Here is a 56,915-nt window from a genome sequence, read left to right as displayed (position 1 = left end):
ACCGACAGCGACCGGGCCAGCGCGATGACGGCGGCCTTCGACGCCGCATAGGGCGAGCGCAGCGGAAAGGCGTATTTGCCGGCGACCGAGGCCATGCAGACGATCGACCCACCGTCGTTCTGCTTGATATGCGGGATCGCCGCCTTGGCCATGTAGAACTGGCCGTTCACGTTGATCTCGAAGCAGCGCCGCCAGTCTTCCGAGACGATATCCTGCACCGCCGCCGCCGGGCCGGCGATGCCGGCGTTGTTGACCAGGATGTCCAGCCCGCCCATGCCGTCGACAGCCGCCTGGGTGAAGGCGATGCAGGCCGCCTCGTCCGAGACGTCACAGATCATCGTGCCCAGCCCCGGCAGCGCGGCGGCGGCAGCCTCCAACGCGTCGGTATTGACGTCGCACACCCAGACCTTGGCGCCTTCGGCATGCATGGAGCGCGCGATCTCAAGCCCGATGCCCGAGGCGCCGGCGGTGATGATCACCCGTTGTCGTTTCCAGAATTCGTCGTGCTTGCTGGACATCTCTTTCGTCTTTCAAAGTTTAGGTCGGTTGGATCGGTGGCGGATCGAAGGCCGTCACCGGTTTCTGCGGCGTCGTGACCGCTTCGGCCCGCACCAGCGCGCTATGGGCGATGGGCCCCTGGGCAAGCTGCGAGGTGCCGGCGTCGCGGGTCAGAACATTCGGGTTGCCATGAAGGTCGAGCGCGCCGATGCGCCCCGGCTCCTCGGGATTGAACCAGGCGCCGGTGGCAAGCTGGACCACCCCCGGCGCGACATCCTCCGAGATCACCGCGCCGACCAGGCAGGCGCCGCGATCGTTGAAAAGCCGAACCAGCGCGCCATCGGCGATGCCGCGCGCGGCGGCATCGGCGGGGTTGAAGGCCGCAGGCTCGCGCCCGTCGATCTTGCTGGCCCGGCTGACGGCACCATTGTCCATCTGCCCGTGCAGCCGCGTCACCGGCTGGTTCGAGATCAGGTGCAGACTGTCCTGCGCCCGCCCCTCGGCGCCCAGCCATTCCCGGGGCGCGAACCAGACCGGATGGCCCGGGCAATCGTCATAGCCAAAGCCCGCGACGGTTTCGGAAAAGATCTCGATCCTGCCGGAGGGGGTGTTCAGCGGGTTCGCCTCAGGATCGGCGCGAAAGGCGTGGAACAGCGGCTTGCCCTCCCGATCAGAGGTGAAACGCGCGATGCCCTCGGCCCAGAAGCCATCGAAATCGGGCAGCGCAATGCCCTTGGCCGCGGCCCGCTCTTGCGCGCCGTCATAAAGGTGGCGGACCCAGCCCATTTCGTCGCGGCCTTCCGTGAACTCCTCCTCCAACCCCAGATGGCCGGCGATGTCGGACAGGATATCGTAATCGCTCCTCACCTGGCCGAAGGGCTCCGCCAGCCGTTTCATCGCGATCAGCAGCGGTTCGCCCTTGGCAATGCCCAGATCGTTGCGTTCCAGCGAGGTGGTGCAGGGCAGCACGATATCGGCATGGCGCGCGGTGGCGGTCCACCAGGCATCCTGCACGATCACCGTCTCGGGCCGGCGCCAGGCGGCGATCAGCTTGTTCAAATCCTGCTGGTGGTGAAAGGGGTTGCCCCCCGCCCACCAGACCATGCGGATGTCCGGATAGCTCAGCGCCCGGCCATCATAGTTGAAGGGCGCGCCCGGGTTCAGCAGCATGTCGGCCACGCGCGCCACCGGGATGAAGCTGTCGATCGGGTTGCGGAATTGCGGGAAGGCCGGCCAGCCGATGGACGGATCGATCTTGCCGACCCGGTTGGAACAGCCGTAACCGAAGCCGAACCCGCCGCCCGGCAGGCCGATCTGCCCCAGCATCGCCGCCAGGGTCACCGCCATCCAGATCGGCTGTTCGCCATGTTCGGCCCGCTGCAGCGCCCAGGTGACCGAGATCATCGTGCGCCCCTGCGCCATCCGCCGGGCCAAGGCCCGGATATCCCCGGCCGCCACCCCACAAAGTGGCGCGGCCCAGTCAGGGTCTTTCGGCTGGCCGTCAGCTTGCCCCATCAGATAGGCGCGGAAGCGGTCGAAGCCGGTGGTATAGCGATCAAGGAAGCCGTGATCGGCCAGCCCCTCGGCCTCGAGCGCATGGGCGAGGCCCAGCATCAGCGCGGTATCCCCGCCCGGGCGCACCGGCACCCACTGTGCACCGACCCGGGCGGCGATATCGGATCGCAGCGGGCTGATATTGATGAACTCGGTGCCGGCCTCGCGGCAACGCTCCAGCCAGGCGCCGACCTCGTGCCGCGCCACGCCGCCGGCGCTGACCTGGGCGTTCTTCTCAGGCACCCCGCCGAAGGCCACGAAAAGATCGCAGGCCTCGCAGATCAGCGGCCAGGGGGTGTGGTTGTCGCCCATCCCATCGGTCGAACCGATGATATGCGGCAGCGCCACCTCCAGTGCCGCATGGCTGTGGGTATTGACCGAGCGGGTATAGCCCCCCGCGACGTTCAGAAAGCGATGCAGCTGGCTTTGCGCATGGTGAAACCGCCCGGCGCTGGCCCAGCCATAGGAACCGCCGAAGATAGCACTGTTGCCATGGGCCTTGCGGATGCGGTCGACCTCCGCCGCCACCAGCCGCGTCGCGGTATCCCAATCGACCGGCACGAAGGGCTCCGCCCCCCGCCCCGCGCGTGAGGCCGGGCCGCTTTCCAGATAGCCCGCCCGCACCATCGGCTGGCCGATCCGCGCACTGTCGGTCCGCGCCCCCAGCATCGACTGGCCCAGCGCCGAAGGCGCCGGATCGTCACCCATCCCCGCCAGTGCCGCCACAGCCCCGTCCGCGCCCCTCTCGACGCGGTAAGTGCCCCAATGGGCCATCGTATAGGTCTGTGTCGGCATCGGCGGCTCCTGTTTCTCAGCTCAAGGTCGCGCGCCCGTCGGAAAGGACGGGGGCATCCCTTTCTTTCGCACGAGCCGCGAAGGCGACGCCATCACCGGTTTGCCAGAAGTCGAACACCAGGGTCTCGCCGGGATAGAGCGGGCCGCTGAAGCGGGCGGCGAAACTGGCCATCCGCGCCGGATCGCCGCCGCAATACTGTTCCAGCACGGTCATGCAGGCGATGCCGAAGGTGCAGGCGCCATGCAGGATCGGCCGGTCGAACCCGGCGGCCCGGGCGACCTCGGGCAGGCTGTGCAGCGGATTGCGGTCGCCCATCAGCCGGAAGAACAGCGCCTGATCAGCGCGCGTTGCCACCTCGACCGTTGTCTCGGGCGCCCCCTCGGGGGCGGGGTGGCGCGGCGCGTCCTCACCACGCGAACCGCCGAAGCCGCCGGCGCCGCGCACGAAGAGGTTGGAGGAGGAGGTGAAGATCACCCGCCCCTCGCGCAGCACCTCGGTCCGGTGACGGATGATGGCGGCCTTGCCCTCGCCCTTGTCGGTCAGCCCGACGATCCGGGCGGCGATATCGACCTCGCCCGCCGGTGCGAAGGGTTCGGCAAAGGTCAGCTCCAGCCCGCCGTGAACGACCATGGCCAGATCGACCCCGGCCGCGTCCATCCAGGAATCGTTGAAGGCCAGATTCTGCCCGAAGGACGGCACCACGCGCTGCCCCTGTTCCTGCGCCAGCCCCAGATCCGCACCCAGCCCGGCCCCTAAGGACAGCGCATAGAGCAGCGTGTCGCGGTCGTCATAGGTCACGCGGCGATCAGGGATTTCGAGCCCCATGAGCAGGTCGGCATTCAGCGGCATGGCGGTCTCCCGTGCAGATTGATCCCCGTGACGATGCCATTGGAGTTTAAATATTGCAATAGGGTTCCAGAATGTGAAACATCTCAGCCTGTCACCGGGCTGGGGAATGCCCGGATTATCAGCACGCGGGCCAGAACAAATCGCCCGCCCAGTCGTGAAGGAGACAGCATGCGTCGGTCGGTCATCGTGGCGACAGCCAGAACCCCCATCGGCAAGGCCTATCGCGGGGCCTTCAACAACACCTCGGCCCCGGCGATGGCGGGCCATGCGATCGCCCGGGCGCTGAGTCGTGCCGGTGTGGCGGCCGATCGGGTGGAAGAGGTGGTGATGGGCGCCGCCCTGCAGCAGGGCACCACCGCCTTCAACGTCGCCCGCCAGGCCGCGCTTGCCGCCAGCTGCCCAGTCAGCGTCGCCGCCCATACCGTCGACCGGCAATGCGCCTCTGGCCTGACCTCGATCGCCGCCGCGGCGCATGGCATCGCGCTTGAAGGGCAGGAGGTCGTGGTCGCCGGCGGGGTCGAATCGGTCTCTCTGGTGCAGAACGACCACATGAACGGCTTTCGCACCCGCGACGCCGGGCTGATGCAAAGCCACCCGGCGCTCTATATGTCGATGCTGGAGACGGCAGAGATCGTGGCAGAGCGCTATGGCATCAGCCGCGCGGCGCAGGATGCGCTGGCGCTGAGTTCGCAACAGCGCACCGCCGAAGCGCAGGCCGCCGGCCGGATGGCGGCCGAGATCGCGCCGATGGCGGTGATCAAGCTGGTCAAGGGCGAGGATGGCACGCCGATCGAACAGGCCGTCACCATCGCGCAGGACGAATGCAACCGGCCGCAGACCACCGCGGCCGGGCTGGCCGAGCTGAAACCGGTCTTCGCCAAGGGTCAGGTGATCCAGCAGGGCCAATGCGTCACCGCCGGCAACAGCAGCCAGCTTTCCGACGGGGCGGCGGCGCTGGTGCTGATGGAGGAATCGCTGGCCGAGAAGCAGGGGCTGGCGCCTCTGGGCGCCTTCCGCGGCATCGCCGTGGCCGGTTGCGAACCCGACGAGATGGGGATCGGCCCGGTCTTCGCCATCCCGAAGCTGTTGAAGGCGCATGGCCTCAAGATCGAGGATATCGACCTTTGGGAGCTGAACGAGGCCTTCGCCAGCCAGGCGATCTATTGCCGCGATACCCTGGGCATTCCGGACGACCGGCTGAACGTCAGCGGCGGTGCCATCGCCATCGGCCATCCCTACGGCATGTCGGGGGCCCGCATGGCCGGGCATATCCTGCATGAGGGCAAACGGCGCGGGGCGAAATACGGCGTCGTCACCATGTGCATCGGCGGCGGCATGGGCGCCGCCGGCCTGTTCGAAATCTTCTGAGGACCGCACCATGACCAAGACGTCTTGCGTGAGCTGGACCGCCGAGGGCGATCTGGCCGTCATCACGGTGGATCATCCCCCGCTCAACCTGCTTGCCGCTCAGGTGCGGCAGGGGATCGCCACCGCCCTGGCCGAGATCGCCCGCGACCCCGCGCTGAAGGCGGCGGTGCTGCGCTGTGCCGGCAAGGGGTTCTTCGCCGGCGCCGATGTTTCGGAATTCGGCGGCGAGATCGCCCGGCCAGACCTGCCCGATCTGGTGGCGCAGATTGCCGCTTTCCCGAAACCGCTGGTGGCGGCGATGCATGGCACGGCCCTTGGTGGCGGGCTCGAGGTCGCTCTGGCCGCGGCCGCCCGGGTGGCCGCGCCAACCGCCCAAATGGGCCTGCCCGAAATCAGGCTGGGGTTGATCCCCGGTTGCGGCGGCACCACCCGACTGACCCGGCTGGCCGGCGCCGCCGTGGCGCTTGATCTGGTGACCTCCGCCCGCAGCATCGGCGCGGCGGAGGCGCAGGCGCTCGGCATCGTCGACGAGCTGCCCCTCGGCGATCTGCTCGACGCCGCCAAGGCGCTGGCCCGGCACTTGACGCAGGCCGGCATCGCCAGCCCCGCCCCTGCCCCGGCCCCAGCCGCCACCGAGCTGATCGAGACCTTCCGCCGCAAGAACGCCCACAAGTTCCGCGGCCAATCGGCCCCGGCCGAGGTGATCGCCTGCGTCGAGCGCGCCACCAGCCTGCCGCTCGACCAGGCGCTCGCGGCCGAGACCGCCGCCTTCCACCGGCTGGAACAGGGCCCACAGTCGAAGGCCCCGCGCCACGTCTTCTTCGCCGAGCGCGAGGCGCGCAAGCTGCCCGATCTGCCCGAGGGCACCGCGCCGATCAACGTAGAGACCGTGGGCATCCTCGGCGCCGGCACCATGGGGCGCGGCATCGCGATGAGCTTTGCCAATGCCGGCCTTGCGGTCACCCTGCTCGATACCTCTCGGGCCGGGCTCGACCGTGCGGTCGAGGCCATCGCCGCCACCTATGCCCGGCAGGCCGGTCGCGGCCAGATCACCGAGGCGGAGGCCGAGGCGCGCCGCGACCGGATCACCCCGACGCTCGAGATCGCCGATCTCTCACCCTGCGATCTGATCGTCGAGGCGGTCTTCGAGGTGATGGAGGTCAAGCAGAGCGTGTTCCGCCAGCTCGACCGCATCGCCAAACCGGGGGCGATCCTGGCCACCAACACCTCCTTCCTCGAGATCGGCAAGATCGCCGGCGTCACCGCGCGCCCCGATCATGTCCTGGGGCTGCACTTCTTCTCTCCCGCCCATGTGATGAAGCTGCTGGAGATCGTGCGCGGCGCCGAAACCGCCCCCGAGGTGCTGCTGACGGCGGTGGAGCTGGCGCGCAGGATCGGCAAGGTCGGCGTGGTGGTCGGCGATTGCCACGGTTTCGTCGGTAACCGCATGCTGGCCCGCCGTCAGGCCGCCGCCGGCGCATTGATCCTGGAAGGCGCGCTGCCCTGGCAGGTGGATCGGGTGCTCTTTGATTTCGGCATGCCGATGGGCCCCTTTGCCATGGCCGATCTGGCCGGGCTCGACCTGGGATGGGATCGCGAGACCTCCTCGGGATCGACCATCGAGGAATGCCTGTGCGAGGCCGGGCGATTCGGCCAGAAGACCGGCGGGGGCTATTACGACTATGACGAGACCGGCCGCGCCACCCCGTCAGAGCTGACCGAACGTCTGCTGATCGACCTTTCCGCCCAAAAAGGCATCACCCGCCGCGACATCGGAGAGGCTGAAATCCTCGCCCGCTGTCTCGACCCGATGATCGAGGAGGGCCGCAAGATCCTGGCCGAAGGCGTGGCCGCGCGCAGCGGCGACATCGATACCATCTGGGTCAATGGCTATGGCTGGCCGGCCTGGACCGGCGGGCCGATGTACTGGGCCGATCACCGCGAGGGATGACCCCCGGGCGCCGGGCGGCGCCGCCCGGCGGGCCGCTCAGCGCCGCGTGTAACCAAGCTGCGCCGAGAACAGATCGGCCTGTTCGCGCACGATTTTCTTGCAGGCCTCAAAGCTCTCCCCCCCGACCCTCGTGGTCGGCAGGGTGATGCCGATGATGCAATGCACCTTGCCGTCACTGCCGATGATCGGGGCGGATACGCCGCTGACCCCTTCGTCATATTCATCAAAGGCGGTTGCGATCCCCGTCGCCACCGCCTCTTCGACATTCTTCCGCAGGTCGGCGAGCCGGGTGATGGTCTTCGGGGTGAATTGCTGCAACGGGCGTTTCAAATTCTGCAACTTCTCCTCGGTGTCGACCATGAGGAAGGCCTTGCCCAGCGAGGAGCAGTGAATCGGCGACCGCGACCCGATCGGCGAGACGGTCTGAATCGCCTGAGAGGAAGCGGCGCGATCGACGATCACCACATCCTTGCCCTCCATGATCGCCAGCACCGCCGGCTCGTCGGTCTCGCGCGCCAGCGTGTCCAGATAGGGCCGGGCGATATTGCGGACGTCGAGCCGCTGGAACGCACGCACCCCGATCTGCCACATCTTGGTGGTGATCATATAGCGCCCGTTCGGTTCGTCCTGCTGGACATAACCCAGATTCCTGAGCGATTCGAGCATGCGATAGGCCGTGCTCTTGTTCATCCCGGCATCCCGCGACAGCTCGGACAGCCGCACCGGCGTGTCATAGGTCGACAGCAGTTCGAGCAGGCGCAACGCCTTTCCCACAGTTCCCGACACTCAAGTCTCCTCAACAGCAGCGATCCGTTTCGACGCTTTATCAGCCATGCGCCCGGGAATGGAAACAGTTCCCTCTCGTCCAACCTTTCGGCATCCGAAACCAAATCCCGGGCATCGACACGGCAGAGCGCGGCGGAAAGACAGAAATCTTCCGCGCCCAGCTTGACAGGTTATCCAAAATAATAAAACCTCATTTCGAATATTAAAACGTTCGAACTCAAGGTGGCCGCGACGGGCCGCCCTGGCACCGCCGGGGCCCACGCTGTTCCGGCCGGAAAGGAAAACCGGATGTCTCTCCTGATTACTGACGAACAGCGGATGGTGGCCGAGGGCGTGCGCGCCTTTGTCGAGGCCGAGCTGCAGCCGCACGAAAAGCTGGTGGAAGAGCTGGACCAGGTCCCGGACGAGCTGTTCGACGAGATCCGGAAGAAAGCGATCGCCGCCGGCTATTACGCGATCAACATGCCCGAAGAGATGGGCGGCGGCGGCCTGGGCCAGTCGCTGCGCTGCATGGCCGAGATCGAGTTCGGCCGCACCAGCCGGGCGCTGCATGTGATCTGCAACCGCCCCGCCCCGATCCTGAAGGCCTGCGAGGGCGACCAGATCGACACCTATCTGAAACCGGTGATCACCGGCGAACGCTGGGAATGCTTCGCCCTGACCGAACCGGGCGCCGGATCGGATGCCCGCCAGATCGCCACCAAGGCGGTGCGCGACGGCGACGATTACGTCATCAACGGCGAGAAGATCTTCATCACCATGGCGATGAAGGCGGATTTCATCATCCTCTTCGCGGTGACCGGCGTCGACGACACCCCCAAGGGCCCGATGAAGCGCATCACCGCCTTCCTGGTCGACAAGGACACCCCCGGCATCACCGTCAGCCCGATCGGCGTGGTCGGCAACCGTGGCATGAAATCCTGCGCCATCTCCTTCTCGGACGTCCGTGTGCCGGCCCGCAACATCCTGGGGCAAGAGGGTGGCGGCTTCCAGATCGCCAAGAACTGGATCTTCTCGGGCCGCATCATGCTGGCCGCCAATTGCGTCGGCGTCGCCGAACGCGCCATGGGGATCGCGGCGAAATACGCCAATACCCGCAAGGCCTTCGGCAAGACCATCGGCCAGTTCCAGGGCACCGCGTTCAAGCTGGCCGACATGGCGATGGAAATCCACGCCACCACGCTGATGGTGCTCGACGGCGCCGCCAAGATGGAAGCCGGGACCATCACCCAGCGCGAGGCCTCTCAGGTCAACCTCTTCGGTTCGGAAATGGCTGGCCGGGTCACCGACAATGCGATGCAGATGCTGGGCGGCATGGGCGTCACCAAGGAATGGCCGATCGAGCGCATGTGGCGCGACGTCCGGGTCGAGCGGATCTGGGAAGGCACCTCGGAAATCCACCGCGACATCATCTCGAAAGACGTGCTGCGGGAATTCCCGGCATGACCCGACCGTCGCGCATCAAGACCGAGGTCAAGGGCGAGGTGCTGGAGATCATCTTTGATCATCCGCCCGCCAATGCCTTCGACCAGCAGGCCAGCCGCGATCTCGACGCGGCGTTGACCCGGCTGAACGACGACCCCGCCCTGCGGGTGGGGATCGTCACCGCCACCGGTGACCGGATGTTTTCGGCCGGATGGGATCTGAAGGCGGTCGCCGCCGGTGACGATGGCGAGGATTTCGGCCCGCACGGCTTCATGGGGCTGAACCGTCACGACATGCTGAAGCCCGTGATCTGCGCCATCAACGGTCTGGCGGTCGGCGGCGGCTTCGAATTCGCGCTGAACTGCCAGATCGTGCTGGCCGCCCCGCATGTCGAATTCGCCCTGCCGGAGCTTGCCCGCGGCTTCATCCCCGAGGCCGGCGGCCTCTGGCGGGCGCATCGCAAGCTGCCCGGCAACATCGCCTCGGACCTGTTGCTGACCGGGCGGCGAATGGGGGCGGAGGAGGCCAAGCACTATGGCTTCGTCAACCGCATCGTCCCGCGGGACGAGCTGATGACCGTGGCCCATGAGATCGCGGCGCAGATCATCACCGGTGCGCCGCTCGCCGTGGCCGCCCTGCTGGAGGCCACCCGCGAGGTCGAGATGCTGCCCGATCAGGCGGCCTTCGAGAAAATCCTCGGCGGCCTGCCCGCGCGCGACCGCATGCGCGCCTCGGAAGACTTCAGCGAAGGCCCCCGCGCCTTTGCCGAGAAACGCGCGCCGCGCTGGAAAGGGAAATAAGTCATGATGAACTTCGATCTGAGCGACGAACAGCGCCTGATGCGCGACAGCCTGCGGACCTTCCTGCTGAAGGAATGCCCGCCGGACTATGTGCGTGAGTGCGACGAACAGGAAAAATTCCCGTTCGAACTCTATGACAAGCTGGCCGCCACCGGCTGGCTCGGCCTGCCGATCCCGGAACAATACGGTGGCATGGGTGGGACCTGCACCGATCTGGCGGTCTTCCTGGAAGAATTCGCCATGCATTTCGAGGCCGGCGCCAATATCTTCTATACCACCATCGTGATCGCCACCGACGCGCTGGTCCATTTCGGCACCGAAGAGCAGAAGATGGAGCTGCTGCCGAAGCTGGCCCGCGGCGAGATTCGCTTCGCCTTCTCGCTGTCGGAACCGAACTCGGGCTCTGACGCCGCCTCCCTGCGCACCCGCGCGGTGCTCGAGGGCGACGAATGGGTGATCAATGGCCAGAAGATGTTCTGCTCCTGCGCGCAGGAGGCCGATTACATCCTGCTGATGGCCCGTTCGGACGCGGAGGCGCCCAAGCACAAGGGCATCACCATGTTCCTGCTCGACCCCAAGACCCCGGGGGTGGAGATCCGCAAGCTGAAAAAGCTGGGCCTCAAGCCCATGGATCTGAACGAGATCTTCCTCAAGGACGTGCGCCTGCCCAAGGACGCGATCATCGGCGGCGCCAATTCCGGCTGGCTGAACGCGCTGAAGACGCTGGATTACGAACGCTGCTGCCTCTCGGCGGTGAACGTCGGCGCCGCGCAGAGCTGCCTCGACAAGATTCTGAAGTACACCGACGAGCGCGAGCAATTCGGCCAGAAGATCAACAGCTTCCAGCTCACCCGCGCGAAACTCGCCGACATGCATATGGAAATCGAGGCGGCGCGGCTCTTGCTCTACCGCTCCTCGAACCTGGTGGACCGGGGCATTCCCAACAACAAGGAAAGCGCTGTCGCCAACCTCTATTCCTCGGAAACCTATGTGCGCGCGGCGCTCAACGGCATGCGGATGATGGGCGGCTGGGGCTATCTGATGGAATTCGACATGCAACGGCATTTCCGCGATTCCAAGCTGGCCGAGATCGGCGGCGGCACCTCGGAAATCCTGCGCATCATCATCTCGCGCGAGCTGACGAAATGACCAAGGACGCGCGCCATTCCGACCGTTTGGGCACCCTCGCGGTGCACGCCGGGCTGGACCCACGGGCCAATGAGGGCGCTGTGAGCATGCCCATCTATCAAAGCGTCACCTTCGCCGCCCCCGATACCGAGGGGCTGGAGGCGGTGAACAGCGGCAGGGCGCGCGGCTTTGTCTATTCGCGGGTACGAAACCCCACCGTGATGGCCGCCGAGCAACGGCTCGCGGCGCTGGAGGGGGCGCAATCCGCCGCCCTCTTCGCCTCGGGCATGGCGGCGGTGACCGGGGCGCTGGCGCCGCTGTTGCAGGCCGGCGACGAATTGGTCGCCCTGCCCGATATCTATGGCGTCACGCTGCGCTATTTCACCGAGCTTCTGCCGCGGCAGGGCGTCACCGTCCGTTGGGCCGCCTCGCTGGCGCCCGAGGATGTCGCCGCCTGCATCACCGAAAAGACCAAGGTGATCTATGCCGAAACCCCGACCAATCCACTGGTGCGCATTGTCAATCTGGCGGCGCTCGCGACGATCGCCCATGCGGCCGGCGCCAAGCTGGTGGTCGACGGCACCCTGGGCGGGCCGATGAATCAGCGCCCGCTGGAACTGGGCGCCGATCTGCTGATCCATTCGGCGACCAAATACCTCAACGGTCATGGTGACGTTCTGGCCGGCGCCGTCTGCGGCACGCGGGCCGAGTTGCGCGCGGTGCGGTCGTTTTCCCAGGCCAACGGCGGGGTGATGGACCCACATGCCGCTTGGCTCCTGATGCGCGGCATGGCGACCTACAGCCTGCGGATGGCGCGGCACAACGAGAACGGCCAGCGGCTGGCGGCGTTCCTTGCCGCCCACCCGGCGGTCGGCAAGGTCTATTACCCGGGCCTGCCCAGCCACGACGACCACGCGCTGGCGGTCAAACAGATGACAGGTTTCGGCGGGTTGATGTCCTTCGAGATGGCCAGCCCCGAGGCCGCCCGCCATGTGGTCGACGCCACCCGGCTCTTCGCCATCGGCCCCTCGGTCGGCGGCGTCGAAAGCCTGATCAGCCAGCCGGGCAATACATCGCATTATTCCGTTCCGCCCGAGACGCGGCGCGAGATGGGGATCGGCGACACGCTGGTGCGCATCTCTGCCGGGATCGAGGAGGCGGAGGATCTGATCGAGGATCTCACCCAGGCTTTGGAGGGCTGCAAATGACCGATCTGGTGATCGCGAACGGCACCGTGGTTCTGCCCGAGGGCACCACCACCGCCGACATTCTGATCAAGGGCGAAAAGATCAAGGCCATCGTCGATCCCGGCACCGGGACGGGCGACCGGGTGATCGACGCCAAGGGCAAGATCGTGCTGCCCGGCGGGGTCGACCCGCATGTGCACCTGCTGGTGGGCTTCATGGGGCAACGCTCGGTCTATGACTTTGAATCGGGGGGCATCGCGGCACTCAGGGGCGGCACCACCTCGATCGTCGATTTCGCGCTGCAACGGCGCGGCAAGTCGATGCTGGCAGGCCTTGCCCATCGCCGCAAGCAGGCCGATCCGGTGGTCACCGTCGATTACGGCCTGCATCTGATCGCAACGGACGTGAACGAAGAGACCCTCAGGGAACTCGCCGGGCTGCGCGCCGCGGGCGTCTCCTCCCTCAAGGTCTATACGGTCTATGAGGAAGACGGGCTCAAGCTGGAAGACGGCCAGCTCTACCGGCTGATGCAACAGGCCGCCAAGGACGATCTGATGATCGTGCTGCATGCCGAAAACGCCGGCATCGTCGAGAACCTGCGCGCCGAGGCCATCGCCAAGGGCCATACGGAACCGCGCTGGCACGCCCTGACCCGGCCGCCGATTTCCGAGATCGAGGCGGTGTCGCGCGCCATCCTCTTTTCCGAGGATACCGGCTGCGGCGTCCATATCCTGCACCTTGTCGCCAAAGGCGCCCTGCCGCTGGTCGAGGCCGCCCGCAAGCGCGGCCTGAAGATCACGGCAGAGACCTGCACCCATTACCTCGCCCTCACCGACGAGGCGCTGGAGCGCGAGGATGGCCATAACTTCATCCTCAGCCCGCCACTCAGGGACGCCGACAATCAGGCCGCGCTCTGGCAGGCGCTGGCCGGCGGCGTGCTCTCGGCCGTGACCTCGGATGAAGTATCCTATTCCGCCGCCGCCAAGGCGCTTGGCCTGCCCTCCTTCGCCGATGTCGCCAATGGCGCCCCGGGGATCGAGATCCGGCTGCCGATGCTCTATACCCTCGGCGTCGATCAGGGGCGGATCAGCCTCGATCAATTCGCACGGCTCACCTCCACCTGGCCGGCCGACATTTTCGGCATCGGCGACCGCAAGGGCCGGATCGCGCCCGGCTATGACGCCGATATTGCCATCCTCAACCCCGAGCGGCGGCAGGTGATCAGCCCCGACAGCGATTATGGCGACATCGGCTATAACCCCTATTCGGGAATCGAGGTCACGGGGATGATCGACACCACGGTCCTGCGCGGCCGCGTGGTGGTCGAGGATGGCGAATTCCTGGGCGAGGCCGGTCAGGGCCGGTTCCTGGAACGTGGCACCTCGGTCCGGCCCGTGCTGTGATGACCGACCCGCTCGCCCCCATCGCCGGTCTGATCGCCGATTTTCAGGCGCTCTCTGCCATCGGGCGCGATCCCGATGGTGGCTGGAGCCGCCCGGCCTTCGGCCCCGAGGATTGCGCCGCGCAGGAGTGGTTTCTGTCCCGCGCCCGCGAGATGGGGATGAGCGCGCGGCTCGACGCCTTCGGCAATGCCGTGGCCCGCACACCCGGCACCGGCCGCGCGGTGGCGCTGGGGTCGCATCTGGACACGGTGAAGAACGGCGGCGCCTATGACGGTGCGCTGGGGGTGCTGGCGGGGCTGGAGATCGCGCGGCGCGCCATGGCCGCCGGCAATTGGGCCCGACCGATCGAGGTGATCGCCTTTCGTGACGAGGAGGGCCGCTTCGGCCCCTTCACCGGCAGCCGGGCGATGATCGGCGGCTTCACCCCCGACGATCTGGCGCAGAAGCGCGGCCAGGACGGCAAACCGCTGATCGAAGCGATGGCAGAGGCGGGCTTCGATCCCGCCCGGGTGCAAGAGGCCGCCCGAGATTTCAGCGATCTGCACTGCTATTTCGAGCTGCACATAGAACAGGGTCCGGTGCTGGAAGCCTGCGGCGACGCGGTGGGCATCGTCACCGCCATCGCCGGGCAGGAACGCTTCTCGATCCGCTTCACCGGCCAGCCCGACCATGCCGGCGCCGCCCCGATGGACCTGCGCCGCGACGCCTTCGCCGCCACCGCCCGTTTCGCCGATCGTTTCCGCGACATGATCCTGGCCGACCCCAGCGACACGCTCAGGGGCACCATCGGGGTGGTCAAGCTGACGCCGAACCAGGCGAATGTAGTGCCCGGCGAAGTGCGGCTGGCGCTGGAGATCCGCGACACCGATGCCGCCGCCCTGAGCCGGGCCGCGGCGGCGACCGAGGCGCTGGTGGCCGAGACCGGCGCCGCCTTCGGCTGCGAGACCAAGGCGCGCAACATCTATCGCGAGGCGCCGGTGGCATTGTCACCCGACCTGCGGGAGGCGCTGGAGGCGGCGGCCCGGGTGCATGGCATTGCCCATGGCCGGCTGCCCTCGGGCGCCAATCACGACGCCGGCATCCTCGCCCCCCACCTGCCGGTGGCGATGCTCTTCGTGCCATCCAAGGACGGGCGCAGCCATTGCCCCGAAGAACATACGGACTGGGCGCCGATCGCCCAGGCGCTCGCGGTGCTGGAGGACGCCGTGCGCCAGATCGCGGAGCGGGAATTGTGACACATCAGGACGCCATGCAACCGGCCATCCCAGCCCTTCGGACCGGCCCCGAGTCGCCCTTCTGGCCCGAGGGTTTCGCGGCGCATCTGGATTTCCCGGCGGGCAACGCCTTCGGCAATCTCGACCGCTCCGCCAGCCGCTGGCCGGATCGCCCGGCGCTGTTCTACTATGGCCAGACCACGCGTTACGCAGACCTCAAGGCGCGGGTCGAGGCGCTGGCGGGCTATCTGCGCCACCTTGGGGTGAACCACGGCGACCGGGTGCTGGTCGATCTGCAGAACTCACCGCAATTCGTCACGGCCTTCCACGCCGTCCTGCGCGCCGACGCGGTGGTGGTGCCGATCAACCCGATGAACATGACCGAGGAGCTGGAGCATTACGCCAGCGACAGCGGCGCCCGCATCGCCATCCTCGGTGATGAACTGGTCGACCGGTTCCGCCCGCTGATGCCGCGCCTGCTGGATCATCTGATCGTCGCCCATTACGCCGATGCCGCCCCGGAGACGCCCGAGGATCACCTGCCCCCGGTGATGCTGGAGCCACGCGCGCCGCTGATCGCCGCGACCGAGACCGATTTCGAGGCCGCCATCGCCGCCAGCCACCTGCCCGCCCCCTATACAGCCACCAGCGAGGATATCGCGGTGATGCCCTATAGCTCCGGCACCACGGGCAAGCCCAAGGCCTGCATGCATCCGCATTCCACCGTGGTCTTCACCGCCGCGGCCCAGGCCAAATGGTACGGGCTGAGCGAACAATCGGTGCTGACCTCCTTCATGCCGATGTTCCATGTCGCCGGCATGCAGGCCTCGATGAGCGCCGGTCTCTTCGCCGGCGCCGCGCTGGTGATCATGACCCGTTGGGACCGCGACATCATCCCGGCGCTCTTCACCCGCCACCAGGTCACCTGGTGGAGCGCCGCCCCCACCATGATCGTCGACGTGATGGCGAGCGAGAATTTCGATCCCGCCTGTCTGGCCCATGTCACCGTGCTGACCGGTGGCGGCGCCTCGATGCCCGCTGCCGTGGCGCTGGAGCTGCGCGACCGTTATGGGCTGGAGTTCTGCGAGGGCTACGGGCTGACCGAAACGATCTCGGCCACCCATATCAACCCGGTGGCCCGGCCCAAGCCGCAATGCCTCGGGCTGCCGATCTTCGACACCTGGTCGATCGTGGTCGACCCGGAGACGCTGGCCGAACTGCCGCAGGGCGCGCTGGGGGAAATCCTGATCTCCGGCCCGCAGGTGATGGCGGGATACTGGAACCGCCCCGAGGCGACCGAGGAAACCCTGATCACGTTGCAGGGCCGGCTCTGGCTCAGGACCGGGGATCTGGGATACGTTGACGAGGAAGGCTATTTCTTCATCGTCGACCGGCTGAAGCGGATGATCAGCGTCTCGGGCTTCAAGGTCTGGCCGGCGGAATGCGAAACCCTGCTTTACCGTCACCCGGCGGTCAAGGAATGCTGCGTGATCTCTGCCCCCGATCCCTATCGCGGCGAAACCGTCAAGGCGCTGATCGTGCTGAAGCCGGGCCAGAGCGAGCGCATCGACGCCAAGGCGATCACCGATTTCGCCCGTGCACATATGGCGGCCTACAAGGTCCCGCGCATCGTGGAATTCGTCGCCGAGCTGCCGCAATCGGGCAGCAAGAAGGTGGATTGGCGCGCCCTGCAACAGGCCGAATGGAGTGACAAGCGATGACCGATCAGATCTGGTACGAGGATTTCATCCCCGGCGCGGCGCTGACCTCTGCGCTGCGCCGCATCACGGTTGCGGATATCGACGGCTATGCGGCGCTGACCGGCGAACATCACCCCGTCCATATGGACGAGGATTTTGCCCGCGCCGCCGGGTTTCAGGGCCGCATCGCCCATGGGCTGTTCAGCCTGGCGCTGATCGAGGGGCTGAAATCGCAACTGGGGGTCTTCGAGCGATCGGTCACCGCCTCGCTCGGCTGGACCGACATCAAGTTCAGCGCGCCGCTCTATCCCGGCGAGGATGTCTATCTGCGGCTCGAATTGGTCGAAAAGCGGATGGCCTCGAAACCCGGGCGCGGGCTGGCCACCGAACGCGGCATTCTGCTCAAGGCCGACGGAACCGAGGTTGTCAGCGGCGATCATCTGATCTTTCTTCTGTGCCGACCCGAGGGCGAGGCGCAGGCATGATCCGCCCCGCCCGCATCCCGCCGCAAGAGGCCCGTCCATGAGCAAGATCATCTGGCGCATCCTCAGTTCGATCCCCACCCTCTTCGGGGTGCTGATCGCCACCTTCCTGATCACCCGGGTGCTGCCGGGCGATCCGGCGGTCTTCTTCGCCTCGAACCCGGCGATGTCGAACGAGGATGTCGAGAAAATCCGCGCTGCCCTCGGGCTCGACAAATCGCTGGTCGAACAGTTCTGGATCTACCTCGGCGCGCTCTGGCAGGGGGATCTGGGCATGTCGATCTCGACCGGCCAGCCGGTCGCCACCGAGATGCTGACCCGCCTGCCCGCTTCGGCCGAACTGACGGTCTTCGCCTTTTTCCTGGCGATCGCCATCTCCATCCCGCTGGGGGTGGCGGCGGCGCTGAAGCCCGGATCGTGGATCGACCAAATCTGCCGCATCGTCGCCACCCTCGGGGTGTCGATTCCCACCTTCGTCACCGGACTGCTGCTGATCTATCTGTTCTACTACATCCTCGGCGTGGCACCTGAGCCGACCGGGCGGCTCGACCCCTTCATGTTCAAGCCCGACACCGTCACCGGTTTCATCCTGATCGACGGGCCGCTGGCCGGCGATTGGGAAACCACCTGGGCCGCTTTCAAGCAGATCCTGCTGCCGGGGGTCACCATGGCGATCTTCGCGCTTGCTCCCCTGGCGCGGATGACGCGGGCGTCGATGCTGAACGTGCTGTCCAGCGAATTCATCCGCACTGCCCGGGCCAACGGGCTGACCCGGCGCAAGATCGTGATGAGCTATGCCTTCCGCAACGCGATGTTGCCGGTGGTGACCTCGCTGGGGATGACGTTTTCCTACATGCTGGGGGCCAACGTGCTGGTCGAGAAGGTCTTTGCCTGGCCCGGCATCGGCGCCTATGCGATGGATAGCCTGCTGTCGCTCGACTATGCGCCGTTGCAGGCCTTCATGCTGATCATGGCCGGCATCTTCCTGGCCGTGAACCTTGTCACCGACCTGCTGGCCGGGCTGGTCGATCCGCGTGCGGGGCTGAACTGATGGCGATTTCCCACTCCTCCCTCCGGCTGCGCGACCGGCTGTCCACCCTGGGCTACATCCTGTCCGAGAACCGACTGCATCAGGTCGCCTTCGGTCTTTTCGCCCTGCTGATCCTCGCCGCGCTCTTCGCGCCGCTGCTGGTGCCGCATGATCCGCTGGCGACCAACCCGCAGGATGCGCTGACGCCACCCTCGGCCACCTATTGGTTCGGCACCGACCAATTGGGCCGCGACGTCTTTTCCCGCGTGCTGGTGGCGACCCGGCTCGACATGCTGATCGCCTTCGGCGCGGTGGGGATTTCCTGCGTGGTGGGGTCGCTGATCGGCGCGGTGCTGGGCTATTTCGGCGGTGTCGTCGACACCGTGACCAGCCGTTTCGTCGACGTGCTGATGGCCTTCCCGCTATTTGTTCTGGCGATGGCGATGGTCGCCGCATTGGGCAATTCGGTGATGAACGTGATCTATGCCACCGCCATCATCAACCTGCCCTTCTACGTCCGGCTGGCCCGGGCCGAGGTCAACGTGCGCCGCAACATGGGCTATGTCGAGGCCGCCCGGGTCGGCGGATCGGGTCATGCCCGCATCCTGCTGGTCTTCCTGCTGCCGAACATCCTGTCGCCCCTGGTGATCCAGGCCTCGGTCAACCTCGGCTGGGCGGTGCTGAACGCGGCGGGGCTGTCGTTTCTCGGCATGGGGGTGCGCCCGCCCACGGCCGAATGGGGCATCCTGGTGGCCGAGGGCGCCCGCTTCATCGCCTCGGGGCAATGGTGGGTCTTCCTCTTTCCCAGTCTGATGCTGATGCTCGCCGTCTTCACCTTCAACCTGCTGGGCGACGCGCTGCGCGACATTCTCGACCCGAGGAGCCGGACATGAGTGTTCCCCCCCTTCTCTCGGTCCGCGATCTGACGGTCGATTTTCGCACCCGTCACGGCACCGTCCATGTGCTCGAGAATGTCTCTTTCGACATCGCCCCGGGCGAGATCATCGGCATCGTCGGCGAAAGCGGATCGGGCAAGTCGGTGACCGCCTTCGCGATCATGGGGATCCTCGACAAGGCCGCCCGCATCCTGTCAGGCGACATCCGCTTCGAGGGGCGCGACGTGATGGCGATGAGCGCCCGCGAACGCGACCTCTGGCGCGGCAAGGAGGCCTCGATCATCTTCCAGAACCCGCGCACGGCGTTGAACCCGATCCGGCCGGTCGGCCAGCAGATCGGCGACGTGATCGCCCGCCACACCCCCGCCGCCGCGGCGGAGGTGAAGCAAAAGGTGCTGGACGCGATGCGGCAGGTCCGCATCCCCGATCCCGAAAAGCGGATGAGCGCCTATCCCTTCGAGCTGTCGGGCGGGCTTTGCCAGCGGATCGGCATCGCCGCCGCCCTGGCCTGCCATCCGCGCCTGCTGATCGCGGATGAGCCCACCACCGGGCTCGACGTCACCACCCAGGCGGTGATCATGGATCTGATCCGCGATGTCGCCCGCGCCGGCAATCTCGGCACCCTGCTGATCACCCACGACCTGGCGCTCGCCTCGGAATATTGCGATCGCATCGTGGTGATGCACGCGGGCCATGTGGTCGAGACCGCCCCGGTGGCCGAGCTGTTCGCCCGCCCGCGCCATCCCTATTCCACCGGCCTGCTGGGCAGCGTGCCCTCGCTGGTCGACAGCGTCCATGATCTGCGCGCCATCCCCGGATCGCTGCCCGATCTGCGGCGCAGCGATCTGCCGCCCTGCCGCTTTGCCGGCCGCTGCCCGCGCCATCAGGCCAATTGCGACGCCCCCGGCCTGAGGCTGGAGGAGATCGCCCCCAACCACCTCGTCGCCTGCAGGAACCCGCTGTGAGCCAGACCCCGATCATCGCCATCGAACATCTGAAGAAGCATTTCGTGCTGAAGCATCGCAATACGCTGTCCGGGCGCGAGCCGGTCAAGCTGCACGCGGTCGACGATGTGACCCTGGCCATCCACCCCGGCGAGGCGCTGGGGCTGGTGGGCGAATCCGGCTGCGGCAAGTCGACCCTGTCGCGGGTGATCAGCCGGCTGCTCGATGCCAGCTCGGGACGGATGTTCGTCGAGGGCAAGGATGTGACGGCGATGTCGGCCTCGGCCTTCGCCAAATCCGACATGCGCAGCGACATCCAGATGGTGTTCCAGGACCCGACCGAAAGCCTGAACCCGCGCTTCAGCATCTTCGACCTGATCGCCGATCCGCTGCGCCAATTGAAACCGCCGAAATCCCGCGCCGAGCTGGTCGCCAAGGTCGAGGGCGCGGCCAGGTCGGTCAACCTGCCGCTGGAATTGCTGAGCCGGTTTCCGCATCAACTCTCTGGCGGCCAGAAGGCGCGTGTCGGCATCGCCCGGGCCATGGTGGTCGACCCCAGGCTTCTGGTGCTGGACGAGCCGACCTCGGCGCTCGATGTCTCGGTACAGGCGACGGTGCTGCAGCTTCTGGACAAGATCCGCCAGGAACAGGGGGTGGCGCTGCTGTTCGTCAGCCACGACCTGAACGTGGTGCGCCTGCTCTGCAGCCGGATCGTGGTGATGTATCTGGGCCAGATCGTCGAAAGCGGCGACACCGACCCGCTGTTTCACCGCCCGGCGCATCCCTATACCCGCGCGCTGCTCTCGGCGATCCCGACCCTGCGCGAAGGCGCCAAGCGCGACCGCATCAAGCTCGATGGCGATCCGCAAAGCCCGATCAACCCCAGCGGCACCCGTTGCCGGCTTTATGGCCGCTGCCCGGCGCAACAGGCGCTGTGCAATCAGGCCGAGCCCGAGCTGCGCCGGCTGCCCGACGGCCGGCAGGTCCGCTGCCATTTCGCAACCCCCGACGGCGCCGAATGACGCCGCCCCCGACATGCCAGAGACGGAGATTCACATGGCCAAGCTGACAACCCCGGTAAGCGAGATGGTGAAGAACGCCCGCGCCCGGATCGAGGAAATCGAAACCAAGGATCTGATCGCCATGCTCGACGATCCCGATGTCGTGGTGGTCGATCTGCGCGACGTGCGCGAAAGGCAACGCTCGGGCTTCATCCCCGGCAGCTTCCACTGCCCGCGCGGCATGGTCGAATTCTGGATCGACCCCGACAGCCCCTATTTCAAACCGATCTTCGGCGAGGACAAGAAATTCGTGTTTCACTGCGCCTCGGGCTGGCGCTCGGCGCTCAGCACGGCGACGCTGAACGACATGGGGTTCGAATGCGCCCACCTGCGCGAAGGCTTCTCGACCTGGGCCGACCAGGGCGGCCCGGTCGAATTCCCCGAACCGCACAAGTAACCGAACACTCCCCGTCACGGGAGGGGCAGAGCATCGCCCCCTTCGTGGCACTTGGCCCCGGACCCTGCATTCCGGGGCCTTTTTTGTCACAGCCCCGGACCGCGCGCGGTGATCCGCCACAGCGTCTCGACCCGGCCACCACGGATGCCCACGAACCAGTCGTGCAGGTTGCAGGTGGGGTCGCAATGCCCCGGCACCAACCGCAGCCTGTCGTTGATCCTGAGCGCGCCGGTGGGGTCGGCGATCTCGCCATGCTCATCGGAGCAGGCGGTATAGGTCACATCAGAGCGCCCGAAGACCACCGGCAGCCCGCTGTCGACCGATTGCGCCTTGAGCCCGGCATCACAGACCGCCTTGCCGGGTTTGGCGTGGCTCATCACCGAGGTCAGCAGGAACAGCGCGTTCTCGAAGCCGCCGGCATCGAGCCTGCCGCCCTCGGCATCCAGCACCTTGCCGTAATCCGCATCCATGAAGATGTAGGAGCCGCATTGCAGTTCGGTATAGAGGCCCGAGGCCGCCTCGAACGGGAAGCTCCCGGTGCCGGCGCCGGTGACCGTGGCGCACTCCAACCCCGCCGCCGACAGCGCCGCGACGGTCTCGCGGGCGATGGCGATGGACCGTTCTGCCGCAGCCGCCCGGCTGGCGTAGTCATAGATATGCTGCAGCGATCCCTGATAGGCCTGAATGCCGCGAAACGTCAGCCCCGGCGCCGCCGCGATGGCCCGGGCGATCGCCACCGCCTCGGCCGGCGTGGTCACACCGCAGCGCCCGGCGCCACAGTCGATCTCGACCAGACAGTCGAGCCTGGTGTCATGGCGCATCACCGCCGCCGAAAGCTCCGCCACATTGTCGATATCGTCGATGCAGCAGGTGATCCGGGTGCCCAGCCCCGGCAGCCGCGCCAGGCGGTCGATCTTGACCGGATCGCGGATTTCATTGGCCAGAAGGATATCGGGGATGCCGGCGCGGGCGAAATGCTCCACTTCGGACAGCTTCTGGCAGCAGATGCCCACCGCGCCATGGCCGATCTGGTGGCGGGCGATCTCCGGGCATTTGTGGGTCTTGGCATGGGGCCGCAGCGCGATCCCGGCGGCGGCGCAGACCTCCCGCATGCGGATCAGATTCCGCTCGAAGGCGTCAAGATCGACGATCAGGCAGGGCGTCTGCGCCTCGGCCTCGGTCATGCCGGGGCGGGCCGGCACCAGATAGCCCAGTTCGTGCAGGTCGTCTTCGGTCAGTTCCGGCATCCAAACGCTCCCTCGATGGTTCGGCTGGACCTTAGCCGCAGGCCGCGCCCGCTCGCCAGCCCGCGAGACAGAAAAAACCGGCGCCTGACAGGGCCAAGACGCCGGGAGATGCGCAAATGCGCGGGGAGTGATGTCAATGCGCGCGGCGCAGCCGGCTCAGCAGGTCGATGACCCCGCCGGGCGCCAGCCGCAGCACCAGGATCATCGCCAGCGCGATCAGGATGAAGCGGGCATCCTCCATCCCGCGCACCCCGGCCAGCGCCTCGGTTCCGAAGGTCAGCGCCAGGGCCGCGAAGACCGGGCCGATGATCGACCCGGCGCCCCCGATCAGCACCATGGAGAGCACAAGCGACAGGGTGCCGAAGCTGAAGACCTCGGGCGCCGCCACCCGCAGGTAGATGGCGTAAAAGCCCCCCGCCACCCCGGTCAGCACCGCCGAGGCGACCAGCACGGTGATCCGCTGCCGCGCCACCGAGATGCCGCGCGCGGTGGCGTAATCCTCGTTATCGCGCACCGCCCGCAGCGCCTTGCCATAGGGCGAGCGCGCAATCAGCAGAAGCGCCACGGTCGAGATCACCAGAAGCCCCAGCCCGACATAGTAATAGCCCAGCTTGAAATCGCGGATGAACTTATACTCTCCGATGCTGAGATAGGGCAGCCGCACCATGCCCTCGGCGCCGCCGGTGATCTGGCTTTGCGACAGCACCAGTTGCAGGGCGAGCTGACTGAAAGCGAAGGTCACCAGCACCACATAGATGCCCTTCAGCCGCGCCACCGGCAGGGCGATGATCAACCCCACCAGCGCCGCCGCCAAGCCGCCCAGCGGAATGGCGAGCCAGGGGGTCACCCCGGCGGTCTTGGCCAGGATCGCGGCGGTATAGGTGCCGACCCCGAAGAAGGTCAGATGCCCAAAGTTGAACAGCCCGCAATAGCCCAGCGTCAGATCCCAGTTCGAGGCCACCACCGCGAAGATGAAGGCGATGATGAAGAGGTGTCGGATATAGGGATCGCTCACCACCAGCGGCACGCAGACAAGGACGAGAGCGGCCAGAAGGCTCGCGATCAGATAGGTCCGGTTCATGGCTCACCCCCTCCCGAACAGGCCATTGGGCCGGAAAATCAGCACCAGGATCATCACCAGGAAGATCACCGATGGCGTCCAGTAGAGACCGAGCCAGAGGATCAGGAAGGCCTCGAGAAACCCGATCACATAGGCGGCGCCGGCAGTCGCACCGAGGCTGCCGAGCCCGCCGAAGATCACCACGATCATCGCCTTGACCAGCGGATCGGCGCCGAGCGACGGCGTGATGAAGCGGATCGAGCCCAACAGAACGCCGCTGAGCCCGGCGAGCCCGGCCGAGAGCCCGAAGGCGATGGCATAGGCGCGCGGCACGTTGATGCCGATCAGCGCGGCGCTGTCCTGGTTCTGGCCGACCGCGCGCAGGCTGCGACCCACCCGCGTCCGGGTTGCGAACCACCAGAGCGCCAGCAGCACCGCCGGCGCCAGAACGATGATCAGCGCCTCATGGGACGAAACCACGGCGCCGGCGATCGACACTTCACCGGTGATGATCCGCGGCAATTGCTTCAACCGCGCGCCCCAGATGATCTGGGCGCCCTTCTCGATGATGATCATCGCCGACAGCGTCGTCATCACCGTGATCAGCATCATGTTGCGGCTGCCATAGAAGGGGCGGACCAGCAAAAGCTCGATCAGCACCCCGGCGATGACCGAGACGCCGATGCCCGCCACCAGCCCGGCGGCCAGCCCCAGCCCGGCCGCCTCGCTCACCGTCCAGGCGACATAGGCGCCCAGCGTCATCAGCGCGCCATGGGCGAAGTTGAACACCCCGAGCGTGGTCCAGACCAGGCTCAGCCCCGAGGCCATCAGCGCATAGAGCGATCCCAGCAGCAGTCCCGAAACAAGGGTGGCGATCAGCATGTCGCTCATTCCTGCGCGCCTCCGAAATACATCTCCATGATCTCCTGATGATCGGGGGCGTTGGCCGCGTCGATCTCGCGCGCGATCTCGCCATGTTCGACCAGATAAAGCCGGTCGGTCAGCGCCAGCAGGAATTGCACGTCCTGTTCCACCACGATCAACGGAATGCCGGTCTTGCCGATGGCGCCGATCGCCTCGGCCAGTTCCTGTTTCAGCCGCGGCGACAGGCCCAGCGTCGGTTCGTCCAGGATCAGCAGCCGCGGGTTGCACATCAGCGCGCAGCCGATCGACAGCATCTGGCGCTCGCCGCCCGAAAGCGTCTTGGCAAGCTGCCGGCGCCGCTCGGCCAGGCGGGGGAACAGGGCATAGACCTGATCCAGCGCCGCCTTCGCCCCGCCACGGGCGCGCTTGACGAAGGCCGACAGCTCCAGCGTCTCGGCCACACCCATATCGCCAAAGAGCGTATTGCCCTGCTGCGCATGCACCAGCCCCAGCCCGACGATATCCGAGGGCGGCGCGCCGGTGATGTCCTGCCCGTCGAATTGGATCCGCCCCGTGCTCGGCGCCATCAGGCCCGAGACGGTGCGCAGCAGCGTGGTCTTGCCATGCCCGTTCGGACCGAAGAGCCCGATGCTCTCGGTCGCGCCGACATGGGCCGAGACGCCGCGCAGCACCGGCACCGCCCCATAGCCCGCGTGAATGTCGGTGAGGGTCAGAAGCGTGCTCATGCCCGGCTCCCCAGATAGGCCTCGATCACGTCGGGGTCGCGGACGACCTCGGCCGGATCGCCCTCGGTCAGCACCTGCCCCTGGTTCAGCACCAAAAGCCGCTGGCTGACCGACAGCAGAAGGCTCAGCACATGTTCGATCAGCAGGATCGCGACGCCCGAGGCGTTGACCGCCACCAGCAGCGCATCAAGCGCGGCGATCTCCGGCCGGGTCAGCCCCGAGGCCGGCTCGTCCAGCATCAGCATCCTGGGCTTGGCCACCAGGGCGGAGCCGATCATCAGTTGCTTCTTTTCATAGACCGACAGATCGCCCGAGGGCAGATCGCGCCGCGCCTCCTCGAGCGCCACCAGGTCGAGCGCGGCCTCGGTCGCCCGCCGCGCCGCCGCGCCGGACAGGCCACCGGCATAAGAGGAGCCCAACATCACGGTTTCGCGGGCCGACAGATCGGGGAATTCCGCGTCCTTCTGAAAGGTCCGCGCCAGACCGCCGCGCGCGATGCGATGGGCGGGCCAGCCGTCGATGCGCTGGCCGGCGAAATGGATCTCTCCCGCGGTGGGCGCGAAGGGAATGCCGGTGATCAGGTTGAAAAGCGTGCTCTTGCCCGAGCCGTTCGGCCCCGCGATGCCGAAGATCTCGCCCTCGGTCACCGAAAAGCTCACGTCCTGCACCGCGCGCAGCCCGCCGAAGGTCTTGCAGGCGCCCCGCACGTCGAGAAGTGGCATTGCCATGATCTGTCCCCCTTGGGCCGGGCCGGGGCGCGCGATGGCCCCCGCCCGGCGGATTGGTTCACTTCATCCAGGCCGGCTGGGTGAAGGCGCCGGTGGCATATTGCGCCGGGGCGAAGAGCACGCGCTTGCCGTCGACGATCTGATAGAATTGCAGCGGCACGCCCTCGTCGCTTTGCACCGAGAGGTGGGTGGCGGGGTCAAAGCTGATGTGGCCCATCGCGGTCTGCTTCTGGGTGGCGCCGAGCGCCGCGCCGATGGCGGCGCGATCGGCTGGATCGCCCACCTTTTCCAGCGCGTCGGCATAGATCATCACCTCTTCATAGAGCATGACGCCATAGCCGCCCGGCGTGGTGTCATAGGCGGATTTGTACTTGCCGATGATCTCGCCGGCGCGGGGGTTCGACGGCGTGTCCAGCACGCCCCCCAGCATGTTATAGACCACGCCCGAGGATTTCTCCTTGGTCAGCTCCAGGAACTCCGGCACCGAGGGGGCGTATTGGATGAACACCAGGCTGTTGGTCGGATCCTCCATGAACTGGTTCATGAAGGTGGCGGCGTTGCCGGGGATGTAATCGGTATTGATCAGCAGCGCCGGCGGATCCTGCCGCACCCGCGACAGAAAGCCCCGCCAATCGTTGATTTCGCCGAAGGGCAGCAGTTCGTTCTCGGTGATCTCCCAGCCGTCGTCGGTGAAGGCCTTGGTCATGCCCTCGGCGATAGTTTTGGAATAGGGGTTGTCGGAGGAGATGATGGCCACCTTCTTGTTCGGCAGCGTCAGCTTGCCGGCGGCGACCAGGCCGTTGATCACCGGCACGATGCCGGTGTTATAGCCGTCAAACGATGGCGTCAGCGACCAGACGGTGCCGAAGTCATCCGGGTTCGGCGCAATGATGCCCTCGGTCTGGGCCGAGTTGGCCGAGACCAGATAGGGCATCTCCATTTCGGCCATCATCTCGATCTCGAAATTCGAACCCGAGGCATAGCCGGTCACGATGGCGCCCATGTCACGGTCCGACAGCAACCGTTCGGCAGCGGTGGCGACCGCGTCGGCGGCCGCGTCGCCGACATCGCCAACCACCAATTCGAAGGTATGGCCGGCCACCCCGCCCTTGGCGTTCAGCTCGTTCACCGCAAGCTGGGCGCCCTTCACCATCTCCTGCCCGTCGGCGGCGGATTTGCCCGAGACCGGCGCCAGAACGCCGATCTTGACCACATCGGCCCCGGCGGCCAGCGGCAGCGCCGCCAGGGCCAGCGCCGCGACACTGGCCATCAGGGTTCTACGGTTGATCATCTCTTGGTCCTCTCTGTTGGCTTGCCCGGTTGACCGGGACGTTTATTTGACGCCGCAGGTGTCCAGCACGGCGGCGGCGATCACCTTGGTCGCCCGCAGAAGCGAGGCGACATCGACATATTCGTTGTCCCCGTGGAACCCGTCGCCCGAAGGGCCATAGATCACGCTCTGCACCCCCTTGCCGGCGTAATGCGCCGCGTCCGTCACCGCGTCGAAGCCGCGCACCTTGGGCGCCACCCCTTCCAGGCCGGTGTGATGGGCGATCAGCGACTGCACCAGCGGATGGTCGATCGGCGTGTCCATCGGCGCGAAGTGCAGCCCCCCCAGTTCCCATTGGACGGTCGGGGGATTGTCGCGCATCCAGGGATCGGTCTGGGCGAAGTGATGAACGAAATCCTCGAACTCCTTGCGGATCTCGGCCGAGGTCTCGTTGGGCAGGAACTTGTAATCCAGGTCGATCACCACCCGGTCCGGCGTCATCGCCGGGTTCGACCGGATCAGCGGCAGCCCGTCCGCGCCGATGCCGACACCGCCATGGATCACGCCGGGGTTGATGGTCGACAGCCCGGGCGGGCAAAGCGGGTGATAGTTGTTGCGGCAGCGGTTCGCCTCGAAATCCCTCAGCGCCGACAGGAAGCGGTTGGCCAGCTCGATCGCATTGATCGCCGGGGTCACCCGGCCCGGCACGTGCGGCTGCGGGAAGATGTCGTTATAACGCATGCCGGCGTGACCGGAGCGGCCGATGATGGTGACGCGGACCCATTCCAGCCCGCCCTCGGCCGGCTGCACCATGCCCCAGGTCGGTTCGGCGATGATCGCCGACTTGGCCAGATGACCTCGGGCAACCACATCCATCGCACCAAAGCCGCCGGCCTCTTCGTCGATCACCGAATGCAGCGACAGCCGCCCCTCCAGGGTGATGCCGGCCTTCTTGATGAAATGCGCCGCCGCGATGCAGGCCGCGACGCCCGATTTCATGTCGACCGCGCCCCGGCCATAAAGCTTGCCGTCGATGATCTCGGCCCCGAAGGGATCGACCTTCCAGTTACCCCGGTTGCCCACCGGCACCACATCGATATGGCCGCAGAGGATCATGCTGCGGTCCTCGCTCCCGGCCATGTTGCCGATCACGTTGGGCCGGCCGGGAAAGGTCTCGAAGCTCTCGGTGGCGAAGCCGATCTCTGTCAGCCGGCTGTCGATCAGGCTCTGGACATCGGCCTCGCGGTTCAGCCCCTCGCCCTGCTCGAACTTCGGGTTGACCGAGGGGATGCGCACCAGCTCCTGGGTCAGCGTGGTGACGTAATCGGGATCGGCGTCAATCGCGGCCCAGACAGAGGCCAGGGGATCAGTCATTCTGCAGCTCCTTCCAGTTCGGCAATCAGCGCGGCAGTCGACACCTGCCGGCAATAGCCTTTGATTGTGGTCAGGGAATTGTCGTGGCGCGCCTGGCTGTAGGTCAGGCAGGCATCGGTCACCTGAGTGACGAGATAGCCCAGATCGCAGGCATCCCGGATCGCGCTTTCGACGCATTGATCGGTGACGAGCCCGGCGATCACCAGTTGTCGCACCCCGAGATTGCGCAGCACGTAATCAATATGGGTCGACACGAAGACCGAGGAGGAGGACTTGGGAAAGACGATCTCGTCCTCGCCCGGCGCGATAGCGTCAAGCACCTTGCCGTCCCACGACCCCTTCGGCACGTTGAACCCGGTGATCTTGTAATCGAGGCTGCGGTCGCGGCCATCCAGCGTCAGGCTTTCGATGGTGGTATAGAGCACCTCGATCCCCGCCTGGCGGCAGGCCGCCTGCAAGGACTGCATGTTCGGCAGGGTCTCGGCCTCGAACCTGTCGAAGAACCAGCCATATGTCTCGTCCAGCTCTTTCGCGGGCAAATCCTTGAACTCGCCACCATCGCGACGGGCAGAGAAATTCTGCACATCGATGAACAGCAGCGCCGATTGCGCAGGGATCAGCGGAACCTCGCGGGTCAGGGTCATTCAATCTCTCCCATTACGTTGGTGATCGCCTCGGCCAGCACCGCGGCCCAAAGCGCCTGACCATCGGCATCGCGCAGATGGTCGTTGCGGATTTCGATCAGGCTGTGCGCCAGCCCGCGCGCCTCGCCATGACGCGGCACGAAGAAGTCCGACAAGTCATCGACCAGATAGGGCTGGTTCATCCCGATCACCCAATCGGGGCGCATCCGGGCAATCTGGGCGGCCAGCCGCCCAGAGGTGGCGGTATCGTTGCGGAACAGAAAGCCGATGTCCCAGGGCCGGGCGACGCCCTGCATCGCCGGGGTAAAGCTGTGAATGGCGAAGGCGGCGCGGCGGGGATGGGCCTGAACCACCTGTTCCACCGCGGCGTGGAAGGGAGCGAAGATCTCGGCCACCCGGGCGGCGCGATCCGCCGCGCTCAGCAGCGCATTCGCGGGCACCGGCACCCGGTCGCTGACCGGGGGGATGGAATCCGCCGCCTCGGGCGGGCGGTTGCAGTCGATCACCAGCCGGCTGTAGCGCTGCACCACCAGCGGCGCGCCCAGATGGCCGGCCAAGAGCCGCGCCACCGCCTCCGCCCCGATATCCCAGCCGATGTGCAGGTCGATCTCTCCGGGCTGCAGCCCCAGATCGCCAAGCCGCGCCGGAATCGCCTGCCCCGCATGTTCGCAGACCAGCACCAGCGGCAGATCGCTGTCGGGATTGATCACTTCGACCGGCGCCGGATCACCGGCGCCGAGCAGGGCGTGAGGGGCGATATCTGCAAGTCTTTCCGTCATCTGGTCTGCTGGACTTTCATGTTGAAACCGCACAGCTTATCCGCCGGGAAGACACAAGCCTCCCCGCACCGGCCAAAGACATAACCCTTTGGCACGAAATACGATTCCGAGTTTTTCTTGGGGATGAAGAAACGATCAAATATTTTCAGTGTCAACATTCGTGATGGATATTGACTTATTTTTTTCATCCAGCTTTGTTCAATGCACAGGAGATGACATGCAGGTACGCAAACGCATTGAAGATCTGGCCGACGGGCTGACCGCGACCGAACGCCGGCTGGCCTCGGCGATTCTGGCGGATTACCCCTTCGCCGGGCTCGAACCGATCCAGGGCCTGGCCGAGCGCACCAGGATTTCGTCGCCGACAATCTCGCGCTTCGTCACCAAGCTGGGGTTTCAGGGCTATCAGGACTTCCAGCAGCATCTGATTGCAGAGCTGAAAGAGGGCCAGCGGTCACCGGTCGATCTGCAAAAGACCTCGCGCCCGTTCCGCGATGCCTTCCTGCATGATTTCATGGACCGTTCGGCCCAGTTGGTGTCGGAAACCGCCGACGCGGTGGGCGAGGCCCAGTTCGACCGGGTCTGCGGCCTGCTGACCGACCGCAAGCGGGCGATCTATCTGATCGGCGGGCGGATGAGCACCTCGATCGCGCATTACCTGTCGTTTCACCTGCGGCAGTTCCGCGCCAAGGTCTATCACATCCCCGCCGATCCTGAGGTCTGGCCAGAATACGTCCTGCGGATGAAACCGCGCGATATCCTCTTCATCGCCGATTTCCGTCGCTATCAGAAGGCGTTGCTGCGGCTGGCCGAACAGGCCGACGGCAACGCCAACGCGCATATCCTGCTGATGACAGACAAATGGCTATCGCCGATCTCGCGCCATGCGCGCGACGTGCTGGCGGTGCCGATAGACAACGGCACGCTGTGGGACAGCTATGCCGGGGCGCTGGCCCTGGCCGAGGCCATCGTGACCCGGATTGCCGAAACCAACTGGGATGAAACCCGCAAGCGGATCGAGACATGGGATTCGCTGCGGCTGGATTTTGGAGACCCCGAAGATGATCGCTGAACCGCTTGTATTCGCCGCAACCTCCGATCTTGCCGGACGGCTGCGGGGCAAGTCCTTTCCGCTGGCCGATGTCGAGAGCCGGCTGAAGAAGGGCGTCGGCTGGACCCCGACCAACGTGATGATCACCTGTTTCGACGCCATCGCCCAGGGGCCCTTCGGCGCGCTCGGCGATCTGGTACTGCTGCCCGATCCCGAGGCGGCGGTGACGCTGGATTTCGAGGATGGCGGCCCGGTCGAACGCTTCATGCTGGGCGATATCCGCGAACTTGACGGCACCCCCTGGGGCTGCTGCACCCGCTCGATCCTGAAGGGCGCGCTTGACCGGCTGGAGCGGGTCGCGGGCATCCGCCCCTACGTCGCCTTTGAACACGAGTTCCAGATCAAGGGCGTCACCGAGGCGCCCGCCGCCTATGCGATGGCCGGTTTCTCCGCCCGGCGCGGCATGGGCGAGGCAGTGATGGCGGCGCTGCGTCAGGCCGGGCTCGGGATCGACACCTTCATGAAGGAATATGGCGCCGCGCAATACGAGGTCACCGTCGACCCGACGCTTGGGCTGCGTGCCGCCGACGAGGCCGCGATCCTGCGCGAGGTCACCCGGGCAACCGCCCGGCGCTGCGGCGAGGCGGCGACCTTCAGCCCGATCCAGGACAGCGCCGGCGTCGGCAACGGCGTGCATATCCACATCAGCTTTCGCGATGCCGATGGCCGGCCGGTGACCTGGGACGCCAATGGCCCCGCCGGGATGTCGGCGGTGACCGGCGCCTTCATCGCCGGGGTTCTGAAATACCTCGACAGCATCCTGGCGCTGACCGCGCCCTCGGATATCTCCTATCTGCGGCTGACCCCGCATCGCTGGAGCGCGGCCTATAACAACCTCGGGTTCCGCGACCGCGAGGCCTCGGTCCGGATCTGCCCGGTGACGGCGCAAGAACCCGAGGGCATCGCCCGGCAGTACAATTTCGAATTCCGCGCCGCCGATGCCGCCGCCTCGCCGCATCTGGCGCTGGCCGCGATCCTGCATGCCGGCACCCAGGGCATCGAGGAAGGGCTTGCCGCCCCCAAGGTGACCGAAGAAGACCTGTCTGCCCTGCCGCCGGCAGAGCTGGCCGCGCGCGGCTATATCCGCCTGCCGGAGACCCTGCCCCAGGCACTGGCCCGATTCGAGGCGAACGCCACCGTCACCGGCTGGTTCCCCGAAGGCTTCGCCGCCGTCTATGCCGCCCACAAGCGCGGCGAACTGGCAGTGGTCGAGGGCAAGGACGAGGCCACCCGCTGCGCCGCCTATGCCGAGGTCTACTGACGCCGCCTTGCCGCCCAACTTTGGCCGGGTTTGCCCACTATGCCCACTGTCCGGTGATGCACCGGCAGGAGGGCAAAGATGAACCAGCGGATCGCAGTATTGGTCGATGGCGACCACCTGAGCGCGGCTCACGCGCCGGAGCTGCGCCGGATCGGCGCGGCACTTGGCCTGCCCGCGGTGCTGCGGGTCTATGGCGACTTCTCCCGCCTGCCGGGATGGCAGGCAGTGCCGGGCTTCCGCCATGTCCATGCCGGCAGCGGCAAGAATGCGACCGATCTGTTGCTGACGGCGGACGCGATGGAACTGGCGCTGGAGGCCGAGGTCGAGGCGCTGGTGCTGGCCAGCTCGGACGGGGATTTCAGCCATCTGGCGCTGCGCCTTCGCGAACGCGGCCTGCAGATCGTCGGCGCCGGAGAGGCCAAGGCGTCACCGCATTTCCGCGAGGCCTGCGGCCATTTCATCGAACTGGGATCCGTCGCCACCCCCAGGATCGAAACCCATTGCGCCCGCGACAGAACCCTCGCGCCAACGGCCGAAGTGACTGACGCCCTCACCCCCTGCCCCGGCAAGATCGACCGTCAGATCCGCCATCTGATCCAACAGCATGGCAACAGGGATCACGGCATGCCGATTGCCCGGCTGGGCCAGTACCTGAAGCAAACCTACGGATTGTTGACAAGCGAACTGCCCGAAACGAATTGGCGCGCCTATCTGGAAGCGCGCGCCAATCTCTATCTTCTGGACCCACGCGGGCCGGACGCCCACGTCCGCTTCCGACCCGAGGGGTTCACGGTCAGGCCTGAACCCTCAGTCCTTGGCGGTCAGCTTGCGAATATAGCTCAGCACCAGATCATCCCGCCGCGCCGCAAGCTCTTCCAGCGACTGGCCGTGGGTTTCCTCGCGGATGCCGGCCTCCAGCGTGTCGACCACGGCGGGGGTCAGGTCGGGGTGGCCCAGATCGTCCCACCAGGTTTTCAGCGCCGGGCCGAGGTGATCGCAGAAGGCGCGGATGCCGCCCTCGCCGCCGCCCAGATGGAACAGGCAGGTGGGGCCCATCGCCGCCCAGCGCAGCCCCGGCCCATAGGTCACCGCCTTGTCGATATCGCCGACGCTGGCGACCCCCTCGACCGCCAGGTTGATCGCCTCGCGCCAGATCGCCGCCTGCAGCCGGTTGGCGATATGGCCCGGCACCTCCTTGTGCAGCCGCACGCAGACCTTGCCGAGGCTTTCATAGAACCCCTGCGCCGCATCCAGCACGTCGGCGTCGGTCTTGTCATTCGCCAGCATCTCGACCAGCGGGATCAGATGCGGCGGGTTGAAGGGATGCGCCAGCACCAGCCGGCCGGGGTTTTCGAACCCCTCCTGCAATTCCGACAGCTTCAAGCCGGAAGTCGAGGTGCCGATGATCGCCCCCTTGGCGAGCGCCGGTTCGATGGCGCGGTAGAGGTCATGCTTGATCGCGATCCGCTCGGGCACGCTTTCCTGGATGAAATCGGCGCCCGCCACCGCCTCGGCCGGATCGGTGGTAAAGCGCAGCCCACTGGTATCGCCCGCCTGTTCCCACTCCAGTTTGCGCAGGGTCTCGGCCGAGGTCTCGAAGAAATGTTTCACATGCGCCTCGGCGGTGGGCGCCGGGTCGTAGATCGCCACCTTGCGGCCCGTGGCGGCGAAAAGCGCGGCCCAGCTCATGCCGATGGTGCCGGCGCCCAGAATGGCGGTGTTCGGAAAAATCATATTGCTCGCTCCTGCGTTGCAGGGCTGATCGCCCTACCCCTCCCACACCAGAGGTGTGGCAAGCCGGTGCCGCCATCGCAAGCCTGAAACAGCCCGTCAGCCTGATTTGGCCGGCGCCGTCTCCAGCGGGATGACATCGACGGCCTGATGGCTTTCCTGTCCGCCGGAAGAGCGCATGGCGCCCCGCACCGGGGCGACATCGCCATAGTCGCGGCCATGGCCGACGGTGATGTAATCGGTGCCGGCATATTGGTCGTTGGTCGGGTCGAATTCGACCCAGCCCATTTCCTGCCCGACCCAGGCCCGCACCCAGGCATGCATCGCATCGGCGCCTTCCAGACGCGGCTGGCCCGGCGGCGGAAAGGTCCGCAGAAAGCCCGAGACATAGCCGGCCGGCACCCCGAGCCCGCGCAGGGCGGCGATCATGATATGGGTGAAATCCTGGCAGACCCCATGCCGCTTGGCGAAAGCCTCGGCCGGCGGGGTGTCGACGGTGGTCGCCTCGGGATCGAAGCTCATGTCACGGTTCAGCGCATGGCCCACCGCCTCGACCGCCTGCAGCGCCGTCATGCCGGGGCGCAACAGGGCGCGGGCGTATTTCGTCGTCTCGATCATCGGGCCGACCATCGGCGAGGTGGCGCTGAAGTGATGCGGCGCGCCGGGGGCAAGCGAATGCACCCCCGCCAGTTCCTGTCCCAGCCGGCCGAGCGGCGCCGAGAGGTCGAAGGGCTTCGGCACCGCGATCCGCTCCACCTGCGCCGAGAGGCTCAGCTCCACCGCCTCGATCGGCTGGTGCCAGGCGACCATGCTGGTGGCATTGCCGAAGAAATCCACCCGGTCATGCCGCTCGTCCGGGCGCGGCGTCACCTCAAGCAGACGCCGACGCACCTTTTGCACCCCGGGGATGTCCGAAGGCAGCAGCCGCAGGATGTTGCGGGCCCGGTCCGATCCGGCGTTGTAGCTGTAGTCGATCGTCAGCTTGATATCATAGAGCATCGGATCACCGCAGATAGGAGGTGGACAGGCGGTCAGAGATCTCGGCCAGCTCGGCGCGCAACCGCCACAACCGCTTGGTCGAAAGCTCGGTGGTGCTGGCGCAGGTCATCTCCGCCTCAAGCGGCAGGATCGCGCGCAGCAGATGCGACGGCCGGCCGTGCACCTGGGCGCCCGGCAGCGCCTCGGCCAATTGCCGCAGCCGCCGGATCAGGAACAGCAGCGCCCGAGGATTATCGGCATCGAGCGCCAGCAGATCGACCACGGTGTCGCGGTTGGTCTCGACCCGGAACCGGCGCTGGTGGGTGATCACGCTGTCGCCCACCTCGACCGCCAGGTCGAGCGAGCCCTGCGGCGCGTCCTGGGCGGTGAAGACGGCCAGCAGCGAGGCCATGGCATCCGCCCGCTCCAGCGCGCGGCCGAGGCTGAGGAAATGCCAGCCGGAAAACCGGTACATGTTTTCATGCACCAAACCGGTGATGCCGGCGATCTTGCGGATCAGCACCGACATGGCCCGGGCGCAATCGTCGCCGGGCTGGGCGGAGGCAACCATCCGGGTGGCGGTCTTCAGCAGGTCGTTCAGCGCCGCCCAGCCATCGGTGGAAAACCGGTCGCGCACCTTGCCGGCGCAGGCCCGGGCCGAGGCGATGCGACCGATCAGCGCCTCGGGGATGGTCTGCGACAGATCGAACCCATAGCCCTTGAGGTAATCGCGCAGCGCCTTCAGCCGGGGGTCGTTGCGATTGTCGGTCTCGGCCAACCGCAAATGATAGGCACGGATCAGCCGCGCGGCATCTTCGGTCCGCTCGACATAGCGGCCCAGCCAATAAAGGTTGTCGGCCGCCCGCGCCGGCAGGATGCCCGGGGCGGCGCGGCGGAAATCGCGGCCCGTCGGCAGCGTCGGCGGGGCCCGGTGCACCGGGCGATCCGATACCACCCAGACGTCGGCGACCGAGCCGCCCCGCTGCATCGCAAGCGCGGTGGCATCCTCGGACCGGCCGATGCGGGCATAACCGCCCTTCATGAACTGCCAGCCCTCTTCGGTACGCGCGGCAAAGACCCGAACGGTCATCGGCCGCGGCAGCACCCGGCCGCCCTCGCCCTCGTCCTGCCAGGCCGGTGTGGTCGACAGCGTCACCGCCTCCTGCCCCACCAGCCGGCCGCCGTCGCGATCCAGCCATTCGGCGATCGACCCCGCCGCCTCGCCCTTGAACCGACCGCCAAGCGCGATGGTGGCGCCCAGATCGAATGGCAAATCGACCGAATCCGCCGGGCCGATCAGCATGTTCTGGGCGTTGTCGCGCACATAGGCCCGCTCACCCGCGCCACCGCACCACCAGGTGGCGATATTGGGCAATTCGAGCGGCCGGCCGGTCAGCACCTCGGAGATCCGCGGCAGGAAGGCCATCATCGCCCGCATTTCCAGGATGCCCGAGCCCAGCGCATTGGCCATCGCCAGATTGCCGGCGCGCACCGCCTCCATCAGGCCCGGCGTGCCGATGTGAGAGCTGTGGTTGAACTCCAGCGGATCGGCAAAGCTGGCGTCGATCCGCCGCCAGAGCATGCCCAGGGGTTTCGGCCCCTCGATGGTACGCACCATCGCCTCGCCGTTCTCGACCAGCAGATCCTCGCCTTCCAGCAGCATCATGCCGAGATAGCGGGCGATATAGGTATGTTCGTAATAGGTGTCGTTCGACGGCCCCGGCGTCAGGATGCCTGCGGTACGCGGCGGTTCGAACCGGGGCGCGGCCAGCGCCTCCATCGCGTCGCGGAAGCTGCTGAAGAACCCGGCAAGCTTGTGGATATAGGCGCGCGGGAAGCGTTCGGGGAAAATCCGCCCTGTCGCCATCCGGTTTTCCAGCGCAAAGCCCGCGCCCGAGGGCGCCTGGGTGCGGTCCCCCAGCACGAACCACGACCCATCCGGCGACCGGCCGATCTCGAAGGCGAGGAAATGCAGGTAATGCCCACCCCGCGGCGGCACCCCCACCATCGGCCGTAGCCAATGCGGCGACCGCGCCACCAGTTCCGCCGGCAGATGGTCGTCGGCGACAAGCTGCGCAGGACCGTAGAGATCGGCCATCACCAGCTCCAGCAGATCGGCGCGCTGCGTCAACCCTTCGCAGATATGGGTCCATTCGTCTTCGTGCAGGATCACCGGGATATGGCTGAGCGGCCAGTCCCGCTCGACCAGCGGATCGGTGGAATACTGGCGAAAGAACACGCCCGCATCGCGCAGATACTGGTTGCCCTTCTCGAACCGCGCCCGCACCTCGTCGGGGCTGAGCCGGGCGAAGCGATCGACGAAGCGGCGCCAAACCGGCCGCATCTGGCCGTTCTCGTCGAACAGCTCATCGGCCACACCGGGATGCTGCCGGTAATCGGCGAAAAGGTCCGGCGCGACGGCGTCTTTCAGGGCACCAGGCGGCATGGCGGGCTCTCAGGGCTCTCGGGGCTTCCGGTTCAGAAGATCAAAGCAGTCCGATGGGCCTTCGCAGGTCCAGCGTCAAGGGAAATTCCGGGTGCGGCACCTCGGGCGCCGGCACGTAACTGCCCGGACTATGCCCGAAGGGTTCGAACCGCGCCAGCCGGCGCGCCTCGGCTTCGTTGCCATTGACCGGAAAGGTGTCATAGCTGCGCCCGCCCGGATGGGCGACGTGATAGGTGCAGCCGGCAATCGCCCGCCCGGTCCAGTCGTCATAGATGTCAAAGGTCAGGGGGGCGTTGATCGGCAAGGTCGGATGCAACGCCTCGGGCGGCTGCCAGGCCTTGAACCGGACCCCCGCGACCGAGGTGCCCGAGGTCTGGGTCCGGGCCAGCGGCACCGGGCGGCGGTTGCACATGACGCGATAGCGGTCCTGATGCAGCGAGGTCAGCTTGACCTGCAACCGCTCGACCGAGCTGTCGGTATAGCGCACGGTGCCGCCGATGGCGCCAGTCTCGCCCAGCACGTGCCAGGGTTCCAGCGCCTGGCGCAGCTCCAGATGCACGCCCTCGACCTCGATCTGGCCGCAGAAGGGGAAACGGAACTCGGATTGCGCCACGAACCATTCCGGCTCCATCTCGAACCCGTGGAGCTTGAGATCGGAGAGCACCGACAGGAAATCCTCCCAGATGAAATGCGGCAGCATGAACCGGTCATGCAGCACGGTGCCCCAGCGCACCGGGCGGCCTTCGACCGGCGCGGCCCAGCAGCGCGCGATGATGGCGCGCAACAGCAATTGCTGGGCCAGCGACATCCGCGGCTCGGGCGGCATCTCGAAACCGCGGAACTCCACCAGCCCGAGCCGTCCGGTGGGCCCGTCGGGGGAATAGAGCTTGTCGATGCAGATCTCGGCGCGGTGGGTGTTGCCGGTGACGTCGATCAGGATGTTTCTCAGCAGCCGGTCGGTCAGCCAGGGCGGTGTCGGCATCCCCGGGCTGATCTGGCTCAGCGCGATTTCCAGCTCGTAGAGGCTATCGTGCCGCGCCTCGTCGATCCGTGGCGCCTGAGAGGTCGGGCCGATGAAGAGACCCGAGAAGAGATAGGAGAGCGACGGATGCCGCTGCCAGGTCAGGATCAGCGATTTCAGCAGATCGGGCCGGCGCAGGAAGGGGCTGTCGTTCGGCGTCTCGCCCCCCACCACCACATGGTTGCCGCCGCCGGTGCCGGTGTGGCGACCGTCGATCATGAACTTGTCGGCGCCAAGGCGCGACAGCCGCGCCTCTTCATAGATCGCCTCGGTGGTGGCGACGCAATCGTCCCAGCTATAGGCCGGATGGATGTTCACCTCGATCACGCCCGGATCGGGGGCGACGCGGATCACGTTCAGGCGCGGATCCTGCGGCGGGGCATAGCCTTCGATATGGATCGGCAGCCCCAGCTCCGCCGCCGTCTCCTCGGCCGTGGCGAGAAGATCGAGGTAATCTTCCAGCGCCTCGCAGGGCGGCATGAAAAGGCAAAGCCGACCATCGCGCGGCTCGATCGCGATGGCGGTGCGCACCACGCCGCCGGCGGGGTCAATGCCCTGCGCCATGATCTGCTGCCGCTCAGCCGTCTCGGATTGCGCCTCGGACACCGGCTGGACGTGGCCCGCGCTGACATCGGGCATCAGTTCGGTCCGTTCGGTGGCCTCGCGCGCGGCGCGGGCCGCCTCCTCGGCGGCGAGCCGGTCGATCTCCGCCTGAATGCGTTTGCGCCGTTCGTCCATCGCGACGTGGAAATCCGGCAAGGGCGCGCGCTCCACCGTGGGATCGGTGGGATAGGAATAGGGATAGGCCGAGGGCGCCACATAGGGCAGCGATCCCAGCGGCAGACGGAAACCCACCGGGCTGTCGCCGGGGATCAGGAACAGATGCCCGCGCCGGCCGCGCCAGAGTTCAGACTGCCAGCGTCGGCCCGAGGCGCGCGACTGCCAGGCCTGGATCGGCAGGATATAGCCCGCAGGCTCCGTCAGCCCGCGTTCGAACACCCGGGCGAAACGCGCGCGATCCTCCGGGTTCTTCAGCTTGGAGTTCTCAGGCGCCACATTCGGCGGCAGCATCGCCTCTTTCAGGATCCACTCGCCCGGATCCTCATAGGCCGGCTGGGCGCACTCCGGATCAACCCCGAGGTTTTCGGCGAATTTCGTCATGAAGGCGCCGGCATCCTCGGCCGTCGCCGGCGCCGGCAGGTTTTCCCGCGCGATCAGATCGGGGTTTTTCCACACCGGCTTGCCGTCGCGCCGCCAGTAAAGCGAGAAGGTCCAGCGCGGCAGGCTTTCGCCGGGATACCATTTGCCCTGCCCGTAATGCAGGAAACCGCCCGGCGCGAACCGGTCGCGCAGCCGGCGGATCAGCTCGTCCGCGAGCCCGCGTTTCTGCGGCCCCACCGCGGCGGTGTTCCATTCGTCGCTTTCGAAATCGTCGACCGACACAAAGGTGGGCTCGCCCCCCATGGTCAGGCGCACATCGCCCTCGGCCAGCGCGGCATCGACCCTTTGGCCCAGCGCGTTCAGCCGCTCCCAGGCCTCGTCCGAGAACGGCTTGGTGATGCGCGGATGTTCGGCCACGCGCGTCACCTGCATGTCGAAATCGAAGCTGACCTCGGGCGTGCCGACCGCCGAGAACCCGCCGGCGATGGGGGCGGCGTTGCGATAATGCGGCGTGGCGGCCAGCGGGATATGGCTTTCCCCGGTCAAGAGGCCCGAGGTGGGATCAAGCCCGATCCAGCCGGCGCCGGGAATGAAGACCTCGCACCAGGCGTGCAGATCGGTGAAATCGTGATCGGTGCCCGAGGGACCATCGAGCGCCTGAACATCTGGTTTCAACTGGATCAGATAGCCCGAGACGAAACGCGCGGCGAAACCCAGATGCCGCAGCACCTGCACCATGAGCCAACTTGAATCGCGACACGATCCCGACTGTTTCTCAAGCGTCTCGTCCGGGGCCTGCACCCCGGGTTCCATCCGGATGGTATAGTTGACGTGATTGGCGATCCGGGCGTTCAGCCCGACCAGGAAATCGACGGTGCGTTCCCTCTTGAAGTCGATCGAACCGATGAATTGCGCCAGCAACGGCCCTTCGGGCTCGGGCGTGCGATAGATCACCAGATCGTCCTTCAGATCTGCGGGATAGTCGAAGGGCCAGAATTCGGCGCTTTCCTCGACGAAGAAGTCGAAGGGGTTATAGACGGTCATGTCGGCGACCAGATCGACCTCGATCTTGAACTCGCGCACCGGCTCGGGAAAGACGAAGCGGGCCTGCCAGTTGCCGTAGGGATCCTGCTGGTGATTGACGAAGTGATCGGCGGGCGTGACCTTCAGCGAATGCGAGATCACCCGGGTGCGCGAATGCGGCGCCGGGCGCAGGCGGATGATCTGCGGACCGAGCGTCACCGGGCGGTCATATGTGTAATGGGTAACGTGGTGGATGGATGCGTAGATCGCCATGATGCCTCGTTCTGTCCCTGCGCCGGCCGGGGGCCTGATATCCGCCAGAATAGAAAGCGGCGCGCCCCGCTTCCTAGGGCCAAGCTAGGCCCTCCCCCGCGTGAGGACACAAAAAACCGTCGCAGTTGATGATTTTTTCGGCAGTTTGTTGAACCCGAGCCGTGCCGCCCCGAAAAGGGGCGGCAAATCAGGCATCTGTCCGGCTCAGACCGCGCGCGGCACCAGGGCGAGGACGCGCAGCGGGCTGCCCGATCCTTCGTGGATTTTCAGCGGCGCGGTCATCAGCACCGCCCCCTTGGCCGGCAGTTGATCCAGACCGCAGAGGCATTGCAGCCCATAGCGCCCGCCCCCATGCAGGAAATGGTGCGCCGGATAGGGCGGGATGAAATGGCCGCCCTGCCCCGCGTCGGTGCCGATGGTCTCGGTCCCGAAGCCAAGGATATCCCGCTCGGCGACCAGCCATTCCATCACCTCGGCATCCGGGCCGGGGGTATGGGCGCCATCGTCGCCCAGGTTGGCGTAATCGAGACCCGTCCGCTTCGACCAGTCGGTGCGCAACAGCACCCAGGTGCCCGGCGCGATCCGGCCATGCCTGGCCTCCCAGGCCTCGACATGAGCGCGGGTCAGCAGGAAATCGGGGTCGGCGGCGCTCTCGGCCGAGCAGTCGATCACATTGGCCGGCGCCACCATCCGGCCCACCGGCAGGGTGTCGACGGTGTTCAGCGGCAGATCGCGGCCGGTGAACCAATGGACCGGCGCGTCGAAATGGGTGCCGGTATGTTCCCCGAAACTCAGGTTGTTCCAGTACCAGGCCGGCCCCGCCGCGTCATAGCGCGAAATCCGTTCGATCCGCACCGGGGCGGATTCGCCGAATTCGGGCGGCAGCACGATGATCGGGCTGTCCTCGCGCAGGGTGAAGGTCAGATCGACCACCTCGAGCTGACCGGTGGCCAGTTCGCTGACCAGAAGTTCAAGCGCCTTGCTCATGTCTTCGTTCCTCACCCCTGACCCAATTCGCGTTCGACCGCCTTGGGGTTCGCCTCGAGCCGCGCGCGCAGATCCTGCGCCACCGGGCCGATGTCATAGTCTTCCAACCCCTCGCTCAGCGCCTTGATGATGCCGCTGGCGATGGCGCCACCATTGACCTTGGGCGGCACCACCGCCTGGAACCAGGGATCCTCGGTCGGCCCCATGAAGAGGTTGATCAGCTTGATGCCGCCCTGCGCCAGCTCTGCCCGCAGCCCCAACGACCAGGCATGGGCGGCGGCATGGGCGGCGGACCAGCCGAGATGCCCCGGCAAGGGCGCCAGCGCGTGGATCGAAAAGAGGTTGACCCAGGCCGCCGCCGGCGCCGGCCCGTCGGCGCCGCGCCCGATCAGCGCCGGAGCGAAAGCCTGCGCCAGACGCATCGGGCCAAAGACGATCTGCTCCATCATCTCGCGCGCCGGAACCAGCGTGTTCGGCTCCAGCGGCCGGCCGGCGCGGATGCGGTCGGCGGTGTTGATCACGATCTCGGTGGTGCCGGCGTAATCATGGGCCACATCGAAGACCGAGCGTTCGCTGGTCATGTCGAGCGGCAGGATCTCCACCCCCTCGACGCCCTCATAAAGCCGCGCCTCGCGGAAGGGCTTCCAGGCCTCGGGCAGGCCCAGCCGGATCTTGCGGGCACCCGCTGCCTTCAGCGCCTTGACGATGGCCGGCGTCGCGAAATGCCGCGCATCGGTGATCAGCACCCGGCGGTGCAGCGGATGCGCGACCATCTCGCGCCATTTGGGATCGCTCATCAGGTCCACCTCCGGTCCCTTCGGGGCGGCATAGAGCACTGCTTGCCCGGCCTTGTCGAGTTTCAGGTAGAGCCGCAGCGCCGCGCCCACCTCGGCCTCCGGGTGCAGATGCGCCAGCGCCTGCGGGCCGCCCTCGATCTGCACAAGACCCACGTGCCAAGGCGCGCGTTCGCGGAAATAGGGCAGCGCCGGCACCTCGGCCTGGGTGCGGGACAGCAGCGTACCGGCGGGCTTGACCTCGGCCGCCTCGATCCGGATCGACAGGCAGTTGGGGCAGACATCATGGACGGGGAAGTTCAGCGTGCCGCAATCGGCACAGCGCGGCAGGGCGAATTGCCCGCGCGCCGCCGCCCGTGTCAACAGATGGGACGCCCGGCTGCCCATCCCCGGCGGGGTCAGCGGCAATTGGGTGCGGACCAGCGGATCCTTGCGTTTCGGCGGATCGAAGGGCGGGGTCATTCCACAGCGCTCCCCTGTGCGAGGATGACCGCGCCGGAACCCAGCCCACGGTCGTAATTGATCATGCCGAAGCCAGAGACGAGACCCAGCTTGGCGCCTTTCACCTGCCGCGCGCCGGCGGCACCAGTCACCTGACGCAGCACCTCGACCAGACCCAGATGGCCGCCGGAACAGCCCGCCTGCCCGACCGAGAGCTGGCCGCCCGAGGTATTATGCGGAAAGCTGCCGTCGAAGGTGAACTCATGGGCGCGAACGAACTCCGCCCCCTCGCCCGGGGCGCAGAAGCCCAGCCCCTCGAATTGCATCATGCAGACGAAGGGGTAATCGTCATAGGTGTTCACCACGTCGATATCCCCGGGCGTCACGCCGGCCATGGCATAGAGCGTATCGACATCCATCCCCCAGCCACCACGCAGCTGGATCGGATCCTCGGGAAAGCCGTTATAGCGTTCGATCCCGCCGGCGAGCCGGGCGAAGGGCAGGCCCTGCGCCTTCGCGGTCTCCTCGCGCATCACCAGAAAACCGTCGGCGCCGGCGCAGGGCTGCACGCAGTCGAACAGATGAATCGGCGGCGCGATCGGGCGGGCGCGCAGGTAATCCTCAAGCGTCAGGGGTTTCTTCATCAGCGCGTCGGGATTGCGCAGCGCGTTGTAGCGCATGGCGACGCAGAGCTTGCCGAAATCCTCGCGCGTGGCGCCGGTCTGCGCCATGTATTGCGAAGCCATCAGCGCGAAGGAGACATTCGGCCCGCCCGAGCTGTAGGGATAGACGCCATCCTGCGAAAACCGGCTGAAATTCTCCAGCCCATAGCGGAAGGAATGGATGCCGTTGGTCTCGGCCGCGATGCAGGCCACCACATCGACATCGCCCGCCTGCACCGCCCGCGCCGCCCGGCGCAGCGAGGCGACAGCGCCCATGCCGCCCAGGGGCACGAAATCGACCAGCCGCGGCGACAGGCCCAGATGCTGGGTCAGCCCCACGGCGCTGTCCGGCGCGGTCGAGAAGCTGGAGAGGATGAACCCATCCATCTGCCGATGCGAAATGCCCGAGGCGCGGGCGAGTTCGGCCAATGCCCGGCCGGCCCACCAGGCGGTGGCCTCGGTCGAATAGCGGGCATAGGGCACGGTCACCGGGCAGGTGACCACCACCCCGTCATAGGATTGCGGCAGCCTTGCCATCAGGCCTTCCCCCCGGCTTTCGTCGCGGTACGGAACCGCGATTTCTCGCCCCGCAGGTCGATCGCCACGCCATCTTCGACGGCCTTGGCCGCATTGGCCTTGAGCACGCCGCGCTGCAACTTCTTGGTCGAGGTCAGCGGCAGCTCATCGACGAAGACCACCCAGCCCGGCAGCTTGTGATAGCTGAGGAAGGGCGCCGCCGCCTCGACCAGCGCCAGGGCGGCATCACGGTCGCGGTGGGCAAGATCGTCAGTGGCGGGATCGGTCAGCACGATGAAGGCCAGAACCTCCTCCCCCCGCACATCGTCGGGGGCCGGGGCCACGGCGGCGGAATAGACGCCGGGATGACGCATCAACGCCCCCTCGACTTCGAGGGAAGAGATGTTTTCCCCCGACCGCCGCACGATGCTTTTCTTGCGGTCGACGAAATAGAACAGCCCGTCATCGTCGCGCATCATGATGTCGCCAGTATGGAACCAGCCGCCTTCCCAGGCCTCGGCGGTCGCCGCCTCATCACCCAGATAGCCGGAGAAGAAGCCGCGTTTCGGATCCTCCCCCCGGGCCCGGACCAGCAGTTCGCCGGGCTGACCGGTGGCGACGTCGCGGCCGGCATCATCCACCAGCCGCCAGTCGACATTGCGATAGGGCTTGCCGATGCATTGCTTGCCCTTCGGAAGCGCGATCCCGGCCGAACCGATGCCGGCGGCACCGCCGGTTTCGGTCATCGCCCAGCCCTCTTCGATCCGCACATTATAGCGGCGTTCGAATTCCTGCTTGTGCTCGGGGTCGACGCCGGGGCTGAACACCAGCCGGGCCTTATGCGCGGTTTCCGCCGGATCGGCGGGCAGCTTCAGCACGATGGCCGGGATCACCCCCAGCGCATGGACCAGCGTGGCGCCGCTGTCGGCGATGGTGGGCCACCAGCTGCGCGCATGGAACCGGTCGAGCGCCACGGTGCAGCCGCCGGCCTGGATCATCCCCAGACAGGTGCAGCCCAGTGCGTTCATGTGAAACAGCGGCAGCGGCGTCAGCGCCACTTCTTCGCCCGGGGTCATCGGCCCCATGCCCTCGTCCGAGACATACCAGGCGGCGAGCGTCAGGAAATAGTCGTTCGAGAGCTGACACGCCTTGGGCAGGCCGGAGCTGCCCGAGGTGAAGAGGATGGCGCATTCCTGATCGAGACCGGGGGTGCCTTCCTGCGGCGCGCTCAGCGCCCGGGGCGGGGTGGCGTCCGGATGGGCGCGCGGCAGGCCGGCGGGGCAGCCCTCGTCCAGCAGCGCGTCATAGTCGGGCAGCGCCACCACCAGATCGGAGCGGGATTTCTCCAGTTGATAGCGCACCTCCTCGGGGCGCAGATCGGGGTTGATCGGCACGATGGTGGCGCCCAGCCCGTTCAGCGCCAGCCAATGAAACAGCATCTCGGGCCGGTTCTCGAGGATCAGCGCCACGCGGTGGCCGCGCCCGTATCCGGCGGCGGCATAGCGGGCCTTGAGCGCCTGAACCAGCGACTCGGCCTCGGCATAGGAATGGCTGAACCCCTCGGGCGCATAGGGTAGATGCGCCGAGGCGGGGGCCTTGATCATCGGATGCGCCGGATAGCTGCGGGCGCTCTCGATGAAAACGTCATAGGGGGATTGGGGGGCCATGCGAAACTCCTGTTGGCGCCCAGCTTAAGCGGGGACCTCGGGGCGGTTCCAATTCAATCGCCTTGCTCGATTGATATCATTTCGGTATAAAAAGCCATGAAACTGAGCCAAATAAGGTATTTCATCGCCATCGCCGAGCTGCAGCATTTCGGCCGCGCCGCCGATCTTCTGCGCATCGCCCAGCCGGCGCTGAGCCGGCAGATGAAACTCTTGGAAGAAGAGATCGGCGTCGCCCTGTTCGACCGGCTGCCGCGCGGCGTGCGGCTGACCGCGGCGGGGGACGTGTTTCTGGCCCAGCTCAAGCCCGTCGAGGCGCGGATCGACCGCGCGGTTGCCGCCGCCCGCGCTGCCGCCTCGGGCGCCGAGGGGCAGTTTTCACTGGGGCTGATCGAGGTCGCCGCCTGGTCCGGCATCGTGCCGCAGACCATCCACGCCTTTCGCGACGCCTTCCCGGGGGTGGAGCTGAACCTGCTGGCGACGACCTCGGGCGAACAGATGGCGGCGCTGAGAACCGGCAAGCTCGACGCCTCGATCCTCTACAACCCCGTGATGGAACCCGGGCTGACGATGGTGCCGCTGGCGCTGCACCGGCTGATGCTGGCACTGCCGGCGGAAATGCCGCTGGCCCAATACCAGAGCGTGCATCTGGCCGATCTGGCCAAGGCGCCGCTGATCGGCTTTCGCCGCGACTCCTCCCCCCGGATGTATGACGAGGTGACAGGGGCCTTGGCCGCCGCCGGCCATCGCGGCGGCTTTCACAGCGAGATGACCAATGAATCCGATATTCTGGCATTGGTGAACTCGGGCCTCGGCATGGCCATCGTCAACGAAAACCAGCGGCTGCGGCCACCGCCGGCGGTGCGCTTCGTGCCGATCGCCGATCTCGATGTTCGGCTCAGGCTCTGTCTGGTCTGGCCCGAGGCCGTCCCCTCGCCCACCCGCGACCGGTTCATCGAGTTGATGCTGTCGCGCCGCGATCAGGCGGAAATGCCCGCGTCAATCGGAGTGTCGTAGGTCATCAGCAGATAGCCGAGGATGCTGTAGAACCCAACCGTGGCGATCAGGTCGAACACGCCCTCGCGGCCGAGCCGCGCGGCAAGCTCAGCCTCCAGATCGGGCGGCAGGCGGCGTTGGTCGAACAGCGCATCGACGCCCCGGGCGATCAGCCCATCCTCGCCCGAGGGGTCCCCGCGCATCGCCTCGATCCGCTCCTCGGCCATCCCAAGCGCGCGGGCGCGGTGGACGTGATGCGCCCATTCATAGGCGGAGCCCATCCGATGCGCCGCCCTGAGAATGACGATCTCCGACCGCTCCGCCCCCAATGCGCTGTCCTTCACCACATGCTGGCGCAGCGGCGCCCAGGCACGCAGCAGCGCCGGGTGATGCGCCATGGTGCGATAGACGTTGAGCGCACCGGCAAAGCCATCCCGCAGATCGGCGATCTCGGGCGGCCAGTCGGCATCGGTGAGGGGCGGACAGGGTGTCTGGGTCATGGCGCGACCCTAACGCGCCGCCCCGCCAACGAAAAGGGGCCGCCCGAGGGCGGCCCGTAGTCGGGGGAGAAAGTGGGAAGGTTCAGACCACCTGAACCGGCGCGGTCTGCTCCAACGGCCGGCCCGGGCGGGCGCCGGTGGGCTTGCCGAAGGCAAAGACCTCGCGGCCGTTGACGAAGACCCGGTCGATGCCATGCGCCGGCTGGATCGGGTTCTCAAACGTGGCGCCCTCGGCGATGGTGGCGGGGTCGAAGATCACCAGATCGGCAAAGGCGCCGACCGCGATCCGGCCGCGCCCGCCCAGACCGAAGCGATCGGCCGGCATCGAGGTCATCCGCCGCACGCCCTCCTCAAGACTGAACAGGCCGACATCGCGGGCATAATGGCCCAGCACCCGCGGGAAGGTGCCCCAGACGCGGGGATGCGGGTGTTTGCCGGTGGGCATGCCGTCGGAACAGATGATCGTATGCTCATAGGAGAGGATGCGCTGCACGTCCTCTTCCGCCATGATGAAGAAGATGCCGATGGCGGGCAGCAGCCGCTCCATCGCACCGTCGAGGTCGGTGTTCCACTCCCGCGCGATATCGGCCAGATCACGGCCGGCCATTTCGGGATAGGGCTGGCTTTCGGCCACGATCACCCGGGTCGCCTGCTTGTGCCGGCCCGAGTTCAGGATGGTCGACGAGGCGATCCAGGGTGTGGTGTCGAGGCCGACATCGCGCTGCCTCATCTCGTCGTCGATCATCTTCAGCGTGGTGGTGGACAGCCCGTGGTTGGCGAGGCCCGCGCATTTGTGGTGCGAGACATGCACGCCGCAGCAGGCTTCACGGCCGACGGTAAAGGTCTCCTCCAGCGCCTCGATCACCCGGTCGCCCTCGTCCCGCATATGGGTGACATAAAGCTTGCCGTGCTTATAGGCGACCTTGCCCAGCTCGATCAGCTCCTCGGTGGTCGAGGCGCGCGAGGGCGGATAGAACGGGCCGGTGGAAACGCCGATGGCGCCCTCGGCCAGTGCCTGATCCAGCAGGCGGCACATTACGGCCAGTTCGGATTTGGTGGCGGCCTTGGTCAGATCGTCCATCGCGTTGGCGCGCAGGGTCGACTGGCCGATCAGACAGGCGGCGTTGACCGCCGGCGGTTCCGCCGCGATGCGGTCGCGATAGGCGGCATAGGTCGGAAAGATCAGATCGGGGCGCCCGGCGATCGCGGCCAGCTGGCCCGGCATGTTCTCGGGCCGAACCACCGGCGCGATGGAAAAGCCGCAGTTGCCGTTGATCACCGTGGTCACGCCCTGATTGGTCATGAACTCCATGTCGGGATACATGAAAAGTGCGGCGTCATGGTGCACATGCGGGTCGATGAACCCGGGCGAGACGACGCGGCCCTCGGCCTCGATCTCGCGCCCTGCGGTCCAATGGCTCAGCTCCCCTGTCGCCACGATCCGGTCGTCGCTGACGGCCACATCGCCCTTGCGGCGCGGCGCGCCGGTGCCGTCAATGATCTCGGCCCCGCGGATGATGAAATCAGCGTGCATGATAGTCTCCTGACTTGGTTCGGAATTTCAGGTGGCGTCGTTGTCGGGCTGGGCCGGGCCATCGTCGCCGCACCAGCGCGCGACGAGATGGAGCAGGACAAAGACGATCATCACGGGCACCGCCACCGCGACCCAGACGGTCGAGAAGGGCAGCGCCTCAGCCATGGTGCGGCTGTGGCGCAGCAGGAAACCGCGGGCCGGATTCATGCCGGGGCCGTAGAAGACATAGAAGAGGATCGGCAGCAGATAGGTCAGAACGACGATGGATTTCATCGCCTCGGCGGCGACCCCGATCAGCCCCCTGGTGCTGGGCGCTCCGTTGAACAGGGCCGGGTCGAACCGGCGCTTGAAACTCATCGAGGCGCCGATCAGCCCGGCCCAGATCATCGCATAGCGGGCCAGTTCCTCGGTCCAGGCGGGAGGCTGCTGGAAGACATAGCGCGCCACCACCTGCAGCATGACGGCCCCCACCAGCACCACGATGGCGGCACCCGCCATCACCGTGGCCACGCGGTCGAGCCCGTTCGACAGGCCGATCATCATCTTGGCAGTTCGTTGCATGGGGACCGTCCCTTGGTTCGGATTACTTCGTGACCGCCGCGCGGGCGTCGATCCAGGCCTGCAGCTCGTCCGGGCTCAGCGTCTTGGCCCAGACCTCTTTCGACAGCTCGGCCATCTTGTCGCGCTCGCCCGGGGCCAGCTCGGTATAGGTCACGCCCAGGCTCTCGTGCTTGGCACGCACCGCCGGCAGCCAGTCGGCGACCCAGGCGCGGTTGGCCGCGATCCCGGCGGCGATGGCGGCGTCGATCTGCGCCTTCTCGGCATCCGAAAGGGCGGCGTACCAGTCTTCCGAGATCAGCACGATCCGGGTCGAGGGCGAGATATCGGCGGGGGTGTAGAACTTGAGGAAATCGGTATGCCCGGTGCGGATGGCCGAGTTCGGCGCGTTGAAATAGCCGTCGGCGACGCCGGTCTGGATCGCATTGGCCACCTCGGCCCAGGCGACGATGGTGCCGGTGGCGCCCAGCGTCTGGATGAAGTCGAGCTGTTCGGCATTCAGCGCCCGGAACCGCAGATCCTTCATGTCGTCGACCGTGGCGACCGGATGCTTGGCGTTATGAATGCCGATCGAGCCGCCGATATAGTTGAAGCCGACCAGCCGCACGCCGTTTTCAAGCAGCGGTTCGTTCATCTTTTCAAGGATATCGGTGTCGCGGGTGATGGCATCGAACTGATCGGTCGAGGCGAAGAAGAAGGGCAGCGCCACGCCCTTGACCAGCGGCGACATGCCATAGCTGGTCGAGGCGGTGGCAAGGTTGACCTCGACCAGCCCCTGGGCGACCTGGTCATAGCGTTCCTTTTCCGAACCGAGCGTGCCCGAGGGGAAGATCGAGACCGCGAAATCGCTTCCCTTCAGGGCATCGGCAAAGCCATGGGCAAAGGCCGCCTCGGCATTGGAGGCGGGATCGTCGACGCCGTTCATGGCAATCTTGACCTCGGCGGCCTGGGCGGCGGCAGTGGTGATCAGCGCCAGGGCGGTGGCGGCGAGGGTACGGGACAGAAAACTCATGGCAGGCTCCACTGTTGAAGTTTTATTTGGCCAGCCCCAGAAGGCGAGGCAGGGCGAGCGTCAGATCGGGGAAGAAGGTCAGCACCAGAAGCAGGACGACCTCGGCCAGGAAGAAGGGGAAGGTCGCGCGCATCAGCCGCCAATAGTCCATCTTGACCGTGGTCGCGAGGATCAGCAGCACGCCCCCCAGCGGCGGCGACAGCAGGCCGATGGTGATGTTGAAACAGATCACGATGCCCAGATGCACCGGGTCGATCCCCATCGCCAGCGCCACCGGAACGAAGATCGGCGCGAAAAGCGCGACGGCGGCCTTGACGTCCATCACCATGCCGGCGCCAAGGAAGATCACGTTGATCAGCATCAGGTATTGCAGCGGGCCAAGTCCCCAGCCCTCGATCACCGCCTTGATCGCCTGCGGCCATTGCAGCAGCGCCGCCAGATAGCTGAAGGTCGAAATCGCGCAGAGGATGACGAACAGCCCGCCCAGCATCACCGCGGTGCGTTGCAGGCTGGCACCGATATCCGCCAGTGATAGCTGGCCATATCCGATCCCGATCATCAGCGCCGCCACCACCGCCATCGCCGCCGCCTCGGCCGGGGTCATGAAGCCGAAGAGCGTGCCGCCGAGGATGATCACCGGCAGGGTCATCGCCGGCAGCGCCTTGAGGAAGGAGCGGAAGAAGGGCGGAACCTCCATGTCCTTGCCGCCGGGGTGATTGTCGCGATGGGCGTAATAGGCGTTCATCGCCATCAGCATGACGGCCAGCAGCAGCCCCGGCACGATACCGGCGGCGAACAGCGCGGTGACATTGGTCTCCATCAGCGCGCCGTAGAAGATCAGGATCGACGACGGCGGGATGATCGGCCCGATGATCGAGGAGGCGCCGGTGATCGCCGCGGCATAGTCGAGCGTATAGCCGCGCCGCTGCATCTCGGGCACCAGCGAGTTGCCGAGCGCGGCGGCATCCGAGACGGCCGAGCCGGAGACGCCGGCGAAGAACACCGAGGTGGCGACGTTCACATGCCCCAGCCCGCCCTTGAGCCGGCCAAGGAAGGACATGGTGAAATCGATCAGCGCCGAGGCCAGCCCGCCCCGGTTCATCAGATCGCCCGCGAAGATGAACAGAGGCATCGCCAGAAAGGCGAAACTGTCGAGCTGGCTGAACAGCCGCTGCGGCAGCACCGCCATGAAGCTCTCCCGCCCGGCGGCCACGAAGGTGAGAATGGCCGAGGCGCCGATCACATAGGCGATGGCAGAGCCGGCCAGCAGGCCGAGAACGGCAAAACCGAGAATGAATGGCGCGGGCATACCCGGATCGTCCCTGTTGTTGTTGCTTTGCGCCTACCTTGAGACGGCGTGGCAGATGGGGAAATAGAAAAGATTTGGCTTTCCCATAGTGTTTTTCTATGTCTCGGTGATCGTTCCCGTCCCGGAGGCCCCCCATGCGCCCGATCACCCTCCAGCGTCTGCAGGTGTTCTGCGCCGTCTACGAACAGGATTCGATCACCGCCGCCGCCCGGCAGCTCCGGTTGTCGCAGCCCACCGTCTCCCGCCATCTGCGCGATTTCGAGGCGGCGCTCGGCCTGTCGCTCTTTGTGCTGGACAGGGGGCGGGTGATGCCGACGGCCGAGGCCGACGCGATCTATCGCGAAAGCCGGTTCCTGTTCGAAGGTGTCAACCGGCTGGAAAACCGGATCGACGCGCTGCAGAAAGGGGTGGGACAGACGTTGTCGGTGATGACCATCAACATGCTGTCGATCCATTTCGTGCCCGAGGCCATTCGCCATCTGCTGACCCAGCTTCCCGGGCTGAGCGTGACGCTGGACACCGGCACGCTGGCGCAGCAGCTACATGCGCTGAAGGCCGGTCAGGTGGATGTCTGCATCGTCGCCGGCAAGATCCAGGTCGAGGATGCGGAACTGGAACGGATCGGCCAGGGCCGGCTGCTGCTGCTGACCCCACCCGACGGGCCTCTGGCCGGCGACGGCCCCCTGCCGATGCGCGATCTGAAGGCCAGTCCCTTGCTGGGCTCCACCCTGCGCGGCCCGGTGGGCAAGGTGCTGGGCGAGGCGCTTGTCGGGCAGGACATCGCCTTCAGCTCGCAGGTCACCGTCAACTCGCTCAGCCTGGTGCCGCCGATGGCCCAGACCATGGGGGTGGCATCGCTTGCCGATGAATTCACCGCCTATTTCCAGAACAACACCGGCTTCGCGGTCCGCGATCTCGACCCCGATCTGGTCTTCGACATCTATGCGATGACCGCCGGACCGGTCAGCCACCGATCGGCCGCGCGGTTGCTGATCCAGCGCCTGCGCGAACTGCTGGACGACTGGACAGCGGGCCATCGGCCGCCGCGGGGCCCCAAGGGATAGGGCGGCCATGCCCCGCGCCACCCGGCGCGATGATTGACGATTCGCACAAGCGCGCAGCGCAGAGAGCGGAAACCCGGCTTGCTGCGTAATTCTGATGCCATCAATTCCCGACATGGCAGAAAATTGTTCCACAAGAGCCCCAAAACGTGGAACTTGACGGCGCAAAACGGGCAACCTCACCGCAAACGCCATGACAGAGGGACCGACGCGGCGATGAACAAGCTTATGGCGACGCCCCCGGTGTCAGACCCCGGCCCCTTTGCCCGCACCCTGGACGAGCTGAGCCAGCGGGCGCGCGACGAAATCGCCTATCTGGGCGAGGAGACCCCGAACTGGGTTTCGCCCTGCCCCGACACCGATGTCGACGTTCTGGTGGTCGGCGGCGGCCAGAGCGGCCTGGCAGTCGCCTGCCTGCTGCGCCGCGCCGGGATCGGAGGCGTCCGGGTGGTCGATGCCGCCCCCGAGGGGCAGGAAGGTGTCTGGCTGACCACCGCGCGGATGCGCACGCTCAGAAGCACCAAGACCCTGCCCGGACCCGAGCTTGGCATCGCGGCGCTGAGCTTTCGCGCCTGGTTCGAGACCGCCTATGGCCAGCAGGCCTATGCGGCGCTGGAGCGCGCCAGCCGCGCCGATTGGGCGGATTATCTGGCCTGGTATCGCCGCACCCTCGGGATCGAGGTCGAGAATGACACGAGGGTCACCGCGATCCGCCCCCATGCGGCCGGGCTGGCGGTGGAGCTGACCAGCCCCGGCGGGACGAATACCTGCGTCGCCCGCAAGATCGTGCTGGCCACCGGCATGGGCGGATCGGGGCAGATGTTCATTCCCGAGACGATCACCTCGGCACTCGACCCGTCGTTCTACGCCCATACCGATATGCAGATCGACTTTGCCGCGCTGCGGGGCAAGCGGATCGGCGTTCTCGGCGCCGCCTCCTCTGCCTTCGACGTCGCCGCCACCGCGCTGGAACGGGGCGCGATCCGGGCCGATCTGTTCTGCCGGCATGACGATCTGAACCGCGTCACCACCATCAAGGGCATGGCCTATGCCGGGGTGATGGACCATTATCACGAGCTGCCCGACGCCCGGAAATGGGAGCTGATGCGGTATTTCTCCGCCCGCGCCGCCGGGCCGATCGGCAATACCGTCCGCCGCGCCACCAGGCTGGAGAATTTCCACCTGCACTTCGCCCAGGGCTGGCGGTCGATCCACCAGGAGGGTTCGGAGGTGGTGGTCTCGACCGGCACGCAAGAGCATCGGTTCGATTTCATCGTCGCCGGCACCGGCTATGTGCAGGATGTCACCGCACGCCCCGAGCTGGCAGGGTTGTCCGGCCAGATCGCGCGCTGGTCAGACCGCTTCACCCCGCCCGAGGGGGAGGAACAACCCAAGCTCGCCGCCTTCCCCTATCTCGGCCCGGGGTTCGAGTTTATGGAACGGGTCCCCGGCGCCCTGCCCGCGCTCGGCGATATCCATTGCTTCAACTCTGGCGCCAGCATGAGCCACGGCCGCGCGGTCGGCGAGATTGCCAGCCTGCGCCACGGTGTGCCGCGGTTGGTCCAGGCGATCGGCCGCGATCTGTTCCTCAGCGACTGGCCGGCCCATCGCCACCGGTTGCTGTCCTATGACATCCCCGACCTGACCGGAGAGGAATACGGCCGCGGCTGAGATCGCCGGCCGTCCGGCAGATGGCACCATCCAGCAACAGGCCGAGACCGACGCCGGGATCGCCATCCACATTCAGCTCGGTCCGCCGGCCCCTGGCGGTGATTTCACCTCCCCGGCGCGCCCGCCTCGCCGCTGACCTTGGCCACGTCGATGAAGCTGAGGGCAAGCAACTGTTCTTGAACCAGTCCAAGACAGAGCAAAGCCTGAGCCTCGACAAGTTACGGCCAGTGGCCTTTTGACGGGTGCGGTCAACGTATGTGGTTGAGGTATGTGGCTGTCGGCGCGAGGCCGCAAGTAAACACTTGAAGAATGATGAGAACATCAAGTGTAGATTGGGTGGCGGAGACGATGGGATTCGAACCCACGAGACCCTTCCGGGCCTACTCCCTTAGCAGGGGAGCGCCTTCGACCACTCGGCCACATCTCCGCCGACCCCTTTAATGTGCCGCATCGGCGGGGGCAAGCAGAAATCCGGGGCGCGGGGTGGAGAAATAATTGCTGGCGCCATCCCCAGGCAACGACGGAAACCGGCCCGGCAGCCTGGCCGGCCGGGGCGCGCAAAGGCCCGGAGCCTGGGTGGTCCGGGCCTGTCTTTCCTCGATATCGCAGGAACGAGAGATCAGGTGTTGAAGAGGAAGTGCATCACATCGCCATCCTTGACGATATAGCTCTTGCCCTCGGACCGCATCTTGCCGGCCTCCTTGGCGCCGGTCTCGCCACCGCAGGCGACGAAATCGTCATAGGCGATGGTCTCCGCGCGGATGAAGCCCTTCTCGAAATCCCCATGGATCACCCCGGCGGCCTGCGGCGCCGAGGTACCGGCGCGAATGGTCCAGGCGCGGGCCTCTTTCGGGCCGACGGTGAAATAGGTTTCCAGATGCAACAGCTCATAGCCGGCGCGGATCAGCCGGTCGAGACCGGCCTCTTCCAGCCCCATTTCCGACAGGAACATCTCGGCCTCTTCGGCGTCGAGCTGGCTGATCTCCTCCTCGATCCGGGCGGAGATCACCACATGGGCATTGCCCTGTTCGGCGGCCATCTTGGCGACAGCGGCGGAAAAGGCGTTGCCCTCGGCGGCGTCTTCCTCGGCGACGTTGCAGACATAGAGCACCGGCTTGGTGGTCAGCAGTTGCAGCAGCTTCCAGGCGCGGACATCCTCGGGGTCAACCTCGACCGTGCGGGCCGGCTTGCCTTCCTCGATGGCGGCCTGGGCGGCGGCCAGCAGGCGGTCCTGCTGCTGGGCTTCCTTGTCGTTGCCCTTGAGCTTGCGCACCAGGTTAGCGCGGCGCTTCTCGATGGATTCGAGATCGGCCAGCATCAGCTCGGTCTCGATGGTCTCGGCATCGGCGACCGGATCGACGCGACCCTCGACATGGGTGATGTCACCGTCCTCGAAGCAACGCAGCACATGGGCGATGGCGTCGACCTCGCGGATATTGGCCAGAAACTGGTTGCCCAGCCCCTCGCCCTTCGAGGCGCCCTTCACCAGCCCGGCGATGTCGACGAAGGTCATCCGGGTCGGGATGATGGTCTTGGACCCCGCCACCTCGGCCAGCTTGTCGAGCCGCGCGTCGGGCACCGCGACCTCGCCCACGTTGGGCTCGATCGTGCAGAACGGGAAATTCGCCGCTTGCGCAGCGGCCGTCTTGGTCAGCGCGTTGAACAGAGTGGACTTGCCCACGTTGGGCAGCCCCACGATCCCCATCTTGAAGCCCATCTCGGCCCTCCGCATCATCGGTTTCGGCGCCTTCTATGCGGTCAGAGCCCACACTGCAACGGGCTCCTCCACCTGCGCCCCCGGTTGCGGCTTAGAAACCCCGGCGAACATGCATCATGAACGCCAGCTCGCCCTCCCCTCCCCGGGCGGGGCGCGCTTTTCGCGCCGGTGAACATGTCGAAATCCGTGCCGGATTTCGCCGCCCCGCCACCCCCTTTGCCATTGATTTCCCCCCGCGTATTCGACAAACCGGAACCGCAAGACTGACGAGGGCCAGAGATGACACGGATTGACGCCAAATTCGCCG

Annotated in this window: 49 protein-coding genes, 1 tRNA gene and 1 pseudogene (2 of these 51 only partly in view); 22 read left to right on the top strand and 29 right to left on the bottom strand. The window is 66.6% G+C overall.

What is annotated here, in order from left to right; all coding sequences use genetic code 11:
* The 3 genes in view from ACN0V4_RS09985 to ACN0V4_RS09975 are tightly spaced (at most 19 nt apart) and all read right to left on the bottom strand, a layout consistent with a single transcriptional unit that may run on beyond the window.
* A protein-coding gene (locus tag ACN0V4_RS09985; protein WP_417675570.1) for an SDR family oxidoreductase crosses the window boundary here: on the bottom strand, window positions 1-518 show its 5' portion. It extends 271 nt beyond the left edge of the window; only the first 518 of its 789 coding nucleotides appear in the window; the start codon lies at window positions 516-518; its stop codon lies beyond the left edge, outside the window.
* A gap of 19 nt (window positions 519-537) precedes the next feature.
* Window positions 538-2,847, bottom strand: a complete 2,310-nt coding sequence (locus ACN0V4_RS09980; protein ID WP_417675568.1) for a molybdopterin-dependent oxidoreductase — start codon at window positions 2,845-2,847, stop codon at window positions 538-540.
* Window positions 2,848-2,863: 16 nt separating this feature from the next.
* On the bottom strand, window positions 2,864-3,697 hold the full coding sequence (locus ACN0V4_RS09975) for a MaoC/PaaZ C-terminal domain-containing protein (RefSeq protein ID WP_417675566.1): 834 nt from the start codon (window positions 3,695-3,697) through the stop codon (window positions 2,864-2,866).
* Window positions 3,698-3,865: 168 nt separating this feature from the next.
* Here ACN0V4_RS09975 and ACN0V4_RS09970 point away from each other — a divergent pair, with 168 nt between their 5' ends.
* Window positions 3,866-5,065 (top strand): acetyl-CoA C-acyltransferase, encoded by a 1,200-nt coding sequence (locus ACN0V4_RS09970; RefSeq protein WP_417675564.1) that lies wholly within the window; start codon window positions 3,866-3,868, stop codon window positions 5,063-5,065.
* Window positions 5,066-5,075: 10 nt separating this feature from the next.
* Window positions 5,076-7,016, top strand: coding sequence for a 3-hydroxyacyl-CoA dehydrogenase NAD-binding domain-containing protein (locus ACN0V4_RS09965; protein WP_417675562.1), 1,941 nt, complete (start codon window positions 5,076-5,078; stop codon window positions 7,014-7,016).
* 36 nt (window positions 7,017-7,052) lie between these two features.
* On the opposite strand, the gene ACN0V4_RS09960 is transcribed toward ACN0V4_RS09965, so the two are convergent.
* Complete coding sequence (locus ACN0V4_RS09960; RefSeq protein ID WP_417675560.1) at window positions 7,053-7,802, bottom strand: IclR family transcriptional regulator; 750 nt, start codon at window positions 7,800-7,802, stop codon at window positions 7,053-7,055.
* 288 nt (window positions 7,803-8,090) lie between these two features.
* On the opposite strand from ACN0V4_RS09960, the gene ACN0V4_RS09955 reads away from it, so the two are divergent.
* The 13 genes from ACN0V4_RS09955 to ACN0V4_RS09895 are packed head-to-tail and all read left to right on the top strand — an operon-like array spanning window position 8,091 to window position 21,469.
* On the top strand, window positions 8,091-9,248 hold the full coding sequence (locus ACN0V4_RS09955; RefSeq protein ID WP_417675558.1) for an acyl-CoA dehydrogenase family protein: 1,158 nt from the start codon (window positions 8,091-8,093) through the stop codon (window positions 9,246-9,248).
* Window positions 9,245-10,027: an enoyl-CoA hydratase-related protein gene (locus tag ACN0V4_RS09950; protein WP_417675556.1), complete on the top strand. Its 783-nt coding sequence runs from the start codon at window positions 9,245-9,247 to the stop codon at window positions 10,025-10,027. The genes ACN0V4_RS09955 and ACN0V4_RS09950 overlap by 4 nt, the downstream gene beginning before the upstream one ends.
* Window positions 10,028-10,030: 3 nt before the next feature.
* Entirely contained in the window at window positions 10,031-11,176 is a 1,146-nt protein-coding gene (locus tag ACN0V4_RS09945; RefSeq protein ID WP_417675554.1) for an acyl-CoA dehydrogenase family protein, read from the top strand.
* On the top strand, window positions 11,173-12,363 hold the full coding sequence (locus ACN0V4_RS09940) for a trans-sulfuration enzyme family protein (RefSeq protein WP_417675552.1): 1,191 nt from the start codon (window positions 11,173-11,175) through the stop codon (window positions 12,361-12,363). Before ACN0V4_RS09945 ends, ACN0V4_RS09940 begins: the two co-directional genes overlap by 4 nt.
* On the top strand, window positions 12,360-13,745 hold the full coding sequence (gene hydA / locus ACN0V4_RS09935) for a dihydropyrimidinase (protein ID WP_417675550.1): 1,386 nt from the start codon (window positions 12,360-12,362) through the stop codon (window positions 13,743-13,745). The genes ACN0V4_RS09940 and hydA overlap by 4 nt, the downstream gene beginning before the upstream one ends.
* Window positions 13,745-14,980 carry a Zn-dependent hydrolase gene (locus ACN0V4_RS09930; RefSeq protein ID WP_417675548.1) on the top strand — a complete coding sequence of 412 codons (1,236 nt, stop codon included), beginning with the start codon at window positions 13,745-13,747 and terminating at the stop codon, window positions 14,978-14,980. The genes hydA and ACN0V4_RS09930 overlap by 1 nt, the downstream gene beginning before the upstream one ends.
* Window positions 14,977-16,680 carry a long-chain-fatty-acid--CoA ligase gene (locus ACN0V4_RS09925; protein WP_417675546.1) on the top strand — a complete coding sequence of 568 codons (1,704 nt, stop codon included), beginning with the start codon at window positions 14,977-14,979 and terminating at the stop codon, window positions 16,678-16,680. Before ACN0V4_RS09930 ends, ACN0V4_RS09925 begins: the two co-directional genes overlap by 4 nt.
* A complete protein-coding gene (locus tag ACN0V4_RS09920; RefSeq protein ID WP_417675544.1) occupies window positions 16,677-17,144 on the top strand; it encodes a MaoC family dehydratase in 468 nt (155 codons plus the stop codon). The genes ACN0V4_RS09925 and ACN0V4_RS09920 overlap by 4 nt, the downstream gene beginning before the upstream one ends.
* Window positions 17,145-17,181: 37 nt before the next feature.
* Window positions 17,182-18,192, top strand: coding sequence for an ABC transporter permease (locus tag ACN0V4_RS09915; RefSeq protein ID WP_417675542.1), 1,011 nt, complete (start codon window positions 17,182-17,184; stop codon window positions 18,190-18,192).
* Window positions 18,192-19,064: an ABC transporter permease gene (locus tag ACN0V4_RS09910; protein WP_417675540.1), complete on the top strand. Its 873-nt coding sequence runs from the start codon at window positions 18,192-18,194 to the stop codon at window positions 19,062-19,064. The genes ACN0V4_RS09915 and ACN0V4_RS09910 overlap by 1 nt, the downstream gene beginning before the upstream one ends.
* Window positions 19,061-20,032: an ABC transporter ATP-binding protein gene (locus tag ACN0V4_RS09905; protein WP_417675538.1), complete on the top strand. Its 972-nt coding sequence runs from the start codon at window positions 19,061-19,063 to the stop codon at window positions 20,030-20,032. The genes ACN0V4_RS09910 and ACN0V4_RS09905 overlap by 4 nt, the downstream gene beginning before the upstream one ends.
* Entirely contained in the window at window positions 20,029-21,033 is a 1,005-nt protein-coding gene (locus tag ACN0V4_RS09900; protein WP_417675536.1) for an oligopeptide/dipeptide ABC transporter ATP-binding protein, read from the top strand. The genes ACN0V4_RS09905 and ACN0V4_RS09900 overlap by 4 nt, the downstream gene beginning before the upstream one ends.
* Window positions 21,034-21,067: 34 nt before the next feature.
* Window positions 21,068-21,469, top strand: a complete 402-nt coding sequence (locus tag ACN0V4_RS09895) for a rhodanese-like domain-containing protein (RefSeq protein WP_417675534.1) — start codon at window positions 21,068-21,070, stop codon at window positions 21,467-21,469.
* Between the two features lie 86 nt (window positions 21,470-21,555).
* On the opposite strand, the gene ACN0V4_RS09890 is transcribed toward ACN0V4_RS09895, so the two are convergent.
* The 9 genes from ACN0V4_RS09890 to ACN0V4_RS09850 form a co-directional block, all read right to left on the bottom strand.
* Window positions 21,556-22,716, bottom strand: coding sequence for a DSD1 family PLP-dependent enzyme (locus ACN0V4_RS09890; RefSeq protein WP_417675532.1), 1,161 nt, complete (start codon window positions 22,714-22,716; stop codon window positions 21,556-21,558).
* 133 nt (window positions 22,717-22,849) lie between these two features.
* Window positions 22,850-23,797, bottom strand: coding sequence for a branched-chain amino acid ABC transporter permease (locus tag ACN0V4_RS09885; protein WP_417675530.1), 948 nt, complete (start codon window positions 23,795-23,797; stop codon window positions 22,850-22,852).
* A 3-nt stretch (window positions 23,798-23,800) separates the two neighbouring features.
* On the bottom strand, window positions 23,801-24,667 hold the full coding sequence (locus tag ACN0V4_RS09880) for a branched-chain amino acid ABC transporter permease (protein WP_417675528.1): 867 nt from the start codon (window positions 24,665-24,667) through the stop codon (window positions 23,801-23,803).
* Window positions 24,664-25,386, bottom strand: coding sequence for an ABC transporter ATP-binding protein (locus ACN0V4_RS09875; RefSeq protein ID WP_417675526.1), 723 nt, complete (start codon window positions 25,384-25,386; stop codon window positions 24,664-24,666). Before ACN0V4_RS09875 ends, ACN0V4_RS09880 begins: the two co-directional genes overlap by 4 nt.
* The gene (locus ACN0V4_RS09870) at window positions 25,383-26,114 is read right to left on the bottom strand and encodes an ABC transporter ATP-binding protein (protein WP_417675524.1); all 732 of its coding nucleotides are present in this window, start codon (window positions 26,112-26,114) and stop codon (window positions 25,383-25,385) included. The genes ACN0V4_RS09875 and ACN0V4_RS09870 overlap by 4 nt, the downstream gene beginning before the upstream one ends.
* Before the next feature lie 58 nt (window positions 26,115-26,172).
* Complete coding sequence (locus ACN0V4_RS09865) at window positions 26,173-27,405, bottom strand: ABC transporter substrate-binding protein (RefSeq protein ID WP_417675522.1); 1,233 nt, start codon at window positions 27,403-27,405, stop codon at window positions 26,173-26,175.
* 42 nt (window positions 27,406-27,447) lie between these two features.
* Window positions 27,448-28,758 carry a M20 family metallopeptidase gene (locus ACN0V4_RS09860; RefSeq protein WP_417675520.1) on the bottom strand — a complete coding sequence of 437 codons (1,311 nt, stop codon included), beginning with the start codon at window positions 28,756-28,758 and terminating at the stop codon, window positions 27,448-27,450.
* Window positions 28,755-29,402 (bottom strand): isochorismatase family cysteine hydrolase, encoded by a 648-nt coding sequence (locus ACN0V4_RS09855; RefSeq protein ID WP_417675518.1) that lies wholly within the window; start codon window positions 29,400-29,402, stop codon window positions 28,755-28,757. Before ACN0V4_RS09855 ends, ACN0V4_RS09860 begins: the two co-directional genes overlap by 4 nt.
* On the bottom strand, window positions 29,399-30,181 hold the full coding sequence (locus ACN0V4_RS09850; protein ID WP_417675516.1) for an N-formylglutamate amidohydrolase: 783 nt from the start codon (window positions 30,179-30,181) through the stop codon (window positions 29,399-29,401). Before ACN0V4_RS09850 ends, ACN0V4_RS09855 begins: the two co-directional genes overlap by 4 nt.
* Window positions 30,182-30,398: 217 nt before the next feature.
* Here ACN0V4_RS09850 and ACN0V4_RS09845 point away from each other — a divergent pair, with 217 nt between their 5' ends.
* From ACN0V4_RS09845 to ACN0V4_RS09835, 3 genes and pseudogenes are all read left to right on the top strand, one after another.
* The gene (locus tag ACN0V4_RS09845; protein WP_417675514.1) at window positions 30,399-31,253 is read left to right on the top strand and encodes a MurR/RpiR family transcriptional regulator; all 855 of its coding nucleotides are present in this window, start codon (window positions 30,399-30,401) and stop codon (window positions 31,251-31,253) included.
* Window positions 31,243-32,553: a glutamine synthetase family protein gene (locus ACN0V4_RS09840; protein WP_417675512.1), complete on the top strand. Its 1,311-nt coding sequence runs from the start codon at window positions 31,243-31,245 to the stop codon at window positions 32,551-32,553. The genes ACN0V4_RS09845 and ACN0V4_RS09840 overlap by 11 nt, the downstream gene beginning before the upstream one ends.
* A 78-nt stretch (window positions 32,554-32,631) precedes the next feature.
* Window positions 32,632-32,961, top strand: a pseudogene (locus tag ACN0V4_RS09835) (NYN domain-containing protein); the annotation flags it as partial.
* 18 nt (window positions 32,962-32,979) lie between these two features.
* Here the strand turns inward: ACN0V4_RS09835 and ACN0V4_RS09830 are convergent.
* From ACN0V4_RS09830 to ACN0V4_RS09790, 9 genes are all read right to left on the bottom strand, one after another.
* Window positions 32,980-33,318: a hypothetical protein gene (locus ACN0V4_RS09830; RefSeq protein ID WP_417675510.1), complete on the bottom strand. Its 339-nt coding sequence runs from the start codon at window positions 33,316-33,318 to the stop codon at window positions 32,980-32,982.
* 42 nt (window positions 33,319-33,360) lie between these two features.
* Window positions 33,361-34,287, bottom strand: a complete 927-nt coding sequence (locus tag ACN0V4_RS09825; protein WP_417675508.1) for a 3-hydroxyacyl-CoA dehydrogenase NAD-binding domain-containing protein — start codon at window positions 34,285-34,287, stop codon at window positions 33,361-33,363.
* Between the two features lie 96 nt (window positions 34,288-34,383).
* Entirely contained in the window at window positions 34,384-35,283 is a 900-nt protein-coding gene (locus tag ACN0V4_RS09820) for a transglutaminase family protein (protein WP_417675506.1), read from the bottom strand.
* A 4-nt stretch (window positions 35,284-35,287) separates the two neighbouring features.
* The gene (locus ACN0V4_RS09815) at window positions 35,288-37,708 is read right to left on the bottom strand and encodes a circularly permuted type 2 ATP-grasp protein (protein WP_417675504.1); all 2,421 of its coding nucleotides are present in this window, start codon (window positions 37,706-37,708) and stop codon (window positions 35,288-35,290) included.
* 40 nt (window positions 37,709-37,748) lie between these two features.
* On the bottom strand, window positions 37,749-41,186 hold the full coding sequence (locus tag ACN0V4_RS09810) for a DUF2126 domain-containing protein (protein ID WP_417675502.1): 3,438 nt from the start codon (window positions 41,184-41,186) through the stop codon (window positions 37,749-37,751).
* A gap of 204 nt (window positions 41,187-41,390) precedes the next feature.
* Window positions 41,391-42,173: a cyclase family protein gene (locus ACN0V4_RS09805; RefSeq protein WP_417675501.1), complete on the bottom strand. Its 783-nt coding sequence runs from the start codon at window positions 42,171-42,173 to the stop codon at window positions 41,391-41,393.
* A gap of 11 nt (window positions 42,174-42,184) precedes the next feature.
* Window positions 42,185-43,429, bottom strand: coding sequence for an SDR family NAD(P)-dependent oxidoreductase (locus ACN0V4_RS09800; RefSeq protein ID WP_417675499.1), 1,245 nt, complete (start codon window positions 43,427-43,429; stop codon window positions 42,185-42,187).
* On the bottom strand, window positions 43,426-44,607 hold the full coding sequence (locus ACN0V4_RS09795) for a thiolase family protein (RefSeq protein WP_417675497.1): 1,182 nt from the start codon (window positions 44,605-44,607) through the stop codon (window positions 43,426-43,428). The genes ACN0V4_RS09800 and ACN0V4_RS09795 overlap by 4 nt, the downstream gene beginning before the upstream one ends.
* Window positions 44,607-46,253 carry an AMP-binding protein gene (locus tag ACN0V4_RS09790; RefSeq protein ID WP_417675495.1) on the bottom strand — a complete coding sequence of 549 codons (1,647 nt, stop codon included), beginning with the start codon at window positions 46,251-46,253 and terminating at the stop codon, window positions 44,607-44,609. Before ACN0V4_RS09790 ends, ACN0V4_RS09795 begins: the two co-directional genes overlap by 1 nt.
* A 96-nt stretch (window positions 46,254-46,349) precedes the next feature.
* Here ACN0V4_RS09790 and ACN0V4_RS09785 point away from each other — a divergent pair, with 96 nt between their 5' ends.
* Complete coding sequence (locus ACN0V4_RS09785) at window positions 46,350-47,267, top strand: LysR family transcriptional regulator (RefSeq protein WP_417675493.1); 918 nt, start codon at window positions 46,350-46,352, stop codon at window positions 47,265-47,267.
* On the opposite strand, the gene ACN0V4_RS09780 is transcribed toward ACN0V4_RS09785, so the two are convergent.
* From ACN0V4_RS09780 to ACN0V4_RS09760, 5 genes are all read right to left on the bottom strand, one after another.
* A complete protein-coding gene (locus ACN0V4_RS09780; RefSeq protein WP_417675491.1) occupies window positions 47,231-47,746 on the bottom strand; it encodes a carboxymuconolactone decarboxylase family protein in 516 nt (171 codons plus the stop codon). The genes ACN0V4_RS09785 and ACN0V4_RS09780 overlap by 37 nt on opposite strands.
* Window positions 47,747-47,828: 82 nt before the next feature.
* Window positions 47,829-49,280, bottom strand: a complete 1,452-nt coding sequence (locus ACN0V4_RS09775; RefSeq protein ID WP_417675489.1) for an N-acyl-D-amino-acid deacylase family protein — start codon at window positions 49,278-49,280, stop codon at window positions 47,829-47,831.
* A 27-nt stretch (window positions 49,281-49,307) separates the two neighbouring features.
* Complete coding sequence (locus ACN0V4_RS09770; protein ID WP_417675487.1) at window positions 49,308-49,841, bottom strand: TRAP transporter small permease; 534 nt, start codon at window positions 49,839-49,841, stop codon at window positions 49,308-49,310.
* 22 nt (window positions 49,842-49,863) lie between these two features.
* Complete coding sequence (locus ACN0V4_RS09765) at window positions 49,864-50,850, bottom strand: TRAP transporter substrate-binding protein (RefSeq protein WP_417675485.1); 987 nt, start codon at window positions 50,848-50,850, stop codon at window positions 49,864-49,866.
* A 22-nt stretch (window positions 50,851-50,872) separates the two neighbouring features.
* Window positions 50,873-52,159 carry a TRAP transporter large permease gene (locus tag ACN0V4_RS09760; RefSeq protein ID WP_417675483.1) on the bottom strand — a complete coding sequence of 429 codons (1,287 nt, stop codon included), beginning with the start codon at window positions 52,157-52,159 and terminating at the stop codon, window positions 50,873-50,875.
* Between the two features lie 134 nt (window positions 52,160-52,293).
* Here ACN0V4_RS09760 and ACN0V4_RS09755 point away from each other — a divergent pair, with 134 nt between their 5' ends.
* Window positions 52,294-53,223 (top strand): LysR family transcriptional regulator, encoded by a 930-nt coding sequence (locus ACN0V4_RS09755; protein ID WP_417675481.1) that lies wholly within the window; start codon window positions 52,294-52,296, stop codon window positions 53,221-53,223.
* A 213-nt stretch (window positions 53,224-53,436) separates the two neighbouring features.
* A complete protein-coding gene (locus tag ACN0V4_RS09750; protein ID WP_417675479.1) occupies window positions 53,437-54,891 on the top strand; it encodes an NAD(P)-binding domain-containing protein in 1,455 nt (484 codons plus the stop codon).
* A 337-nt stretch (window positions 54,892-55,228) separates the two neighbouring features.
* Here the strand turns inward: ACN0V4_RS09750 and ACN0V4_RS09745 are convergent.
* Both ACN0V4_RS09745 and ychF read right to left on the bottom strand, forming a co-directional pair.
* Window positions 55,229-55,318 (bottom strand) — tRNA-Ser (locus tag ACN0V4_RS09745).
* A 192-nt stretch (window positions 55,319-55,510) separates the two neighbouring features.
* Complete coding sequence (gene ychF, locus ACN0V4_RS09740; RefSeq protein WP_417675477.1) at window positions 55,511-56,608, bottom strand: redox-regulated ATPase YchF; 1,098 nt, start codon at window positions 56,606-56,608, stop codon at window positions 55,511-55,513.
* A 279-nt stretch (window positions 56,609-56,887) separates the two neighbouring features.
* Here ychF and trpA point away from each other — a divergent pair, with 279 nt between their 5' ends.
* Window positions 56,888-56,915 carry the 5' portion of a tryptophan synthase subunit alpha gene (gene trpA, locus ACN0V4_RS09735; RefSeq protein ID WP_417675475.1) on the top strand. The gene runs 764 nt beyond the window's last position, so only the first 28 of its 792 coding nucleotides appear in the window; its start codon is at window positions 56,888-56,890; the stop codon falls past the right edge of the window.

Origin of the sequence: Pseudodonghicola sp. (genome assembly GCF_048268305.1) — a bacterium.
Classification (GTDB): Bacteria; Pseudomonadota; Alphaproteobacteria; order Rhodobacterales; family Rhodobacteraceae; genus Pseudodonghicola.
The sequence above is the reverse complement of the archived record's forward strand: the minus strand, read 5'-3'. Positions and strand labels throughout refer to the sequence as shown.

Coding starts and splice junctions, on each gene's coding strand:
- ACN0V4_RS09980 (WP_417675568.1), bottom strand. CDS start 2,847: ATGCCGACACAGACCTATACGATGGCCCATTGGGGCACTTACCGCGTC.
- ACN0V4_RS09975 (WP_417675566.1), bottom strand. CDS start 3,697: ATGCCGCTGAATGCCGACCTGCTCATGGGGCTCGAAATCCCTGATCGC.
- ACN0V4_RS09970 (WP_417675564.1), top strand. CDS start 3,866: ATGCGTCGGTCGGTCATCGTGGCGACAGCCAGAACCCCCATCGGCAAG.
- ACN0V4_RS09965 (WP_417675562.1), top strand. CDS start 5,076: ATGACCAAGACGTCTTGCGTGAGCTGGACCGCCGAGGGCGATCTGGCC.
- ACN0V4_RS09955 (WP_417675558.1), top strand. CDS start 8,091: ATGTCTCTCCTGATTACTGACGAACAGCGGATGGTGGCCGAGGGCGTG.
- ACN0V4_RS09950 (WP_417675556.1), top strand. CDS start 9,245: ATGACCCGACCGTCGCGCATCAAGACCGAGGTCAAGGGCGAGGTGCTG.
- ACN0V4_RS09945 (WP_417675554.1), top strand. CDS start 10,031: ATGATGAACTTCGATCTGAGCGACGAACAGCGCCTGATGCGCGACAGC.
- ACN0V4_RS09940 (WP_417675552.1), top strand. CDS start 11,173: ATGACCAAGGACGCGCGCCATTCCGACCGTTTGGGCACCCTCGCGGTG.
- hydA (WP_417675550.1), top strand. CDS start 12,360: ATGACCGATCTGGTGATCGCGAACGGCACCGTGGTTCTGCCCGAGGGC.
- ACN0V4_RS09930 (WP_417675548.1), top strand. CDS start 13,745: ATGACCGACCCGCTCGCCCCCATCGCCGGTCTGATCGCCGATTTTCAG.
- ACN0V4_RS09920 (WP_417675544.1), top strand. CDS start 16,677: ATGACCGATCAGATCTGGTACGAGGATTTCATCCCCGGCGCGGCGCTG.
- ACN0V4_RS09915 (WP_417675542.1), top strand. CDS start 17,182: ATGAGCAAGATCATCTGGCGCATCCTCAGTTCGATCCCCACCCTCTTC.
- ACN0V4_RS09910 (WP_417675540.1), top strand. CDS start 18,192: ATGGCGATTTCCCACTCCTCCCTCCGGCTGCGCGACCGGCTGTCCACC.
- ACN0V4_RS09905 (WP_417675538.1), top strand. CDS start 19,061: ATGAGTGTTCCCCCCCTTCTCTCGGTCCGCGATCTGACGGTCGATTTT.
- ACN0V4_RS09895 (WP_417675534.1), top strand. CDS start 21,068: ATGGCCAAGCTGACAACCCCGGTAAGCGAGATGGTGAAGAACGCCCGC.
- ACN0V4_RS09890 (WP_417675532.1), bottom strand. CDS start 22,716: ATGCCGGAACTGACCGAAGACGACCTGCACGAACTGGGCTATCTGGTG.
- ACN0V4_RS09885 (WP_417675530.1), bottom strand. CDS start 23,797: ATGAACCGGACCTATCTGATCGCGAGCCTTCTGGCCGCTCTCGTCCTT.
- ACN0V4_RS09880 (WP_417675528.1), bottom strand. CDS start 24,667: ATGAGCGACATGCTGATCGCCACCCTTGTTTCGGGACTGCTGCTGGGA.
- ACN0V4_RS09875 (WP_417675526.1), bottom strand. CDS start 25,386: ATGAGCACGCTTCTGACCCTCACCGACATTCACGCGGGCTATGGGGCG.
- ACN0V4_RS09870 (WP_417675524.1), bottom strand. CDS start 26,114: ATGGCAATGCCACTTCTCGACGTGCGGGGCGCCTGCAAGACCTTCGGC.
- ACN0V4_RS09865 (WP_417675522.1), bottom strand. CDS start 27,405: ATGATCAACCGTAGAACCCTGATGGCCAGTGTCGCGGCGCTGGCCCTG.
- ACN0V4_RS09860 (WP_417675520.1), bottom strand. CDS start 28,758: ATGACTGATCCCCTGGCCTCTGTCTGGGCCGCGATTGACGCCGATCCC.
- ACN0V4_RS09855 (WP_417675518.1), bottom strand. CDS start 29,402: ATGACCCTGACCCGCGAGGTTCCGCTGATCCCTGCGCAATCGGCGCTG.
- ACN0V4_RS09850 (WP_417675516.1), bottom strand. CDS start 30,181: ATGACGGAAAGACTTGCAGATATCGCCCCTCACGCCCTGCTCGGCGCC.
- ACN0V4_RS09845 (WP_417675514.1), top strand. CDS start 30,399: ATGCAGGTACGCAAACGCATTGAAGATCTGGCCGACGGGCTGACCGCG.
- ACN0V4_RS09840 (WP_417675512.1), top strand. CDS start 31,243: ATGATCGCTGAACCGCTTGTATTCGCCGCAACCTCCGATCTTGCCGGA.
- ACN0V4_RS09825 (WP_417675508.1), bottom strand. CDS start 34,287: ATGATTTTTCCGAACACCGCCATTCTGGGCGCCGGCACCATCGGCATG.
- ACN0V4_RS09820 (WP_417675506.1), bottom strand. CDS start 35,283: ATGCTCTATGATATCAAGCTGACGATCGACTACAGCTACAACGCCGGA.
- ACN0V4_RS09815 (WP_417675504.1), bottom strand. CDS start 37,708: ATGCCGCCTGGTGCCCTGAAAGACGCCGTCGCGCCGGACCTTTTCGCC.
- ACN0V4_RS09810 (WP_417675502.1), bottom strand. CDS start 41,186: ATGGCGATCTACGCATCCATCCACCACGTTACCCATTACACATATGAC.
- ACN0V4_RS09805 (WP_417675501.1), bottom strand. CDS start 42,173: ATGAGCAAGGCGCTTGAACTTCTGGTCAGCGAACTGGCCACCGGTCAG.
- ACN0V4_RS09800 (WP_417675499.1), bottom strand. CDS start 43,429: ATGACCCCGCCCTTCGATCCGCCGAAACGCAAGGATCCGCTGGTCCGC.
- ACN0V4_RS09795 (WP_417675497.1), bottom strand. CDS start 44,607: ATGGCAAGGCTGCCGCAATCCTATGACGGGGTGGTGGTCACCTGCCCG.
- ACN0V4_RS09790 (WP_417675495.1), bottom strand. CDS start 46,253: ATGGCCCCCCAATCCCCCTATGACGTTTTCATCGAGAGCGCCCGCAGC.
- ACN0V4_RS09785 (WP_417675493.1), top strand. CDS start 46,350: ATGAAACTGAGCCAAATAAGGTATTTCATCGCCATCGCCGAGCTGCAG.
- ACN0V4_RS09780 (WP_417675491.1), bottom strand. CDS start 47,746: ATGACCCAGACACCCTGTCCGCCCCTCACCGATGCCGACTGGCCGCCC.
- ACN0V4_RS09775 (WP_417675489.1), bottom strand. CDS start 49,280: ATGCACGCTGATTTCATCATCCGCGGGGCCGAGATCATTGACGGCACC.
- ACN0V4_RS09770 (WP_417675487.1), bottom strand. CDS start 49,841: ATGCAACGAACTGCCAAGATGATGATCGGCCTGTCGAACGGGCTCGAC.
- ACN0V4_RS09765 (WP_417675485.1), bottom strand. CDS start 50,850: ATGAGTTTTCTGTCCCGTACCCTCGCCGCCACCGCCCTGGCGCTGATC.
- ACN0V4_RS09760 (WP_417675483.1), bottom strand. CDS start 52,159: ATGCCCGCGCCATTCATTCTCGGTTTTGCCGTTCTCGGCCTGCTGGCC.
- ACN0V4_RS09755 (WP_417675481.1), top strand. CDS start 52,294: ATGCGCCCGATCACCCTCCAGCGTCTGCAGGTGTTCTGCGCCGTCTAC.
- ACN0V4_RS09750 (WP_417675479.1), top strand. CDS start 53,437: ATGAACAAGCTTATGGCGACGCCCCCGGTGTCAGACCCCGGCCCCTTT.
- ychF (WP_417675477.1), bottom strand. CDS start 56,608: ATGGGCTTCAAGATGGGGATCGTGGGGCTGCCCAACGTGGGCAAGTCC.